General features: G+C 72.2%; 57 protein-coding genes (2 of these 57 only partly in view). 36 read left to right on the top strand and 21 right to left on the bottom strand.

Going from position 1 to position 54,363, the window contains the following annotated elements:
• Positions 1 to 213 carry the 3' portion of a precorrin-4 C(11)-methyltransferase gene (cobM, locus tag MFF21_RS02285; RefSeq protein WP_238309555.1) on the top strand. It extends 576 nt beyond the left edge of the window, so the window shows 213 of its 789 coding nt (coding positions 577-789); its start codon lies off the left edge, out of view; it ends in the stop codon at positions 211 to 213.
• Positions 210 to 1,529 (top strand): cobyrinic acid a,c-diamide synthase CobB, encoded by a 1,320-nt coding sequence (locus MFF21_RS02280; RefSeq protein ID WP_238309554.1) that lies wholly within the window; start codon positions 210 to 212, stop codon positions 1,527 to 1,529. Before cobM ends, MFF21_RS02280 begins: the two co-directional genes overlap by 4 nt.
• Positions 1,530 to 1,639: 110 nt before the next feature.
• Here MFF21_RS02280 and MFF21_RS02275 read toward each other — a convergent pair whose 3' ends face one another.
• Positions 1,640 to 2,071 carry a helix-turn-helix domain-containing protein gene (locus MFF21_RS02275; protein WP_238309652.1) on the bottom strand — a complete coding sequence of 144 codons (432 nt, stop codon included), beginning with the start codon at positions 2,069 to 2,071 and terminating at the stop codon, positions 1,640 to 1,642.
• A gap of 354 nt (positions 2,072 to 2,425) precedes the next feature.
• On the opposite strand from MFF21_RS02275, the gene hmuQ reads away from it, so the two are divergent.
• Positions 2,426 to 2,758: a heme-degrading protein HmuQ gene (gene hmuQ / locus MFF21_RS02270; RefSeq protein ID WP_238309553.1), complete on the top strand. Its 333-nt coding sequence runs from the start codon at positions 2,426 to 2,428 to the stop codon at positions 2,756 to 2,758.
• Between the two features lie 10 nt (positions 2,759 to 2,768).
• Here the strand turns inward: hmuQ and MFF21_RS02265 are convergent, their stop codons facing one another.
• Positions 2,769 to 4,019 (bottom strand): MFS transporter, encoded by a 1,251-nt coding sequence (locus MFF21_RS02265; protein ID WP_238309552.1) that lies wholly within the window; start codon positions 4,017 to 4,019, stop codon positions 2,769 to 2,771.
• Between the two features lie 262 nt (positions 4,020 to 4,281).
• Between MFF21_RS02265 and MFF21_RS02260 the strand changes: the two genes are divergently transcribed.
• The 4 genes from MFF21_RS02260 to MFF21_RS02245 all read left to right on the top strand — a co-directional run bounded on the left by MFF21_RS02260 (position 4,282) and on the right by MFF21_RS02245 (position 8,032).
• Positions 4,282 to 5,787 carry an exopolysaccharide biosynthesis polyprenyl glycosylphosphotransferase gene (locus MFF21_RS02260; protein WP_238309551.1) on the top strand — a complete coding sequence of 502 codons (1,506 nt, stop codon included), beginning with the start codon at positions 4,282 to 4,284 and terminating at the stop codon, positions 5,785 to 5,787.
• Positions 5,788 to 5,937: 150 nt separating this feature from the next.
• Positions 5,938 to 6,618, top strand: coding sequence for a tRNA (adenosine(37)-N6)-threonylcarbamoyltransferase complex dimerization subunit type 1 TsaB (gene tsaB, locus MFF21_RS02255; RefSeq protein WP_238309550.1), 681 nt, complete (start codon positions 5,938 to 5,940; stop codon positions 6,616 to 6,618).
• The gene (locus MFF21_RS02250; RefSeq protein WP_238309549.1) at positions 6,615 to 7,136 is read left to right on the top strand and encodes a GNAT family N-acetyltransferase; all 522 of its coding nucleotides are present in this window, start codon (positions 6,615 to 6,617) and stop codon (positions 7,134 to 7,136) included. The genes tsaB and MFF21_RS02250 overlap by 4 nt, the downstream gene beginning before the upstream one ends.
• Before the next feature lie 20 nt (positions 7,137 to 7,156).
• Positions 7,157 to 8,032: a lysophospholipid acyltransferase family protein gene (locus MFF21_RS02245; RefSeq protein WP_238309548.1), complete on the top strand. Its 876-nt coding sequence runs from the start codon at positions 7,157 to 7,159 to the stop codon at positions 8,030 to 8,032.
• Here the strand turns inward: MFF21_RS02245 and MFF21_RS02240 are convergent, their stop codons facing one another.
• Positions 8,033 to 8,476 carry an MEKHLA domain-containing protein gene (locus MFF21_RS02240; RefSeq protein WP_238309547.1) on the bottom strand — a complete coding sequence of 148 codons (444 nt, stop codon included), beginning with the start codon at positions 8,474 to 8,476 and terminating at the stop codon, positions 8,033 to 8,035.
• A gap of 143 nt (positions 8,477 to 8,619) precedes the next feature.
• Here MFF21_RS02240 and miaB point away from each other — a divergent pair, with 143 nt between their 5' ends.
• The 8 genes from miaB to MFF21_RS02200 all read left to right on the top strand — a co-directional run bounded on the left by miaB (position 8,620) and on the right by MFF21_RS02200 (position 17,552).
• Positions 8,620 to 9,960, top strand: coding sequence for a tRNA (N6-isopentenyl adenosine(37)-C2)-methylthiotransferase MiaB (gene miaB, locus MFF21_RS02235; RefSeq protein WP_238309546.1), 1,341 nt, complete (start codon positions 8,620 to 8,622; stop codon positions 9,958 to 9,960).
• Between the two features lie 67 nt (positions 9,961 to 10,027).
• The gene (locus tag MFF21_RS02230) at positions 10,028 to 11,104 is read left to right on the top strand and encodes a PhoH family protein (protein ID WP_238309651.1); all 1,077 of its coding nucleotides are present in this window, start codon (positions 10,028 to 10,030) and stop codon (positions 11,102 to 11,104) included.
• A gap of 5 nt (positions 11,105 to 11,109) precedes the next feature.
• Complete coding sequence (gene ybeY, locus MFF21_RS02225) at positions 11,110 to 11,595, top strand: rRNA maturation RNase YbeY (protein WP_238309545.1); 486 nt, start codon at positions 11,110 to 11,112, stop codon at positions 11,593 to 11,595.
• A gap of 54 nt (positions 11,596 to 11,649) precedes the next feature.
• Entirely contained in the window at positions 11,650 to 12,786 is a 1,137-nt protein-coding gene (locus MFF21_RS02220; RefSeq protein WP_238309544.1) for a hemolysin family protein, read from the top strand.
• A gap of 8 nt (positions 12,787 to 12,794) precedes the next feature.
• On the top strand, positions 12,795 to 14,471 hold the full coding sequence (gene lnt / locus MFF21_RS02215) for an apolipoprotein N-acyltransferase (RefSeq protein WP_238309543.1): 1,677 nt from the start codon (positions 12,795 to 12,797) through the stop codon (positions 14,469 to 14,471).
• Complete coding sequence (locus MFF21_RS02210; RefSeq protein ID WP_238309542.1) at positions 14,468 to 15,649, top strand: MFS transporter; 1,182 nt, start codon at positions 14,468 to 14,470, stop codon at positions 15,647 to 15,649. Before lnt ends, MFF21_RS02210 begins: the two co-directional genes overlap by 4 nt.
• Before the next feature lie 52 nt (positions 15,650 to 15,701).
• On the top strand, positions 15,702 to 16,958 hold the full coding sequence (locus tag MFF21_RS02205; protein ID WP_238309541.1) for a lytic murein transglycosylase: 1,257 nt from the start codon (positions 15,702 to 15,704) through the stop codon (positions 16,956 to 16,958).
• Between the two features lie 9 nt (positions 16,959 to 16,967).
• A complete protein-coding gene (locus MFF21_RS02200) occupies positions 16,968 to 17,552 on the top strand; it encodes an NAD(P)H-dependent oxidoreductase (protein WP_238309540.1) in 585 nt (194 codons plus the stop codon).
• A gap of 6 nt (positions 17,553 to 17,558) precedes the next feature.
• On the opposite strand, the gene MFF21_RS02195 is transcribed toward MFF21_RS02200, so the two are convergent.
• On the bottom strand, positions 17,559 to 17,951 hold the full coding sequence (locus MFF21_RS02195) for a GFA family protein (RefSeq protein WP_238309539.1): 393 nt from the start codon (positions 17,949 to 17,951) through the stop codon (positions 17,559 to 17,561).
• Positions 17,952 to 18,109: 158 nt separating this feature from the next.
• Complete coding sequence (locus tag MFF21_RS02190; protein WP_238309538.1) at positions 18,110 to 19,453, bottom strand: dicarboxylate/amino acid:cation symporter; 1,344 nt, start codon at positions 19,451 to 19,453, stop codon at positions 18,110 to 18,112.
• A 307-nt stretch (positions 19,454 to 19,760) separates the two neighbouring features.
• On the opposite strand from MFF21_RS02190, the gene MFF21_RS02185 reads away from it, so the two are divergent.
• From MFF21_RS02185 to MFF21_RS02160, 7 genes are all read left to right on the top strand, one after another.
• Positions 19,761 to 21,620, top strand: coding sequence for a sensor histidine kinase (locus MFF21_RS02185; RefSeq protein WP_238309537.1), 1,860 nt, complete (start codon positions 19,761 to 19,763; stop codon positions 21,618 to 21,620).
• Positions 21,617 to 22,957, top strand: a complete 1,341-nt coding sequence (locus MFF21_RS02180; protein ID WP_238309536.1) for a sigma-54-dependent transcriptional regulator — start codon at positions 21,617 to 21,619, stop codon at positions 22,955 to 22,957. The genes MFF21_RS02185 and MFF21_RS02180 overlap by 4 nt, the downstream gene beginning before the upstream one ends.
• An 80-nt stretch (positions 22,958 to 23,037) precedes the next feature.
• Positions 23,038 to 23,256: a type II toxin-antitoxin system ParD family antitoxin gene (locus MFF21_RS02175; protein WP_238309535.1), complete on the top strand. Its 219-nt coding sequence runs from the start codon at positions 23,038 to 23,040 to the stop codon at positions 23,254 to 23,256.
• On the top strand, positions 23,243 to 23,464 hold the full coding sequence (locus tag MFF21_RS24030) for a type II toxin-antitoxin system RelE/ParE family toxin (protein WP_308445644.1): 222 nt from the start codon (positions 23,243 to 23,245) through the stop codon (positions 23,462 to 23,464). The genes MFF21_RS02175 and MFF21_RS24030 overlap by 14 nt, the downstream gene beginning before the upstream one ends.
• A complete protein-coding gene (locus MFF21_RS24025) occupies positions 23,461 to 23,586 on the top strand; it encodes a hypothetical protein (RefSeq protein ID WP_308445643.1) in 126 nt (41 codons plus the stop codon). The genes MFF21_RS24030 and MFF21_RS24025 overlap by 4 nt, the downstream gene beginning before the upstream one ends.
• Before the next feature lie 75 nt (positions 23,587 to 23,661).
• Complete coding sequence (locus MFF21_RS02165; protein ID WP_238309650.1) at positions 23,662 to 24,960, top strand: RsmB/NOP family class I SAM-dependent RNA methyltransferase; 1,299 nt, start codon at positions 23,662 to 23,664, stop codon at positions 24,958 to 24,960.
• 117 nt (positions 24,961 to 25,077) lie between these two features.
• Entirely contained in the window at positions 25,078 to 26,091 is a 1,014-nt protein-coding gene (locus MFF21_RS02160; protein ID WP_238309534.1) for an alpha/beta hydrolase, read from the top strand.
• 8 nt (positions 26,092 to 26,099) lie between these two features.
• Here the strand turns inward: MFF21_RS02160 and MFF21_RS02155 are convergent, their stop codons facing one another.
• Positions 26,100 to 26,984, bottom strand: a complete 885-nt coding sequence (locus MFF21_RS02155) for an SDR family oxidoreductase (RefSeq protein WP_238309533.1) — start codon at positions 26,982 to 26,984, stop codon at positions 26,100 to 26,102.
• Positions 26,985 to 27,092: 108 nt separating this feature from the next.
• Here MFF21_RS02155 and MFF21_RS02150 point away from each other — a divergent pair, with 108 nt between their 5' ends.
• Complete coding sequence (locus MFF21_RS02150; protein ID WP_238309532.1) at positions 27,093 to 27,509, top strand: winged helix-turn-helix transcriptional regulator; 417 nt, start codon at positions 27,093 to 27,095, stop codon at positions 27,507 to 27,509.
• Between the two features lie 143 nt (positions 27,510 to 27,652).
• Here the strand turns inward: MFF21_RS02150 and MFF21_RS02145 are convergent, their stop codons facing one another.
• Positions 27,653 to 27,880, bottom strand: coding sequence for a hypothetical protein (locus MFF21_RS02145; protein WP_238309531.1), 228 nt, complete (start codon positions 27,878 to 27,880; stop codon positions 27,653 to 27,655).
• A 205-nt stretch (positions 27,881 to 28,085) separates the two neighbouring features.
• Here MFF21_RS02145 and guaA point away from each other — a divergent pair, with 205 nt between their 5' ends.
• Positions 28,086 to 29,651, top strand: a complete 1,566-nt coding sequence (gene guaA / locus MFF21_RS02140) for a glutamine-hydrolyzing GMP synthase (protein ID WP_238309530.1) — start codon at positions 28,086 to 28,088, stop codon at positions 29,649 to 29,651.
• Positions 29,652 to 29,661: 10 nt separating this feature from the next.
• Here guaA and hrpB read toward each other — a convergent pair whose 3' ends face one another.
• Positions 29,662 to 32,157: an ATP-dependent helicase HrpB gene (gene hrpB, locus MFF21_RS02135; RefSeq protein WP_238309649.1), complete on the bottom strand. Its 2,496-nt coding sequence runs from the start codon at positions 32,155 to 32,157 to the stop codon at positions 29,662 to 29,664.
• Positions 32,158 to 32,373: 216 nt separating this feature from the next.
• On the opposite strand from hrpB, the gene MFF21_RS02130 reads away from it, so the two are divergent.
• Entirely contained in the window at positions 32,374 to 32,682 is a 309-nt protein-coding gene (locus tag MFF21_RS02130) for a hypothetical protein (protein WP_238309529.1), read from the top strand.
• A gap of 84 nt (positions 32,683 to 32,766) precedes the next feature.
• Here MFF21_RS02130 and MFF21_RS02125 read toward each other — a convergent pair whose 3' ends face one another.
• Positions 32,767 to 33,024: a hypothetical protein gene (locus MFF21_RS02125; protein WP_238309528.1), complete on the bottom strand. Its 258-nt coding sequence runs from the start codon at positions 33,022 to 33,024 to the stop codon at positions 32,767 to 32,769.
• Positions 33,025 to 33,308: 284 nt separating this feature from the next.
• Between MFF21_RS02125 and MFF21_RS02120 the strand changes: the two genes are divergently transcribed.
• Entirely contained in the window at positions 33,309 to 34,610 is a 1,302-nt protein-coding gene (locus MFF21_RS02120; protein ID WP_238309527.1) for an HlyC/CorC family transporter, read from the top strand.
• On the opposite strand, the gene MFF21_RS02115 is transcribed toward MFF21_RS02120, so the two are convergent.
• Positions 34,607 to 35,029, bottom strand: a complete 423-nt coding sequence (locus MFF21_RS02115; protein ID WP_238309526.1) for an organic hydroperoxide resistance protein — start codon at positions 35,027 to 35,029, stop codon at positions 34,607 to 34,609. The two genes, MFF21_RS02120 and MFF21_RS02115, sit on opposite strands and share 4 nt — an antisense overlap.
• Positions 35,030 to 35,413: 384 nt before the next feature.
• Here MFF21_RS02115 and MFF21_RS02110 point away from each other — a divergent pair, with 384 nt between their 5' ends.
• Complete coding sequence (locus tag MFF21_RS02110) at positions 35,414 to 35,887, top strand: MarR family winged helix-turn-helix transcriptional regulator (RefSeq protein WP_238309525.1); 474 nt, start codon at positions 35,414 to 35,416, stop codon at positions 35,885 to 35,887.
• Positions 35,888 to 35,978: 91 nt separating this feature from the next.
• Here the strand turns inward: MFF21_RS02110 and MFF21_RS02105 are convergent, their stop codons facing one another.
• Positions 35,979 to 36,341: a c-type cytochrome gene (locus MFF21_RS02105; protein ID WP_238309524.1), complete on the bottom strand. Its 363-nt coding sequence runs from the start codon at positions 36,339 to 36,341 to the stop codon at positions 35,979 to 35,981.
• A 299-nt stretch (positions 36,342 to 36,640) separates the two neighbouring features.
• Here MFF21_RS02105 and MFF21_RS02100 point away from each other — a divergent pair, with 299 nt between their 5' ends.
• On the top strand, positions 36,641 to 38,074 hold the full coding sequence (locus tag MFF21_RS02100) for an FAD-linked oxidase C-terminal domain-containing protein (protein ID WP_238309523.1): 1,434 nt from the start codon (positions 36,641 to 36,643) through the stop codon (positions 38,072 to 38,074).
• Between the two features lie 6 nt (positions 38,075 to 38,080).
• On the opposite strand, the gene MFF21_RS02095 is transcribed toward MFF21_RS02100, so the two are convergent.
• The 5 genes from MFF21_RS02095 to MFF21_RS02075 all read right to left on the bottom strand — a co-directional run bounded on the left by MFF21_RS02095 (position 38,081) and on the right by MFF21_RS02075 (position 41,723).
• Complete coding sequence (locus MFF21_RS02095; RefSeq protein ID WP_238309522.1) at positions 38,081 to 38,887, bottom strand: 23S rRNA (adenine(2030)-N(6))-methyltransferase RlmJ; 807 nt, start codon at positions 38,885 to 38,887, stop codon at positions 38,081 to 38,083.
• Between the two features lie 67 nt (positions 38,888 to 38,954).
• Entirely contained in the window at positions 38,955 to 39,395 is a 441-nt protein-coding gene (locus MFF21_RS02090) for a cupin domain-containing protein (protein ID WP_238309521.1), read from the bottom strand.
• 61 nt (positions 39,396 to 39,456) lie between these two features.
• Complete coding sequence (locus MFF21_RS02085; protein WP_238309520.1) at positions 39,457 to 40,134, bottom strand: ribonuclease T2 family protein; 678 nt, start codon at positions 40,132 to 40,134, stop codon at positions 39,457 to 39,459.
• Positions 40,134 to 40,601, bottom strand: a complete 468-nt coding sequence (locus tag MFF21_RS02080) for a hypothetical protein (RefSeq protein ID WP_238309519.1) — start codon at positions 40,599 to 40,601, stop codon at positions 40,134 to 40,136. The genes MFF21_RS02085 and MFF21_RS02080 overlap by 1 nt, the downstream gene beginning before the upstream one ends.
• Positions 40,602 to 40,730: 129 nt before the next feature.
• Positions 40,731 to 41,723: an extensin-like domain-containing protein gene (locus MFF21_RS02075; protein WP_238309518.1), complete on the bottom strand. Its 993-nt coding sequence runs from the start codon at positions 41,721 to 41,723 to the stop codon at positions 40,731 to 40,733.
• Between the two features lie 185 nt (positions 41,724 to 41,908).
• On the opposite strand from MFF21_RS02075, the gene MFF21_RS02070 reads away from it, so the two are divergent.
• On the top strand, positions 41,909 to 43,144 hold the full coding sequence (locus tag MFF21_RS02070) for an amidase family protein (RefSeq protein ID WP_238309517.1): 1,236 nt from the start codon (positions 41,909 to 41,911) through the stop codon (positions 43,142 to 43,144).
• Between the two features lie 7 nt (positions 43,145 to 43,151).
• Here the strand turns inward: MFF21_RS02070 and MFF21_RS02065 are convergent, their stop codons facing one another.
• Entirely contained in the window at positions 43,152 to 43,838 is a 687-nt protein-coding gene (locus MFF21_RS02065; RefSeq protein ID WP_238309516.1) for a DsbA family protein, read from the bottom strand.
• A 150-nt stretch (positions 43,839 to 43,988) separates the two neighbouring features.
• Here MFF21_RS02065 and MFF21_RS02060 point away from each other — a divergent pair, with 150 nt between their 5' ends.
• Positions 43,989 to 44,246 (top strand): type II toxin-antitoxin system Phd/YefM family antitoxin, encoded by a 258-nt coding sequence (locus MFF21_RS02060; RefSeq protein WP_238309515.1) that lies wholly within the window; start codon positions 43,989 to 43,991, stop codon positions 44,244 to 44,246.
• Positions 44,243 to 44,623, top strand: coding sequence for a type II toxin-antitoxin system VapC family toxin (locus MFF21_RS02055; RefSeq protein WP_238309514.1), 381 nt, complete (start codon positions 44,243 to 44,245; stop codon positions 44,621 to 44,623). Before MFF21_RS02060 ends, MFF21_RS02055 begins: the two co-directional genes overlap by 4 nt.
• 50 nt (positions 44,624 to 44,673) lie before the next feature.
• Here MFF21_RS02055 and MFF21_RS02050 read toward each other — a convergent pair whose 3' ends face one another.
• Positions 44,674 to 48,090, bottom strand: coding sequence for an acyl-[ACP]--phospholipid O-acyltransferase (locus tag MFF21_RS02050; protein WP_238309513.1), 3,417 nt, complete (start codon positions 48,088 to 48,090; stop codon positions 44,674 to 44,676).
• Between the two features lie 204 nt (positions 48,091 to 48,294).
• Here MFF21_RS02050 and MFF21_RS02045 point away from each other — a divergent pair, with 204 nt between their 5' ends.
• Entirely contained in the window at positions 48,295 to 48,936 is a 642-nt protein-coding gene (locus tag MFF21_RS02045; RefSeq protein WP_238309512.1) for a TetR/AcrR family transcriptional regulator, read from the top strand.
• A 52-nt stretch (positions 48,937 to 48,988) separates the two neighbouring features.
• On the top strand, positions 48,989 to 49,555 hold the full coding sequence (locus MFF21_RS02040) for a pyridoxamine 5'-phosphate oxidase family protein (RefSeq protein WP_238309511.1): 567 nt from the start codon (positions 48,989 to 48,991) through the stop codon (positions 49,553 to 49,555).
• Between the two features lie 15 nt (positions 49,556 to 49,570).
• Here the strand turns inward: MFF21_RS02040 and MFF21_RS02035 are convergent, their stop codons facing one another.
• Positions 49,571 to 50,590: a gamma carbonic anhydrase family protein gene (locus tag MFF21_RS02035; protein ID WP_238309510.1), complete on the bottom strand. Its 1,020-nt coding sequence runs from the start codon at positions 50,588 to 50,590 to the stop codon at positions 49,571 to 49,573.
• Between the two features lie 99 nt (positions 50,591 to 50,689).
• Here MFF21_RS02035 and MFF21_RS02030 point away from each other — a divergent pair, with 99 nt between their 5' ends.
• Together MFF21_RS02030 and MFF21_RS02025 are read left to right on the top strand one after the other, a co-directional pair.
• Entirely contained in the window at positions 50,690 to 51,175 is a 486-nt protein-coding gene (locus MFF21_RS02030) for a molybdenum cofactor biosynthesis protein MoaE (RefSeq protein ID WP_238309509.1), read from the top strand.
• Positions 51,172 to 52,323, top strand: coding sequence for an AI-2E family transporter (locus tag MFF21_RS02025; protein ID WP_373324883.1), 1,152 nt, complete (start codon positions 51,172 to 51,174; stop codon positions 52,321 to 52,323). The genes MFF21_RS02030 and MFF21_RS02025 overlap by 4 nt, the downstream gene beginning before the upstream one ends.
• Before the next feature lie 21 nt (positions 52,324 to 52,344).
• Here the strand turns inward: MFF21_RS02025 and MFF21_RS02020 are convergent, their stop codons facing one another.
• Positions 52,345 to 52,908 (bottom strand): dienelactone hydrolase family protein, encoded by a 564-nt coding sequence (locus MFF21_RS02020; protein ID WP_238309508.1) that lies wholly within the window; start codon positions 52,906 to 52,908, stop codon positions 52,345 to 52,347.
• A 165-nt stretch (positions 52,909 to 53,073) separates the two neighbouring features.
• On the bottom strand, positions 53,074 to 53,976 hold the full coding sequence (locus MFF21_RS02015; protein WP_238309507.1) for a peptidylprolyl isomerase: 903 nt from the start codon (positions 53,974 to 53,976) through the stop codon (positions 53,074 to 53,076).
• Between the two features lie 268 nt (positions 53,977 to 54,244).
• Between MFF21_RS02015 and MFF21_RS02010 the strand changes: the two genes are divergently transcribed.
• Positions 54,245 to 54,363, top strand: partial view of a hypothetical protein gene (locus tag MFF21_RS02010; RefSeq protein ID WP_238309506.1) — the 5' portion only. The gene runs 214 nt beyond the window's last position; the window shows 119 of its 333 coding nt (coding positions 1-119); it begins with the start codon at positions 54,245 to 54,247; the stop codon falls past the right edge of the window.

Genomic DNA, 54,363 nt, shown 5'->3' with positions numbered 1-54,363 from the left:
GCCACCTGGCCCGACGAGCGGGTGCTGAACGGCCGCCTCGCCACCATCGCCGAAGCCGTGCGGGCGGCCCGGCTCGAACGCACGGCGCTGATCCTGGTCGGGCCGGCGCTCGCGCCCCGGGACTTCCGCGAGAGCGCCCTCTACGCCCCCGATTACGACCGGCGCTTCCGCCCCGGCGCGGGGGCCGCCGCCGCGGGGAGCGCGGAGGCATGAGGCCGCCCGGCCTGCTCGTCGCCGCGCCGCGTTCGAGCTCCGGCAAGACCACGGTCAGCCTCGCCTTGATGCGGGCGCTCAGCCGCCGCGGCCTCGCGGTGGGGGCGGCGAAATGCGGGCCGGACTATATCGACCCCGCCTTCCACGCGGCGGCGACCGGCCGGCCGAGCGTCAATCTCGACAGCTTCGCCATGCCCGACGCCCTGCTCGACGCCACCGCCGGCCTCGCCTGCGCCGGGGCCGACCTCGTCCTGGCGGAAGGCTCCATGGGGCTGCATGACGGCGTCGTCGCCGGCGAGGGCCGGTCGGGGGCCAATGCCGACATCGCCGCCCGCTTCGGCTGGCCGGTGATCCTCGTCCTCGACGTGTCCGGCGCCGCGCAATCGGCCGCCGCCGTGGCTTTGGGCTGCGCCCGCTACGATCCCCGGATCCGGGTGGCGGGGGTGATCCTCAACAAGGTCGCGAGCCCGCGCCACCGCCGCCTCGTCGAGGCGGGGCTCGCCCGCATCGGCCTGCCCGTGCTCGGCGTGCTGCTGCGCGATGCCGGCCTCGTCCTGCCGGAGCGGCATCTCGGCCTCGTCCAGGCCGGGGAGACGCAGGATCTCGTCGCCCGCCTCGACCGCCTGGCCGATCTGGCGGAGGCCTCGATCGATCTCGACGCGGTGGTGGCCGCCGCCGCCGGCCAGGTGACGCCGGGCGCGGGGCGACTGCCCGCCCCGCCGGCCCAGCGCATCGCCGTGGCGCAGGACGCCGCCTTCTCCTTCCTCTATCCGCATCTGGTCGCCGGCTGGCGCGCCGCCGGGGCGGAGCTGGTGCCGTTCTCGCCGCTCGCCGACGAGGGGCCGGACCCGGGCTGCGACCTGTGCTGGCTGCCCGGCGGCTATCCGGAGCTCCATGCCGGGCGCCTCGCCGCCGCGACGCGCTTCCTCGACGGCCTGCGCGCCTTCGCCCGCTCCAGGCCCGTCCATGGGGAATGCGGCGGCTACATGGTGCTGGGCGAGAGCCTGGAGGATGCCGAGGGCACCCTGCACCCCATGGCCGGGCTGCTCCCGGTGGCGACCTCCTATGCCAAGCGCCGCCTGCATCTCGGCTACCGCGTGGCGCGGCTTCTCGAGGACGGCGTGCTCGGCCCGGCCGGCGCCCGGCTCGTCGGCCACGAATTCCACTACGCCGCGGAGACGAGCCCCGCCCCCGACGCGCGCAGCGGCCTCGCCGCGGTCGCGGATGCGGAGGGCACGCCCCTCGGCCATGCCGGGCACCGCCGGGGCCTCGTCACCGGAAGCTTCTTCCACCTGATCGCGGACGGCCGGCCCTGAGGCCGCGCCTGCCCCGCCCGGGACCCTGAACGGCATCGGCCCGGACGCGTGGTTCGCACGCGTCCGGGCCGAGGCTTGGTCCCGGCTTCCGCCGGTTCCGGCAGGGACGCTCAGGCCCCGGCCGGAACCTCTTCCTCGGCGATGGCCGTGACGCCGGCGCGGCTGCGGTCGAGCCGGGCCGCGGTGCGCACGATCGCGAGGACGTCCCGCCGCAGCTGGTCGTCCTCGATCGAGGCGAAGGCCCGCAGGAGATCCACCGCGCCATGGGCGCGCAGGAAGCCGAACACGTCCTCCTGCTCGCTGCTGTCCGCGCGGCCGTTCTCCTCGAAGAAGGCGGAGACGGGGACCTCCAGAAGGCGGGCAATCTCGCGCAGGCGACCGGCGCCGACACGGTTCTGGCCCTTCTCGTATTTCTGGACCTGCTGGAAAGTCACGCCGACAGCCGCGCCGAGCGCTGTCTGACTTAAACCCCGGGCCTTGCGCAAAGCGGTGATGCGCAGGCCGACGAGACGATCAACATCCGTAGTTTGTTTGGGCATTATACCGACGATCCGGTCCTTCCATGCCGATGCATGCCGACCCAAGGACCTTGGCCGGCATGTATGCATCCCCCCAACATTGACATCCCGGGTCGCGCCGGTTTTGCCAGCGTGGCGCGAGTCGTTTCGACCGAACGATGCCTTTGCATCCTCGTCTAAGGTTGCGTTGTCAACGGGTTTACATTGCTTAAGGACCAAGTGCAGGTGACAGAGCGCCTGCCAGGATAAAGTTTTCGTTGTGTGTTGCGAACAGGCCAGCCGGCATCCGTGCGGCGTTGCGCGCGGTTTCGGGCGCGGCGGCCTCGTGGTTTAGGCTCCGCCCCGGCGGGGGGCGTACCCTGGCATCGGAGGAACCGCATGTTCATCGCTATGAACCGCTTCAAGGTCGTCAAAGAGTCGGCGGCGGACTTCGAGAAAGTCTGGCTCGGCCGCGACAGCCGGCTCGGGGAGATGGACGGCTTCGTCGCGTTCCACCTCCTGCGCGGTCCCGAGGCGGAGGACCACGTCCTGTATGCCTCGCATACGGTCTGGCGGTCGCGGAGCGCCTTCGAGGCGTGGACGCGCTCCGAGCAGTTTCGGCAGGCCCATGGCCGCGTGCCGGGCACCAAGCCGCTCTATCTCGGCCACCCGCAATTCGAGGGCTTCGAGGCGATCCAGACCGTCGCCGCCCCCGGGACGGAGGGGCCCTGAGACCCGCCGCTCAGCGCAGGCGCGGCAGGAAGGCGGCGAGCAGCCCCAGGGCGGGCAGCCAGGCGCAGAGGGCGTAGACGGTCTCGATGCTGGTGTGGTCGGCGAGCTCCCCCAGCACCGCCGCCCCGAGGCCGCCCATGCCGAAGGCGAAGCCGAAGAACAGCCCGCCCACGAGGCCGATCCGGCCCGGCAGCAACTCCTGGGCGTAGACCAGGATCGCCGGCATCGCCGAGGCCAGGATCAGCCCGATCGGCACGGTGAGCACCACGGTCCAGAACAGGTTGGCGTAGGGCAAAGCCAGGGTGAAGGGCAGCACGCCGACGATCGAACCCCAGATCACCACCTTGCGGCCGAAGCGGTCGCCGACCGGGCCGCCCAGGAGCGTGCCGGCGGCGACCGCCCCCAGGAACACGAACAGGTAGACCTGCGAGAGCGCGACCGGCACGCCGAAGCGGTGGATCAGGTAGAAGGTGAAGTACGACGAGAAGCTCGCCATGTAGAAGTACTTCGAGAAGATCAGCGCCAGCAGGATGGCGATGGTCGCGCCGATGCGGGCCCGGCTCGGGCGCGGGCCCAGGGCGGCGGCGGCGCGCCCGGGCGTCCGCCGGCCGGGGCGCAGGCTCCCCGCATACCAGCGCCCGACCCCCGCGAGCACGAGGATGCCCGCGAGCGCCGCGAAGCAGAACCAGGCGACGCTGCCCTGGCCGTGCGGCACCACCACGAAGGCCGCGAGCAGCGGCCCCAGGGCGGTGCCGGCATTCCCCCCGACCTGGAACACCGACTGGGCGAGCCCGTATCGGCCGCCGGAGGCGAGGCGGGCCACCCGGGTCGCCTCCGGATGGAACACCGCCGAGCCGAGCCCGATCAGGCAGGCCGCGCCGAGCAGGGCGCCGTAGGAGGGGGCGATCGAGAGCAGGGCGAGGCCGGCGAGCGACACCGCCATGCCGATCGCCAGGGAATAGGGCATCGGCTTGCGGTCGGTGGCGAGCCCGATCAGGGGCTGGAGCACCGAGGCCGTCACCTGGAAGCAGAAGGTGATCAGGCCGATCTGTCCGAAATCGAGCCGGAAGGCGGTCTTGAGCACCGGGTAGATCGCCGGCAGCAGCGACTGGAGCAGGTCGTTGAGCAGATGCGACAGGCTCAACCCGAACAGCACCGCATAGGCCGGCGCCGCGCCGGCCTTGACGGGGGGTGGCGCCGTCACGGGAGCCTGGTCGAGGACGTCGGCCTCGAGGGCGGGGTTGTCCGCGCTGCGATCCATGGCGTGTCCGATGTCCCGTCTCGATCCCGTGCCGCCGCGGGCCGGGCTCCGGCTGTGGCATTCCCCCGAAGACCCCGCAAGGGACGGCCCGTCCACAGGAACAGCCATGCCGTCCGCGTCATGGCCCCCTGCCGGAACCGAAATCGCCGTGACCGAGACACGGGTCCACGGTTTGCGCTGAGGCGGGCGGATCTCGATGGGACAGGTGCGTCTGTGCCAAATCGGGACCAAGCTTGACCCATGGCGGTATGGCGTGATCACGATGTTTCAGGACCCTGTCCCGGAAGCCTACCGGAACGTCGATCCTCAGGCGCCGCGCCGACGCTCGGTCTGGGCGGCGCTGCTGCCGAGCCGCGGCCGCACCCTGGTCCGGCTCGGCATCGCCTCCGCCCTGGCCGGGGCCGACGCCGCCGCGATCGTCGCCTCGGGCCTTCTCATCGAGTTCTTCTACTTCTTCGCCTATGCCGGGGAGATGCCGCCGCTCTCGACGAGCCTAGCCCTGCGCCTGTCCGGGCTGCTCGCCGGGATCGTGCTCGTCACCAACCTCGTGCGCGAGGAATACAGCATCGAGAACTACCTCTCGCGGGCGCCCCACCTGCGCCGCCTCGCCACCCTGTGGCTGCTGGCCTGGGCCGGGGCGCTGGTGATCGGTTTCGCGACCAAGACCACGAGCGACTTCTCCCGCCTCGCGACCGCGACCTTCTTCGGGGCCGGCCTGCTGAGCCTGCTGGTCGTGCGCGCCGGCATGGTCGCCCTCGTGCGCTACGGCGTCACCCCGGCCTCCGCTTCCGCGAGCCGGGTCCATCTCGTCGGCTACGAGGAGGACATCACCGATTTCTACGAGAACAACGCGGTCTCCGAGCTCGGCCTGCGGGTGATCGGCACGAGCTACCTGCGCCGCCCCGAGCCGGGCAGCGACCGGCCGAGCCGCGAGGCGCTCCTCTCGGAGGATCTCGACCTCGCCGTCTCGGTGGTGCGCTTCCTGCGGCCGGACGACGTCTTCGTGCTGGTGCCCTGGACCGAGACGGCGGATGTGGAGCGCTGCATCGACGCCTTCCTGCGGGTGCCCGCCGCCCTGCACCTGCGCCCGGGCACCATGCTCGACCGCTTCCCCGACCTCCAGGTCGCCCGCGTCGGCCGGCTCTCCGGCATCAATATCGGCCGGCGCCCGCTCAATCTCGGCGAGATCCTGCTGAAGCGGGCCTTCGACCTCGTCCTGGCGACGACCGCCCTCGTCCTGCTCGCCCCGATGCTCATCGCCATCGCCGTGCTGATCAAGATCGACAGCCCCGGCCCGGTCTTCTTCCGGCAGCGCCGCTACGGCTTCAACCAGCAGGCCTTCGGCGTCTTCAAGTTCCGCAGCATGAAGGTGCATGCGGAGGCGGGATTCCGGCAGGCGACCCGCAACGACGACCGCATCACCCGCATCGGCGCCATGCTGCGCCGGACGAATCTCGACGAGCTGCCCCAGCTCCTGAACGTGCTCATCGGCGACATGTCCCTGGTCGGGCCGCGCCCCCACGCCCTCGCCCACGACCGCAGCTTCGAGCGGCGCATCGCCCTCTACGCCCGGCGTCACAACGTGAAGCCCGGCATCACCGGCTGGGCCCAGGTGAACGGCTTCCGCGGCGAGACCCTGACCGACGCCGACATGGAGAAGCGCGTCCAGGCCGACCTGCACTACATCGACAACTGGTCGATCTGGCTCGACCTCAAGATCATCCTCCAGACGGTGATCTCGCCCCGGGCCTACCGGAACGCCTTCTGACCTCGGCCGGGGAAGGACGCAGCTCCGCAACACTTCCCCGGCAATTGCGGACGGGAATGGCCGCGCCGCGCTGACGGGACGGCCTTTTTCGGCTTAGAAAGGCGCGGATCGGGCACCTTTCCCGGCGCCCCACCGCGAACCGGAGCGACCTTGCGCATCCTCGCCATCGATACGGCGCTCGACGCCTGCTCCGTCTGCGTCGCCCGCGACGACAGCGACGACCTCGATGCCGAGGAGACGATGACCCTCGCCCGCGGCCATGCGGAGGCGCTGCTGCCGATGGTCGAGCGGGTGATGGCCCGGATCGAGGGGGGCTTCGACGGCCTCGCCCGCGTCGCCGTGACCGTGGGGCCCGGCAGCTATACCGGCCTGCGCGTCGGCCTCTCCGCCGCCCGGGCGATCGGGCTCGCCACCGGGCTCCCGGTGGTCGGCGTGACCACCCTCTCGGCGCTGCTCGCCCCCCAGCTCGCCCTCAACGGCGACGGCCTGGTGGCCGCCGCCATCGATGCCCGGCACGGGGCGATCTACCTCCAGGCGATGAGCATCGCCGGCGGCGTCACGGTCTCGCCGCGCCACGTCCGGGTCGAGGAGGCGGTGCGCCTGCTCGAAGGGCGGCCGGTCACCGTGGTCGGCTCCGGCGCCCCGGCCCTCGCCGCGGCGATCGAGGCGGCGGGCGGCGCGGCCACCCTCGGCGAGACCGGGCCGCCGCCGATCGCCTGGGTCGCCTCCCTCGGGCTCGTCGCCGACCCCGCCCACGCCCTGCCCCGGCCCCTCTACCTGCGCGGGCCGGACGCGCAGCCCCAGGACCATGCGAGGCTCGCCCGGCAATGACCCGCCCGCTCTCCCCGTTCTGGGCCCTCGAATACTGGACCGCCCTCTGGGATTCCTGGGGCTCGACCCCCTACGTGGCGCCGCTGCGCGACTCCGCCCAGGCCGGCGCCATGGCCCGGATCCACGCCACCGCCTTCGCCCGGCCCTGGGACCCGCACGAATTCGAGCGGATGCTGTGCGAGCGCTCCACCGAGGCCCATGGCCTGTGGCGGGCCGGGACCCTGCTGGGCTTCGCCCTCTCCCGCAAGGCGGCGGACGAGGCCGAGATCCTGACGATCGTGCTCAGCCCGGCCCTGCGCGGCGGGGGGCACAGCCGCCGGCTGCTGCGCGAGCACCTGACCGCCCTGACCTTCGCCGGGATCCGCACGGTGCATCTCGAGGTGGACGAGGGCAACGCCCCCGCCCTGAGGCTCTATGCCCGCCACGGCTTCGCCAAGGTCGGCGAGCGCACCGGCTACTACGCCCGGCCCGACGGCAGCCGGGCCACGGCGCTGACCATGAGCGCGTCCCTGTCGTGACCCTGGACGGCTGACGCGTCATGTCCCGCCTCGGCCTCGCCGCGCGGCTCGCGCTCTGTGCCCTGTTCTTCGCCCTGGTCGTCGGCCCGCACCTGCTGAGCCTGCGCTTCGGGCGCGGGCGCCTGGCGGCGCATATCCCGGTGCATTTCCACCGGCTGTTCCTGCGGCTCTTCGCCGTGCGCGTGGAGCAGAGCGGCCTGCCCCCGGGGGCGGGCGAGCCGGCCCTGGTGCTGTCGAACCACGTCTCCTGGCTCGACATCGTGGTGCTCGGCGCCCTGCGCCCGCTCTCCTTCGTGGCGAAATCCGAGATCGCCGGCTGGCCGCTGATCGGCACCTGCGCCCGGCTCCAGCGCACGGTCTTCATCGAGCGGGCCAAGCGTGCCGCCACCGCGAGCGTCAACGCCACCGTGGGGCAGCGCCTCGCCGACGGCGACCTGATCGTGCTGTTCGCGGAGGGCACCACCGGGGACGGGCTGCGCCTCCTGCCCTTCCGCTCCTCCCTGGTCGGCGCGGCCCGGGCGGCGCTGGCCGCGGAAGAGGGTGGCCTGGAGCGGATCCGCCTGCAGCCCCTGGCGCTCGCCTATACCCGGCGCAACGGCATCCCCCTCACGCGCCTGGAGCGGCCGGAGATCGCCTGGTACGGCGACATGGAGCTCGCGCCCCATCTCGGCCTGTTCGCCACCCGCGGGCCGATCGACGTGCAGGTAATCTGGGGCGAGCCGATCGCCTTCGAGGCGGGCACCGACCGCAAGGTCGCCACCGCCCTGGCCGAGGCCTCCGTGCGGCGCGCCCTGAAGGAAGCGCTCGCCGGCCGGCCCCTGCCGCCCCTCGCGACGCCCGGCCGCGCCCCGTACGAGGAGGCCGACGTCTCGGCGCCGGGCATCGCCGCGGTGTGATCAGACCGGGGCCGGCAGCGGGAAGGTCGCGGCCTGGCCCTGGATGCGGCCCTCCTCGTCGATCAGCTGCCAGACCGTGCCCCCGTTCAGGGCGAAGCGGCGGCCGTCCTTGCGCACCCGGATCCCGGCATAGCCGGTGACGAAGCCGTCGCGGGCGACCGCGTCGAGCAGGCGCTGGCGCTCGGCCCGGTCCGGCGCCTCCGCCGAGAGGCGCGAGGGCAGCCCGACGATCTCCTCCCGCGCATAGCCGAAGGCCGCCTGCGCCGCCCGGTTGGCGTAGACGAAGCGGGGATCGGCGCCCCCGTCATGGGCGAGCACCGCGAAGGGCGCGTCCGCATAGAGCCAGGCCGCGTCCGCCCCCTCCGGCGCGAGGGGGACGCCCACGAGGCGGCGATGGCTGCCGGTGAGCAGCGCGAAGAAATCCGGATCGGTCGAAAGGTCCATCGGCCTTCCTGGGGTGAGGATGCGCCCCGCGGCGACGGGCGCGCCAAAGCGTGCTATGGGCGCCTGTCAGATCTCCCGCGGGCCTGCAAGCCACTTGAGACAGGCCGGCGATGGCGGGGCGCCGGCGGCAGGGTATCGATCCGTTGAAGAAGGCCTTCGTCAAATCCTACGGCTGCCAGATGAACGCCTACGACGCCGCCCGCATGGCGGACGTGCTCGGCGCCGAGGGCTACGCCGCCACGGACCAGGTGGAGGAGGCCGACGTGGTCGTCCTCAACACCTGCCACATCCGCGAGAAGGCCGCCGAGAAGGTCTATTCGGAGCTCGGCCGCCTGCGCGTGCTCAAGGGTGAGCGGGCCGAGGCCGGGCGGGACACCCGCATCGTCGTGGCGGGCTGCGTCGCCCAGGCCGAGGGCGCCGAGATCCTGTCGCGGGCGCAGGGCGTCGACGTGGTGGTCGGCCCGCAGAGCTACCACCGCCTGCCGGCCCTGCTCGCCGCCTCCCGCGAGAAGCGGGTCGTCGACACGGATTTCCCCGTCGAGGACAAGTTCGACCACCTGCCCGCCCGCCGCAACCGCGGCGTCACCGGCTTCCTCACGGTGCAGGAGGGCTGCGACAAGTTCTGCGCCTTCTGCGTGGTGCCCTATACCCGCGGCGCCGAGGTCTCCCGCTCCGTGGCCGCGATCCGGGCCGAGGCCGAGGCGATGGTCGCCGCCGGCGTGCGCGAGATCACGCTGATCGGGCAGAACGTGAACGCCTATCACGGCGCGGGCGCGGACGGGGCGCCGGCGAGCCTCGCCGGCCTGATGGCGGAGCTCGGGCGGATCCCCGATCTCCTGCGCCTGCGCTACACCACGAGCCATCCCAACGACATGGCCGAGGACCTGATCGCCGCCCATGGAAGCGACCCGCTGCTGATGCCCTATCTGCACCTGCCCGTGCAGTCGGGCTCGGACCGGGTGCTGAAGGCGATGAACCGCAAGCATACCGGCGACCATTACCGCGCCCTGATCGCCCGCATCCGGGCGGCCCGGCCGGACATCGCCCTGTCCTCGGACTTCATCGTCGGCTTCCCCGGGGAGACCGAGGCCGAGTTCGAGGAGACGATGCGGCTCGTCGCCGATATCGGCTTCGCCTCCGCCTTCTCCTTCAAGTACAGCCCCCGCCCCGGCACCCCCGCCGCCGAGCGGGAGGACGCGGTGCCCGAGGCGGTCAAGAGCGAGCGCCTCGCCCGCCTGCAGGGCCTCCTCGACGCCCAGCGCCACGCCTTCAACGCGGCGACCGTGGGCAAGGTCGTGGAGGTGCTGGTCGAGAAGGCCGGGCGCCATCCCGGCCAGGTCGCCGGCAAGACGCCCCATCTCCAGGCGGTGCAGTTCGACGCACCGCTCGCCGCCATCGGCACGCTGGTGCCGGTGCGCATCGTCCAGTCGGGCTCGAATTCGCTGTTCGGCGAGCGCGTCGCCGATGCGGCGCGGGCCGCCTGACCCCATATGAGGCCGATGACCTTGCAGGAATGCCCGCTTGCCGCCCGCTGACCTTCCCGGCCGCGCCGTGCAGCAGAGAACCCGGACCGCGTCCGCGCGGCCCAGCGGGCTCGCCGAGACGGTCGAGGTCTCCCTGACCTTCGACGACAACCGGCTGGCGAGTCTCGTCTTCGGCCAGTACGACCAGAACGTCGCCCATATCGAGCGCCGCCTCGACGTGACGGCGACGGCGCTGGGCAATCACCTCGTGGTGAAGGGCCAGCCCGACGCCGCCGAGAAGGCGCGCCGGGTCTTCGAGCGGCTCTATGCCCGGGTGAAGCGCTCCGGCACCGTGCTGACCCTCGGCGACGTGGACGGGGTGATCCAGGAGGTCACCGTCCAGGGCAACCTGTTCCCCTCCGCCGAGATCGCCGCCGAGCCCGACCGGCCGCTCTTCGAGCAGATCGCCACCCGCAAGCGCGGCGCCGTGCGCGCCCGCAACGCGGCCCAGAGCGACTACATCAAGGCCCTGCGCGCCAACGAGCTCGTCTTCGCGGAAGGCCCGGCCGGCACCGGCAAGACCTGGCTGGCGGTCGGCCATGCGGTCTCCCTGCTGGAGCAGGGTCATGCCGAGCGGCTGATCCTGTCCCGCCCGGCGGTGGAGGCGGGCGAGCGCCTGGGCTTCCTGCCCGGCGACATGCGCGAGAAGGTCGATCCCTATCTGCGCCCGATCTACGACGCCCTCTACGATTTCATGGAGGCCCGCCACGTCGATCGCGGGCTCGAGACCGGCACGATCGAGATCGCGCCCCTGGCCTTCATGCGCGGGCGCACCCTCACCAACGCCGTGATCCTGCTCGACGAGGCGCAGAACACGACCTCCATGCAGATGAAGATGTTCCTCACCCGGCTCGGCGAGAACTCGCGGATGATCGTCACCGGCGATCCGAGCCAGATCGACCTGCCGCCGGGCCAGAAATCCGGCCTCGTCGAGGCGGTGGGCGTGCTCGACGGCGTCGAGGGCATCGGCCGCGTGCGCTTCCGCGACGTGGACGTGGTGCGCCACGACCTCGTGCGCCGCATCGTCTCGGCCTACGAGGCCGCCGCCCATGGCGAGGCGGAGGCCGACCGCAACCCGAATCCCCGCCGCCGACCCCTCGCCTGACGACGATGACCGACCACGAGATCGACATCGCCGTCGAGGACGCGCGCTGGGACGAGGCCGTGCCCGACCTCGAAGCCTTCGTGATCCGGGCCGTGGAGGCCGGGCTCGCGAGTCTGCCGGAGGCCGGGGGCGGCCCGGTCGAGGTGAGCGTGCTGCTGGCCGACGACGCCACCGTGCAGGGGCTCAACCGCACCTGGCGCGGCAAGGACAAGCCGACCAACGTGCTCTCCTTCCCCGCCGCGGAGCAGCCCCTGCAGCCGGGCATGGCCCGCCCCCTCGGCGACGTCGTTCTTGCTTATGACACGATGCTGCGCGAGAGTACGGAGCAGTCGAAGCCGCTCGAACACCACCTCGCCCATCTCCTCGTTCATGGCACCCTTCACCTTCTCGGACAGGACCATGAGACCGGTGAGGCCGAGGCCGACGCCATGGAGGCGCTCGAAATCGCGGCGCTCTCCACCCTCGGCATTCCGAACCCCTACGAGGAGTGATTCGGGCCGCGTGCTTCGACACGGGCAATCCCGCCTCACTGTTGAACGAGAGATATGACCAACGACCGAAGTCGTGGCGCGGCCCTGGCCGCGCCGGTTGCCGAAGGCGAGGGCCAGCCACGCGAGGCGTGGTATGACCGCCTTCTGAACGTCTTCCATCTGCGCCCGCGCGACACCCTGCGCACGGATATCGAGGATGCGCTGGCCGAGCCGGATGGCGGGGCCGAGTCGTTCTCGCCGCTGGAGCGGGCGATGCTCAAGAACGTCCTCGGCCTGCACAAGGTGCGGGTCGACGACGTCATGATCCCCCGTGCGGACATCACCGCGGTGGCCGTCGATACCAGCCTGGGCGACCTCCTGAAGCTGTTCCGCAGCGCCGGCCATTCGCGCCTGCCGGTCTATGGCGAGACGCTCGACGACCCCCGGGGCATGGTCCATATCCGCGACCTCGTCGAGTACATGGCCGCCAAGGCGGAGGCCGCGCCCCGCCGCGTGCCGGCGGCGAAGGCCGTCCCGGCCGAGGGCGCCCTCGCGGAGGAGAAGCCGGCCCCCCGCCCCCGCCGGGCGAGCAGCCGCGTGCCCCGCAGCCTCGATCTCGGCAAGGTCGACCTCTCGGTCACCCTGGCCTCCACCCGCATCCAGCGCCCGGTGCTGTTCGTGCCGCCCTCCATGCCGGCGATCGACCTGCTCGTGCGCATGCAGGCGACCCGCACCCACATGGCCCTCGTCATCGACGAGTATGGCGGCACCGACGGCCTGATCTCCATCGAGGACCTGATCGAGGTCGTGGTCGGCGACATCGAGGACGAGCACGACGTGGCCGAGGGCCGCCTCGTCAACCGCCTCGAGGGCGACGAGGAGGCCTATGTGGCCGATGCCCGCGCCGACCTCGCCGAGGTCTCCGAGGCGACCGGCGTCGACCTCGTCGCCGCCGCGGGCGAGATGGCCGAGGAGATCGACACGATCGGCGGCCTGATCGTGACGCTGGCCGGCCGCGTCCCCTCCCGGGGCGAGCTGATCGCTGGGCCGGGCGATCTCGAATTCGAGGTGCTCGACGCCGATCCGCGCCGGGTGAAGCGCGTGCGCCTGCAGAAGGGCCCGCTGAAGATCGACAACGTGGTGCCCCTGGCGCTGCCGGCGCCCGCGTCGCCGGCTCCCGCGCCGCAGCAGGCTGCCGAATCGGGACGCTGACCGCTGGCATGACGCCCGTGACCGTCGGCGCATCCGGCGCCGCTCCGCGCCCGGATGTGCCGACGCTCGGCCGTCTCCTCGCCGCGCCCGCCCGTTGGGTCGGGGCGCTGCGGGGCTGGCGGCGGCTCGCCCTCGCCTTTGTGGCCGGGGCCTCCGGCGCCCTGGCGATGCCGCCCTTCGGGTTCCTCCCGGCCCTCGTCCTCGCCCTGGCCCCCGCGATCTGGCTGCTCGACGGACTCGACGGGCGGCGCCCCCTCCGGCTGGCGGCGTTGATCGGCTGGGCCTGGGGCTTCGGTTTCTTCACCGCCGGGCTGTGGTGGCTCGGCGCCGCCTTCCTGGTGGAGGCGGAGGAATTCGCCTGGGCGATGCCGCTCGGCGTGCTCGGCCTGCCGGCGGTGCTCGGCCTGTTCACGGCCCTCGGCTTCGCCGCCGCCCGCCTGCTCTGGTCGCGGGGCGCGGCGCGCCTCGCCGCCCTGGCCTTCGGGCTCGCCGGCACCGAGTGGCTGCGCGGCCACCTCTTCACCGGCTTTCCCTGGAACACCCTCGGCATGGCCCTGGGGAGCCATCTCTGGCCGATGCAGGCGGCCTCCCTCGTCGGCCTCTACGGGCTCACGGTGCTCGCCGTGCTGATCGCCGCCGCGCCGGCCACGCTCGCCACCGGCCCGGGCCGGCTCGCCCGCTTCGGCCCTTCCGCCGCGGCGCTGGCGGCGCTCGCGGCGCTGACCCTCTACGGCGCCTGGCGCGTGCCCGCCGCGCCCGACCCGACCGTGCCCGGGGTGCGGCTGCGGCTGATCCAGCCGAGCATCCCGCAGGACGCCAAGTTCCGGCCGGAGAACCGCGAGGGCATCGTCGACAAGTATCTGGAGCTCTCCGACCGGGCCGATGCGGAAGGGCGCGGCGGCCTGTCCCGGGCGACCCATGTGATCTGGCCGGAATCGGCCTTCCCCTTCCTGATCCAGCGCGATCCCGAGACGCTCGGGCGCATCGGCGCCGTGATCCCCCGCGGCACCCAGCTCATCACCGGCGCGGCCCGGGCGCAGGAGCCCCTGACCCGCGAGCACGCGGTGTTCTTCAACGCGATCCTGACGATCGCCCATGGCGGCACCTTCGGCGATTCCTACGACAAGGTGCATCTCGTGCCCTTCGGCGAGTACCTGCCGGGGCCGTTCGACGCGCTCCTGCGCGCGGTGGGGCTGCGCCAGTTCGTCTCCGTGCCGGGCGGCTTCACCCCGGGCGCCCGGGAGGGCCAGCGCATCCTCGACGTGCCGGGCCTGCCGCCGGTCGCCGCCACGATCTGCTACGAGGCGATCTTCCCCGGCGCGATCCGGCCGCCCGTCCCCCTGGGCGGCGTGCAGAGGCCGCTGGGGCTGATCCTCAACCTCACCAACGACGCCTGGTTCGGCGACACCCCCGGCCCCCGCCAGCATTTCGCCCAGGCGCGGCTGCGGGCGGTGGAGGAGGGCCTGCCCCTGGTGCGCGACGCCAATAGCGGCATCTCCGCCGTGGTCGATGCCCATGGCCGCATCGTCGCCCGCCTGCCCCTCGGCGCCGAGGACGCCCTCGATTCCGACCTGCCCGCCCCCCTGCCCGGCGCCACCCTCTATGCCCGGGCGGGCGACCTTCCCTTCGCCCTGATGCTGGCCGCCTGCCTCGGCGGAGCGCTCGCCGGCCGCCGCCGCCCATGACCCGACCCGCCGCTTCCAAAGGCCGCCGCCTCGTCGTCGGCGCCGGGGTGATGCTCGTCGCCTTCAACCTGCGCCCGGCCCTGTCGAGCGTCGGGCCGCTGCTGACGAGCATCATCGGGCAGACGGGCCTGAGCGCGGGCGGGGCCGCCCTGCTCACCACCCTGCCGGTGCTCTGCCTCGGCCTCGCCGGAGCCCTCGGTCCCCTGGCGATCCGCCGGCTCGGCACGGAGGCCGGGGTGCTGGCGGGGCTTCTCGCCATCGCCGCGGGGCTGGCTCTGCGCGCCCTCGGCACCCTGCCCGCCCTGTTCCTCGGCGTGATCCTCGCGGGCCTCGGCATCGGCCTCGCCGGGGTGCTGGTGCCGGCCATCGTCAAGCGCGACTTCTCCCACGCCACCGGGCGGATGATGGGCCTGTTCACCATGACGCTCTGTCTGGGCGCCGCCTTCGGGGCGGGGTTCAGCGTGCCCCTGAGCGGGATCCTCGGCGGCTGGGCGCCCTCGCTCGCCGTCTGGAGCCTGCCCGCCCTGGCGGCCCTGCTGGCCTGGGCGCCCCTGACCCGCCTGCGGCCCGAGCCGCCGCTCCCGGCGCGCCGGCCCCTGGCGCTGCTGCGCGATCCCCTCGCCTGGCAGGTCACCGGCTTCATGGGCCTGCAATCCGCCCTGGCCTATGTGCAGTTCGGCTGGCTGCCGGCGCTCCTCGAAGGGCGCGGCCTCTCGGCCCTGGAGGCGGGCTACCTCGCCTCCGTCACCACCCTCGGCCAGGCCCCCGGCGCCCTGATCGTGGCCTCCCTGGCCGGGCGCGGGCGCGACCAGCGGGCCTGGGTGCTCGGCATCATCCTCGCCACGATGCTGCCCTTCCTCGTGCTCGCCTTCGGGCCGTCGTTCCTGCTCGTCCCGGCGGGCATCGTCTCCGGCTTCGGGGTCGGCGGCTGCTTCGGCCTCGGCCTGACCCTGATCGTCCTGCGCGCCCGCGACGCCGCCGGGGCCGGGGCGCTCTCGGCCATGGCCCAGGGCATCGGCTACGCCCTCGCCTCCCTAGGGCCCTTGAGCTTCGGCCTCGCCCACCAGGCGAGCGGCGGCTGGGGCTGGCCCTGCGCGCTCTATGCCGGCCTCGCCCTCGCCGCCCTGGCCTGCGGCCTGCCCGCCGGGCGCGACCGCTTCGTCGGCAAGCCGGCCTGACACGGGCAAGAGGCCGGTGCTAGGCTCGGGGGCGAGCAAGGCGGGGTGGTGGATGGGGCGTGGGTTTCGACGGGGCATCGCGGGGGCGGCCCTGCTGCTCGGGCTCGCTCCGGGTTGCGCCGCCGCCGAATCCGCCCCGTCCGATCCCGCGCTCCCCGCGGCCTCCTTCCCGGCCTGTTTCGGCGCGCTCGCGGCCCTGGCCCAGGCGCGGGGAATCTCCGAGGCGACCGTCTCCGCGCAGTTCGGCGCCTTGGCGCCCGATCCCGTGGTGCTGCCGGCCACGGGGGCGCAGGCGGAGTTCGTCCGTCCGCTCTGGGACTATCTCGACGCCAGCGTCACGCCGGAACGCATCGCCACCGGCCAGGCCAAGCTCGCCGAATGGGCCGAAGCGCTGGCGCGGATCGAGGCCGCCTACGGCGTCGACCGCCACGTCCTCGTGGCCTTCTGGGGCGTGGAATCGAATTTCGGCCGGGCGATCGCGGATCCGAAGGGCCTGCGCCCGGTGGTGCCGGCCCTCGCCACCCTGGCCTGCGGCGAGCCCGCCCGCGCCGCCACCTGGCGCGACGAGCTGATCGCGGCGCTCACCATCCTCGACCGGGGCGAGGCGCCGGCGGAGGGGCTGTTCGGCTCCTGGGCCGGGGCGATGGGCTACACCCAGTTCATGCCGACCGCCTATCTCCGCCACGCCGTGGATTTCGACGGCGACGGCCGGCGCGATATCTGGCACGCGGTGCCCGACGCCCTGGCCTCCACCGCCAACTTCCTCAAGGCGGCGGGCTGGCGGGCCCACGAAGGCTGGGGCCGGGAGGTGTCGCTGCCGGAGGGCTTCGACCACCGCCTCGCCGACGAGACGACGGAGCGCGGCTTTTCGGAATGGGCCGCCCTCGGCGTGAAGCCGGCCGGTCCCCTCCCCTTCCCCGAGGGCGCGAGGGCGGTGCTGCTGCTGCCCGCCGGGGCCAGGGGGCCGGCCTTCCTGCTGCAGCCGAACTTCAAGGTCATCCTGCGCTACAACACGGCGCTGGCCTACGCCCTCACCGTGGCCCATCTCGCGGACCGGCTCGCCGGCGCGCCGGGCTTCGCGGCGCCCTGGCCGCGGGGGGACCGGATGCTGACGACGCCGGAGCGGCGCGAACTCCAGACGACGCTGGCCGTCCTCGGCTACGCGGTCGGCGCCGCCGACGGCAAGGTCGGCCCGAAGACCCGGGCGGCGATCCGCGCCTATCAGGAGAAGGCCGGCCTCACCCCGGACGGCTATGCCGAGCCGGGGCTCCTCGAAAAGATCCGGGCGGAACGCCCGGCTTCCCCGTAGGACGGCCCCATGCGCGTCCTCCTCGTCTATTGCCACCCGCGGCCCGACAGCTACTGCGGCGCCCTGCGCGCGGCCGCGACCGCCGCCCTCGCCCGGGCGGGCCACGCCGTCGAGACGATCGACCTCTACGCGGACAACTTCGATCCGCGGCTGAGCGCGCCGGAGCGCGGCACCTATTTCGACGAGGACCGGGAGCGCCCCGACCTCGCTCTCCATATCGCCGCCCTGCGCCGGGCCGAGATGCTGGTCCTCGTCTACCCGACCTGGTGGTTCGGCCTGCCGGCCATGCTGAAGGGCTGGATCGACCGGGTCTGGCTGCCGGGCATCGCCTTCTCCCTCGGGGGCGCCCGGGTGCTGCAGCCGCGGCTCACCCATCTCCGCCGGATCGTGGTGGTGACGACCTACGGCTCGCCGCGCTGGCTGCTCTGGCTCGTCGGCTGGCCGGACTGGCGGCTGTTCCGCTTCGGCATCCGCAGCCTCTGTGCCCCGGGCTGCCGGCTCGACTGGCTGAGCCTCACCGGCATGGACAAGGCGACGCCGACGGCCCGCGCCCGCTTCCTGGCGAAGGTGGACCGGCGGCTCTCGGCGCTCTGAAACGGCTCAGCCGGGAAACCGGTCGAAGGTCGGCAGGCGGTGGGCCTCCTCCATCCAGGCGATGCGCTCCGCCACCTGGATCTGGGCGGCCGGCGGCAGGGCCTCCGGGGTGTCGAGGGTGGCCGTCTGCACGTCGATCATCCCCGGCAGGGTCTGCTCGTTCACGTAGAACAGCCCGGTGCCGCAGCGGCCGCAGAAATGGCGCCGCCCGTGCTCGGAGGAGGCGTAGACCACGGGCTCGCCGGAGATCGTGACCCGCTCGGCCGGGACCATGGCCCAGCCGACCATCGGCGCGCCGGCATGGCGCCGGCAATCCGAGCAATGGCACAGGGCGTTATGCACCACCTCCGAGGACATCGCGTAGGCGATCGACCCGCAATGGCAGCGGCCCTTGAGCATCCGGCTTCCCCTCGATTCGGATTCGCGTGGCGGCGAGGGTACCGGGCCGCGCGGCCCGGGAACAAGAAAACCGCGGCGGCCGGTTCCGGCTGCCGCGGTTTTCCCTCACCGGCAGGGCGGAGGAGACGAAACCCCGCCGGGAAGCGGATCGCCGGGGATCACTCCGCCGGTTGCAGGGCCGGGACCGGGGCGGCAATCTCCGCCGGCTTGCCGCCGAGCGCCGCGTGGAGCTTGGCCTCGTCGACCTCGCCCTCCCAGCGGGCGACCACGATGCAGGCCACCGCGTTGCCGATGAAGTTGGTGAGCGCCCGGCATTCCGACATGAAGCGGTCGATGCCGAGGATCAGCGCCATGCCGACGACCGGCACCGAGGGCACCACCGCGAGCGTCGCGGCGAGCGTGATGAAGCCTGAGCCGGTGACGCCGGCCGCGCCCTTCGAGGAGAGCATGGCGACGAGGAGCAGCAGGGCCTGCTCGCCCAGGGACAGGGGCGTGTCGGTGGCCTGGGCGATGAAGAGCGCCGCCATCGTCATGTAGATGTTGGTGCCGTCGAGGTTGAACGAGTAGCCGGTCGGCACCACGAGGCCGACGACGGGGCGCGAGCAGCCCGCGCGCTCCATCTTGTCGATGAGGGAGGGCAGCGCCGATTCCGACGACGAGGTGCCGAGCACCAGCAGCAGCTCCTCCTTGATGTAGCGGATGAGCTTGAGGATCGAGAAGCCGTTGTAGCGGGCGACCAGGCCGAGCACGCCGAGCACGAAGATCGCCGAGGTCAGGTAGAAGGCGCCGACCAGGTAGGCGAGGTTGGCGAGCGACGAGATCCCGTACTTACCGATGGTGAAGGCCATCGCGCCGAAGGCACCGATGGGAGCGACCTTCATGATGATGGCGACGACGCCGAAGATCGCCTCCGACAGCACCTTGATGATGTCCAGCACCGGCTTGCCGCGGTCGCCCATGAAGGCGAGGCCGAAGCCGAACAGCACCGAGAAGAACAGGACCTGAAGGATCTCCCCGCCCGCGAAGGCGCCGACCGCGGTGGTCGGGATGATGTTCATCAGGAAGTCGACGATGCTCTGCTCCTTGGCCTTGCCGGCATAGGTCGCGACCGCCTTGGGATCGAGGGACTTCGGATCGATGTGCAGGCCGTGGCCGGGCTGGAGCACGTTGGCCACGATCAGGCCGACGATGAGGGCGAGCGTCGAGAAGGTGAGGAAGTAGAGCAGCGCCTTGCCGCCGACGCGGCCGACCTTCTCGAGATTGGTCATGCCGGCGATGCCGGAGACCACGGTGAGGAAGATCACCGGGGCGATGATCATCTTCACGAGCTTGATGAAGGCGTCGCCGAGCGGCTTCATCTCGGCGCCGAGCTGCGGGTAGAAATGGCCGAGCAGGACACCGATCGCGACGGCGACGAGCACCTGGAAATAGAGCGTGCGGTAGAGGGGCTTCGGCGCGGGCGGGGCGTGCGGCGCGGTCAGCGGCGAGGGGACGGCAGCCATGGGGTCTCTCTCCCTGTCAGGCGGTGGATCGGTCCGCGGCTCGGTCGGCGGGCCCTTTTCGGGGCCGCGCCGCTGTCCGCTCTTGCTTTTGGCCTGTCGGCGCACAGCTCTGCGGTTGCGGCATGACTGTGCTTCGCCGGCCGAATGGCAACCGGCATGCCAGCGCCGGAGGGCCATTAAGTTTTTGCTAACCGGCTGAAATGCGTACTATTTTTCCTCATCCCCGCCCGGCGTCCGGAACGGCCTTTGCGGGGATCCGCACGAGACGGCCTGAATCGTTCCGGAAATCCGGAACGCGGGCGCCGGCATGAGGGAGGCCGCGCACCACGGGCTCGCCCGGCACCGTCGGGGACTCGCCCTGCTCCTCGGCCTCGCCGCGATGGCGCTCGCGGCCTGGGCCGGGGGGCGGGTGGCGGAGCATCGGGCCCTGGCCGATCTGCGCCGCGGCGCGCGCTCCGCCCTGAGCCTCCAGGTCGCCGCCCTGCGGGCGGAGATGCAGACGCAGAGCGCCCTGCCCCTGGCGCTCGCCGCCGATCCGGAGATCGCCCGGGTGGCGCGGGACGCCTCGGATCCGGCCCTCGTCGCCCGGGTCAACGGGCGGCTCGCCCAGATCGCCGAGGCGACGGGCGCGGCGGTGATCTACGTGACCCGGGCCGACGGCATGACGGTGGCCGCGAGCAACGCCGCGACCGAGCGCAGCTTCGTCGGGCGCACCTACGCCTTCCGGCCCTATTACAAGCAGGCCATGGCGGGGGGCGCGGGCTCCCAGTTCGCCCTCGGCACCGTGAGCGGGCGGCCGGGCTTCTATCTCGCCCGGCGCCTGCCCGAGGCCGTGGGCGTGGTGGTGGTCAAGATCGAGTTCGACGCCGTCGAGGCCGCCTGGCGGAAGGGGGGCGAGACGGTCTTCGCGGCCGATCCCCGCGGCATCGTGCTGGTGGCGAGCGATCCCGCCTGGCGCTTCATGGCCCTGCGCGGCATCGACGAGGCGGAGCGGCGGCGCATCCGCGAGGCGCTGGAATTCGGCGAGGCGCCGCTGGCGCCTCTGCCCGTCTTCCCGACCCGGGACGGCCCCGACCGGGTGCGCGTCGGCAAGGGCGCGGAGCTGGCCCGCCCCGCCCTGATGCTCGACGCGCCGATCCCCGGCACCGACTGGCGGCTCCATACCCTCACCCCCATCGCCGCCGCGGTGGAGCGCGAGCGGGCGCAGGGCCGCGTCATCGCCCTGCTCGCCACCGGCCTGTCCTGGCTCGGCCTCGCCACCCTGATCGGCCGGCGGCGGCGGATGCGGGCGCGCCTCGCCGCGGCCGCGGCCGGGCGCGAAGAGCTGGAAGCCCGCGTCGCCGAGCGCACCCAGGCCCTGAGCGAGGCCAACCGGCAATTGCGCGGCGAGATCGAGGAGCGCCGCCGGGCCGAGGCCGAGCGGGAGCGCCTGGGCCGGGAACTCGCCCAGGCCGGGCGGCTCGCGGCGCTGGGCCAGTTCGCCGCCAGCATGGCCCACGAGATCAACCAGCCGCTCGCCGCGATCCGCACCTATGCCGACAACACCGCGATCCTGGTGCGCCGGGGCCGGGTGGAGGACGCCGCCGAGAACGTCTCGGCGATCGGCCGGCTCACGGAGCGGATCGGGGCGCTGACCCGGCAATTGAAGGGCTTCGCCCGGCGCGCCTCGGGCCGGCGCGAGCCGGTGCGCCTCGCCGAGACCCTGCGCGGCAGCCTGGAGGTGGTCGGCGCCCGGGCGGCGCAGGCGGGCATCGCCCTCTCCGTGGCGGCGCCCGCCCCCGACCTCGCCGTGCTCGGCGACGGGCCGCGGCTGGAGCAGGTTCTGGTCAACCTGCTCCAGAACGCGCTGGACGCGGTCGCCGGGCGGCCGGCGCCGCAGGTGACGCTGACGGTGGAGGAAGGGGCCGAGCGCGTCGCCGTGGCGGTGGCCGATAACGGCCCCGGCATCCCGCCGGACACCCTGGCCCAGGTCTTCGACCCGTTCTTCACCACCAAGGCGGAAGGTCTGGGCCTCGGGCTCGCCATCGCCCGCGGGATCGTGGAGGAAAGCGGCGGCACCCTCTCCGTGCGCTCGAGCCCGGAGGCCACCGTCTTCCGCATGGAACTCCCCCGCGCCCCGGCTCCGCAGGCCGCCCGCGGCGAGGCCAGCCTGGAGCCGACCCGATGAGCTTCGACCCCGCCGAGCGCATCGTCTTCGTCGACGACGAGGAGGACATGCGCCGCGCCAACCGCCAGAGCCTGGAGCTCGACGGCTTCTCCGTGGAGACCTTCGAGACGGCGGAGGCGGCGCTGGCCGGCATCCAGGCGCAGCCGCCGGGCGTCGTCGTCAGCGACGTGCGCCTGCCGGGGATGGACGGGCGCGCCCTGTTCGAGCGCCTGCGCGCCCTCGACCCGGACCTGCCGGTGATCCTCATCACCGGCCACGGCGACATCACCATGGCGGTCGCGGCCATGCGGGAGGGCGCCTACGACTTCCTGGCCAAGCCCTACCCGGCCGAGGCGCTGATGGGCTCCGTGCGCCGCGCCCTGGAGCATCGCCGCCTCGTCCTGGAGAACCGGCGCCTCAATGCCCGCCTCGACGCGGCGGTGGAGGAGGACCCCGCCTTCCTCGGCGTCTCCCCGGAGATCGTGGGCCTGCGCCGCCTCGTGCGCGACATCGCCTCGGCGGATGTCGACGTGCTGGTGCTGGGCGAGACCGGATCCGGCAAGGAGGTGGTGGCGAGCGCCCTGCACCGCTGGAGCCGGCGCGCGCAGAAGAACTTCGTCGCCATGAATTGCGGGGCGCTGCCCGACAGCGTGGTCGAGAGCGAGCTGTTCGGCCACGAGGCCGGCGCCTTCACCGGCGCCCTGAAGCGCCGGGTCGGGCGCATCGAGCACGCGCAGGGGGGCACGCTCTTCCTCGACGAGATCGAGAGCATGCCCCTCGGCCTGCAGGTGAAGCTCCTGCGCGTGCTGCAGGAGCGGGTGGTGGAGCCGCTCGGCACCAACGAGCGCCGGCCCGTCGACATGCGGGTGGTCTCCGCCACCAAGGTCGATCTCGGTCAGGAGGCCGCCGCCGGCAGCTTCCGCGACGACCTCTACCACCGGCTCAACGTGGTCACGATCGCGATCCCGCCCCTGCGGGCGCGGCGGGAGGACGTGCTGCTCCTGTTCCAGCACTTCCTCGGCCGCGCCGCCGCCCGCTTCGGGCGCGAGCCGCCGCCAATGTCGGGGGCGATCCGCGACCACCTCCTGCGCCATGCCTGGCCGGGCAACGTGCGCGAGCTCGACCATTTCGCCGAGCGCTGCGCCCTGGGCCTGGTGCCGCAGGCGGCGGTTCCGGAGGCCGGGCCGGCGCCGAGCCTGCCCGAGCAGGTCGAGCGCTTCGAGCGCGGCCTGATCCGCGAGGAGCTGATCATGGCCGGCGGCGACGTGAAGCTCGCCGCCGAAGCCCTCGCGGTCCCCCGCAAGACCCTCTACGACAAGATCGCGCGCTACGGCCTGACGCCGAACGACTACCGTTAGGCGGCAGGCCGGCCCCGGCGCGCGATGCACGCTCCCGGATTCCGTGGCACGATCGGCCCCGGGCAAGGCGAGGCGGGATCATGCGGCCGGCCGACACGATCAACGTCACCCTGGCGCCGGAGATGCTCCAGGCCGTGCGCGAGAGCGTCGAGGCGGGCGAATACGCCTCGCCGCCCTCCGGCGCCCGCATCCGCCGCTCCCTGGACGATCCGCGGCCTCCCTTGAGCCTGAAAGAGGTCGAGGCGCGCATCGAGGGGCTGCATGCCGAGACCGTGAAGGCGCACCGTGACGCCTCTTGAGGTCGTGCTCCTCGAAGAGGCGAGTGCCGATCTCCTGAATATCTATCGCTGGGTCTACGAAGCCAGCCGCGACCCGAACGTCGCCAGGCGTTTCCTCGACCGCCTTCCGGCCCGCTGCGATCGCAGCGGCGATGCTCCGCGGGGCGGCCGTCTCCGGGACGACCTCGAGCCTGGTTTGCGCCTGTCCCCTTCGAACCTTCGGCCGTGATCGCCGATCGGATCGCGACCAACCGCGTTTGCATCGCCAACGTGTTCTATGGCGGCCGGGACTTCGAGGCCCTGTCTCGGGGCCGGGATCCGGAGGAGGTGCCGCCGGCCTCCGACGCGTGAGCGGGGCTTGCCTTGGGGCGGCAACGCCGCCAAAGCGGCCCCTCGCCGACTCTCAGAGCCCCCTCGGAGCTTGCCCTGACTCCCTCCGCCCGCCTCTCCGCCGCCATCGAGGTCCTCGCCGAGATCGGCGAGCGGCGCCGGCCCGCCGCCGACGCCCTCAAGGATTGGGGCCTCTCCCACCGCTTCGCCGGCTCGGGCGACCGCGCGGCCATCGCGAGCCTGGTCTATGACGGCCTGCGCCGGAAGGCCTCCGCCGCCTGGATCATGGGCGAGGAGACGCCGCGGGCCGTGCTCATCGGCATGCTGCGCCTGCAGCGGGGCCTCGCCGCCCCCACCATCGCCGGCCTGTTCGACGGCGCCCGCTTCGCCCCCGCGCCCCTGAGCGAGGCCGAGACCCGGCGCCTGAACGAGGGCACCCTCGACGATGCGCCGCCGGAGGTCGCGGGCGACGCGCCGGCCTTCGTGCTGCCCGCCCTGGAGCGGCTGTTCGGCGCGGACCTGCTGCCGGAATTGCGCGCGCTCGCCCGCCGGGCGCCCCTCGACATCCGCATCAACGCCCTGAAGATCGACCGCGAGGCGGCCCGCGTGCAGGTCGCGCATCTGGAGGCGGAGCCGACCCCGCATTCCCCCTGGGGCCTGCGGGTGCCGCTCGGCGAGGACGGGCGCGGCCCGGCCCTGCATGTCGAGCCGGAATTCCTCGACGGGCTCTACGAGATCCAGGACGAGGGCTCGCAGCTCGCGAGCCTGCTCGCCGACGCGAAGCCGGGGGAGACCCTCGTCGATCTCTGCGCGGGCGGCGGCGGCAAGACCCTGGCGCTCGCCGCGGCCACCGGCAACGGCGCGCGCCTGATCGCCACCGATTCCGATCCCCGCCGCCTCGCGCCGATCCACGAGCGCCTGCGCCGGGCCGGCGCCCAGGCCGAGATCCGCACGCCCCGCGGCGGCCGCGCCCGGGCCGACGTGCTGACGGATCTCGACGGGCAGGTCGACCGGGTGCTGGTCGATGCCCCCTGCACCGGCACGGGCACCTGGCGGCGCAATCCGGACGCGAAATGGCGCCTGCGCCCGGGCAGCCTCGCCACCCGCCTCGCCGAGCAGGCCGCGGTGCTCGACCGGGCCGCGCAGCTCGTGCGGCCGGGCGGGCGCATCGCCTATGTCACCTGCTCCCTCCTGCCGGAGGAGAATGACGGGGCCGTCGCCGGCCTCCTCGCCCGCAGCGGCGGCCGCTTCGCCGCCGAGCCGCCGGAGGCGCTGGCGCAGCGCCGTCCCGGCCTCGCCCCGGCCCTGCGCCTCACGGAGCACGGCCTGCAGATGAGCCCGGCCCGCACCGGCACGGACGGATTCTATTTCGCCGAGATCACCCGGCAGGCTTGAGGGCGTCGCGTCGCGGCCTCGCACCGAGCCCCGCTCAGGGATCGACCACGGCCCTGCTTCGTTCTGAGGGTGGCTGCGCTGCAGGCGGCCCGGGGCGCGTGGCGGGGAAGGGCGCGGATGAAACTCGATCGCAGGGCGCTTCTGGCCGCCGCGGCGGCCAGCCTGTCGGGGCGGGAGGCTGGCGGGACCACCATGGCGCAGACGATTCCCGCGCGGTCCGAGCCGGAACGGGTGCAGCCGCTGCCGCAGGCGGCCCCCGGCTCCGATCTCGAGGTCATCGATCTCTGGCCGGGCCCGCCGCCCGGAGGCGGCGGCCCGCCCGTCACCGAATACCGCTTCGACGAGACCCTGAAGGGCATCATCACCGCCGTGAGCCGGCCCTGCCTGCTGGTGATGCGCCCGGAGCGGCCCAACGGCGCCTCCGTCGTCGTGACGGCGGGGGGCGGCTATCGCCGCATCGATATCGGCCATGAGGGCCTGCCGGTCGGGGCGTGGCTCAACAAGGCCGGCATCACCGCCTTCATCCTGGTCTACCGGCTGCCGGGCGAGGGCTGGAACGCGGGGCCGGATGCCCCCCGCCAGGACGCCCAGCGGGCAATCCGGCTGGTGCGCGGGAGCGCGGCCGATTACGGCCTCGACCCGGAGCGGATCGGCCTGCTCGGCTTCTCCGCCGGCGGCCACCTGATGGGCGAGGCCGCGGTCGGCGCCGCGGCGGATCTCTACGAGCCGGTCGACGAGGACGACACCCAATCCGCCCATGTGGCCCTGGCCGGCCTGATCTATCCCGTGATCACCCTGCGCACGCCCTTCGACCGCACCATCTCCAGCCGGCGCATGCTGATCGGCGAGGACCCGACCGAGGCGCAGCGGCGGGCCTATTCCGTCGACCTTCAGGTGACGGAGAAGACGCCGCCGGTCTTCCTCGTCCAGGCTTCCGACGATCCGATCGCGGTGACCGACCATCCGCTCCTGATGTTCGCCGCGCTCCGCAACGCCAAGGTGCCGGCGGAGCTGCATGTGTTCGAGCGCGGCGGCCACGGCTTCGGCCTCGGCGTGCCGGGCAGCCCGGTGGCCGCCTGGCCCGGCCTGTTCCTGGCCTGGATGCGGGGCCGGGGATTGCTGCGGGCCTGACGCGCCGGTCACCCCTTCAGGGCGGCGGCGATGGTGTCCGCGAAGGGCGTGGTCGGGCGGCCGATCAGGGTGCTGAGGGCGTGGCCGTCGTCATCGAGGGCGCCCTTGGCCGCCGCGGCGTCCGAGTCGGCGAGCAGGCTCGCCACGAAGTCCGGCAGGCCGGCGCCGAGCAGGGCCGCCTTGAACTCCGCCTCCGGCAGGTCGCGATAGGCGACCGGCTTGCCCGAGAGGGCCGCCACCGTCTCCGCGAACTGGGCCAGGGTATAGGCCGCGTCGCCCGCAAGCTCGTAGGTGCGGCCGGCTTGGACCTCCGGCGCCGTCAGCACCGCGGCGGCGGCCTCGGCGTAGTCGATCCGTGCCGCGGAGGCGATGCGGCCCTCGCCGGCGCTGCCGAGAAAGACGCCATGGGCCAGGGCGGGGGGAATCGAGGCCGTGTAGTTCTCCGTGTACCAGCCGTTTCGCAGGAGGGCGTAGGGCAGGCCCGAACCCGTCACCAGGGCCTCGCTCCGGCGATGCTCCTCGGCGAGCCCGAGGGGCGAGGTGTCGGCGCGCAGCACGCTCGTATAGGCGAGGAAGCCGACCCCCGCGGCCTTGGCCGCCTCGACCACGTTGCGATGCTGGGCCACCCGCTGACCGATCTCGCTGGAGGAGATCAGCAGCAGTCGGTCGATGCCGGCGAAGGCCGCCGTCAGGGTGTCCGGCCGGGCGTAATCCGCCACGCGCACCGCGATGCCGCGGTCGCGGAAGCTCGCTGCCGCCGCGCCGGCGGGATCGCGCAGGCCGGCCACGATGCGCTCGGCGGGCACGCGCGTCAGGAGCGCGTCGACCACGAGCCGACCGAGCTGGCCGCTGGCGCCGGTGACGAAGAGGCGGGGGGAAGACGCGTCGGACATCGGATGCTCCGTTTCAGTCTCAAAGTGGAGCATGGTATTTATATGAGACCTTCTGCCCCCGTAAGGAGGCAGCTTTTTCGCCCAAGGTTACCCCGGAGGAACCGCGCCATGTCCGAGAGCGACCGCATCGCGGACAAGTTCACGCAATGGCAGGGCGCCGGCTTCGACGCGACCCGCTGCCCGGTCCGCGACGTGCTCGACCATCTCGGGGACAAGTGGACGACGCTGATCGTGATCGCGCTCGCCGCCGGCCCGCGCCGCTTCAACGAGATCGACCGGCTGATCCCGGACATCTCGAAGCGCATGCTGACCCAGACCCTGCGCAACCTGGAGCGGGACGGCTTCGTCACCCGGCACGTCTTCCCGACGAAGCCGCCGAGCGTCAGCTACCGGCTCGCGCCCCTGGGGCATTCGCTGCTGGGGCCGCTCGCCGCCCTGATCGACTGGGCCGAGGCGCGGCACGGCGAGATCGCGCAGGCGCGGACGCGCTACGACCGGGCGGAGGGAAGCTCCGAGGCTGCCTGAATCGTCCCCGATGCTGCGCACCATTGCAGGATTGTGCAATGCGGAACCGAGCCCGGCTGCCGTCATTGCCCTCGCATTACTGGCGGCCTGAGGCGTCTCAAGCGACGGGGCGGCGTCGGGGCCGCCCCGTCCGTCGTCCGGTCTCAGAAGCAGCGGCGCCGGCGTTCGATGACGGTGCGGCCGAAGGGGCCGCGGCGCTTGACGATCACGGTCTTGCAGCGCGGGCCGCGCACGACCCGGCGCTCGACGATCCGGGCCTGGCTCACGAGGCCGTCCTGGAGGGACGGGCCGGCGAACGGAAGGGCGGCGGCCGGCGCGGCCGCGCCGAGGCCTGCGAGGGCGACGACGGCACCGATGATGGCAGCTCTCATGGTCGGATGACTCCTGTCCGTTTCGAGGGACGGGCGGTCTCGCATCCATAGGTTGAATGAAGAGTTAATGGGTTGCAGACCCGCGCCGGGCGATCCGCGGGGCGTGCGACCCCCGAGCTCGCCTCGGCCCGGCTCCGCGCGCAGACGCGTTGCGCCGCCCCGGCCCCTCGTCTAACCCGGGCCTTTGGAAGGCCCGCGTGACAGCATGACCATCGACACCTCGCACCACGACAAGATCCTGATCGTCGATTTCGGCTCCCAGGTGACCCAGCTCATCGCGCGGCGGGTGCGCGAAGAGGGCGTCTATTGCGAGATCGTGCCCTTCACCAAGGCCGAGGCCGCCTTCGACGAGCACCGGCCCAAGGGCGTGATCCTGTCGGGCGGCCCCGAATCGGTGACGACGGACCTGTCGCCGCGGGCGCCGCAGAAGATCTTCGAGGCGGGGGTGCCGGTCTTCGGCATCTGCTACGGCCAGCAGACCATGGCGGCCCAGCTCGGCGGCCAGGTCGAGGGCGGCCATCATGCCGAGTTCGGCCGGGCCGAGGTCGAGATCCTGTCGGACTCGCCCCTGTTCAAGGGCGTCTGGCAGGTCGGCGAGACATACCCGGTCTGGATGAGCCACGGCGACCGGGTGACCAAGCTGCCCGAGGGCTTCAGCACCATCGCGATGTCCCGCAACGCCCCCTTCGCGGCGGTGGCGGACGAGGGGCGCCACTACTACGCGGTGCAGTTCCACCCGGAGGTGCACCACACCCCCCACGGCGCCCTGCTGATCCGCAACTTCGTGCGCGACATCGCCGGCTGCTCCGGTGACTGGACCATGGGCACCTATCGCGAGGAGGCCATCGCCAAGATCCGCGAGCAGGTCGGCCAGGAGAAGGTGATCTGCGGCCTGTCGGGCGGCGTCGATTCCTCCGTCGCGGCGGTGCTGATCCACGAGGCGATCGGCGACCAGCTCACCTGCGTCTTCGTCGATCACGGCCTGCTGCGCCTCGGCGAGGGCGAGGAGGTGGTCCGCCTGTTCCGCGACCACTACAACATCCCTCTGGTCCATGTTCAGGCGCAGGACCTGTTCATCGGCGCGCTCGAGGGCGTCGACGACCCGGAGGTGAAGCGCAAGACCATCGGCCGGCTGTTCATCGACGTTTTCGAGGCCGAGGCCAAGAAGATCGGCGGCGCGGCCTTCCTCGCGCAGGGCACGCTCTATCCGGACGTGATCGAGAGCGTGTCGTTCTCCGGCGGCCCCTCGGTGACGATCAAGAGCCACCACAATGTCGGCGGCCTGCCCGCGCGCATGAACATGAAGCTCGTGGAGCCCCTGCGGGAATTGTTCAAGGACGAGGTGCGGCTCCTCGGCAAGGAGCTCGGCCTGCCGGACGCCTTCGTCGGCCGCCACCCCTTCCCCGGCCCCGGCCTCGCCATCCGCTGCCCCGGCGTCATCACCCGGGAGAAGCTGGAAGCCCTGCGCAAGGCCGACGCGATCTATCTCGACGAGATCCGCCAGGCCGGGCTCTACGACACGATCTGGCAGGCCTTCGCGGTGATCCTGCCGGTGAAGACGGTGGGCGTGATGGGCGACGGGCGCACCTACGACCATGTCTGCGCCCTGCGCGCCGTCACGTCCGTCGACGGCATGACGGCGGATTTCTACCCCTTCGACATGGCCTTCCTCGGCCGGGTCGCGACCCGGATCATCAACGAGGTGAAGGGCATCAACCGGGTGACCTACGACATCACCTCGAAGCCGCCCGGCACGATCGAGTGGGAGTGAGCCGAAGCGCTCACGTCCCCCGCGGCTTGGCCCTGCGCGTCGGCGGCTCGGCGAGGGGATCCTCCGGCCAGGGGTGGCGCGGGTAGCGCCCGCGCATCTCCGTCCGCACCGCGGCCCAGGAGCCGCGCCAGAAGCCCGGCAGGTCGCGGGTGATCTGGATCGGCCGGTGGGCCGGGGAGAGCAGGTGCAGGACGAGGGGCACGCCGCCGCCGATCGCGGGATGGCGGGCGAGGCCGAACAGCTCCTGCACCCGCACCGCCAGGACCGGCTCCTCGCCGGATTCGTAATCGACCGGGATGCGCGATCCCGTCGGCACCTCGACATGGGTCGGCGCGTCCCGGTCGAGCTGCGCCCGCTTGTCCCAGGGCAGCAGGCCGTGCAGGGCCTGCACGAGATCGTCCGCCGTCACCGCGTCGAGGCCGGCGCGGCCCTCGATGGCGGGGGCGAGCCAGTCCTCGACCGAGGCGGTCAGGGCATCGTCGGACAGGTCCGGCCAGTGCCCGGGCTCGGCCCGGGCCAGGAAGCGGATGCGGGCGCGCCATTGGCGCGAGGCCGATGTCCAGGGCAGGCGCTCCAGGCCGAGCCCGGCGATGCCCCGGGCGAGCACCCGGGCGGCCTCCGCATCGGCGGGCACCGGCAGGCTGCGCTCGGCGAGCGTCACGGCGCCGAGGCGCCGGGCGGCGCGGGCGCGCAAAGCCCGGGCCTCGCGGTCGAAGACCACGCTCTCGCGCTCCGCGATCCGATCGGAGAACAGGGCCTCGATCGCCGCCGGCTCGATCGCCGCGGCGGCGAGGATGCGGGCCGCCGCGGCGCTGCCGGTGATGTCGGCGACCACGATAGAGGGGGCGCGGGCGAGCGGGCTCGCCGGGTCGAGGCGCCCGGCCCGCCCGTTCACCATCAGGAACTCGCCGTCCCGGCCCCGGCCGCGGGCCACCCGGTCCGGATAGGCCAGGGCCAGCAGGCTGCCCGGCCCCTCCGGCAGGCCGGAGGGCGCCGGGCCGCGGGCGAGGTCCCGCGCATGGCGCTCCGCCTCCTGCGCCCAGCGCTGGGCGAGGCGGCGCATCTCCTCGGCCCGCGGACCGCGCTCGCGCCCGGCCCGCTCCACCCGCTCGGCGAGGTCGACCGCATCGCCGCCGAGGCCGCGCTCGACCAGGACGGCGGCGAGATCCGCCGCCGCCCGCGCCCGGCCGAAGCCGGCCGCCGAGAGCAGCATCCGGGCGAGGCGGGGCGGAAGCGGCAGGGCCCGCAGGGCCCGGCCCGTGGCGGTGAGCCGCCCGTCGGCGTCGAGGGCGCCGAGATCGGTCAGCATCGCCCGCGCCTCCTTCAGGGCCGGGGCGGGCGGCGGGTCGAGGAAGGCGAGCGTGGTCGGATCGGTGACGCCCCAGGCCGCACCGTCGAGGAGCAGGCCGGAGAGGTCGGCGGACAGGATCTCGGGCCGGCCGAAGGGCTCCAGGGCGCCGGTGGCCGCTTCCGCCCAGAGCCGGTAGCAGATTCCCGGCTGCGTGCGCCCGGCGCGGCCCCGGCGCTGGTCCACCGAGGCGCGGGAGGCCCGCGCCGTGACGAGGCGCGTCATCCCGATCCCCGGCTCGTAGACCGGCACCCGGGAGAGGCCGGAATCGACCACGATGCGCACACCCTCGATGGTGAGCGAGGTCTCGGCGACGCTGGTGGCGAGCACCACCTTGCGCCGTCCCGGGGGCGCGGGGGCGACGGCCCGGTCCTGCTCGGCCCGGTCGAGGGCGCCGTAGAGCGGGGCCAGCTCCACCTCCGGCCCGACCCTGTCGGCGAGCCGCTCCACCGTGCGGCGGATCTCGCCCTGGCCCGGCAGGAAGGCGAGGACGGAGCCCGGCTCGGCCCGCAGCGCCCGAAGAACCGCCTCCGCCACCGCGTCCTCGATGCGCTGATTCGGGTCGCGGTCGAGATGGCGCGTCTCGACGGGGAAGGCGCGGCCCTCGGATTCGACCACCGGCGCCTGCCCGAGAAGGCCCGCCACGCGGGCGCCGTCGAGGGTCGCCGACATCACGAGCAGGCGCAGGTCGTCGCGCAAAGCGCCCTGGGCGTCGAGGGCCAGCGCCAGCCCGAGATCCGCGTCGAGGGAGCGCTCGTGGAACTCGTCGAACAATACGGCGCCGATCCCGGTGAGCTCGGGATCGTCGAGGATCATGCGGGTGAACACGCCTTCGGTCACCACCTCGATCCGGGTGCGGCCGGAGATCTTCGAGCCGAGGCGCACGCGCAGGCCCACCGTCTCGCCGACGCGCTCGCCCAGCGTCGCCGCCATGCGCTCGGCCGCGCCCCGGGCGGCGAGCCGGCGGGGCTCGAGCAGGATGATCCTGCGGCCGGCGAGCCACGGCTCGTCGAGCAGGGCGAGGGGCACGCGGGTGGTCTTGCCGGCGCCGGGCGGGGCGACGAGCACGGCGGAGGAGCCCCCGCGCAGCGCATCGCGCAACCGCGGCAGGGCGGCTTCGATCGGCAAGTCGGATCTGTCGGAGGCCGTCTCGATCATGCGGCGCTGGTGGCCCGGATGCGCGGCGCAGGCAACCGGCAATCGCCCGTCACCGGCTCTCCACGCGCCGTGGGAGAACACGCCGGCAAACGAATGGAAATCCCTCGCGGGTCGAGGTTTTTTCTTGATGAGATCCAGATTTTTCCGAGGAACGACTCTGTCTCGGCCGACTTAAGCGCAGGACGTGCGAACGGCACTTCGAGAGAGACTGAACAGATGCGCAAAGCCCTCACCCTCGCCGCCGGCCTCGTGCTGGGCAGCCTCGTCGGCCCGTTCTCGGCCTCCGCCGCGCCGGCCATGCCTCAGCCGGGCGTCGTCGCCGGTGAGACGCTGGCCACGAGCGTGCGTCACCGCGCCTGGCACCATCACCATCATCGCCATGGCTGGCACCACCGCACCACCAAGGCCGAGCGCATGGCCCGCCGCCGCAACACCCACCTGCACGGCAACCCCAACGCCCGGAACCCGGAGCGCCCCGGCTACCAGCAGCAGCTCGGCAACACCACGAACGGCCCGCGCTACTGATCGCGGCGTTCGCGACGAGAAAAGAGAAACCCGCCGGATTGCCCTCTGGCGGGTTTCTTCGTGGAGAGGGCACGGGCGGGTCTGTCAGGGATGGGCGGCGGTGCGCACGGGCGCCTCGGCGGCGTCGAGCACGGCGCGGCAGCCGGCGCTGATCGCTGCCCGCTTGCTCTTGAGGCAGGCGGTGATCCGCGTGGCGTTCGGGATGTCCCCGGCGCAATGCCTGAGCACGTCGGGGGCGCAGGCGGCCCGCTGGGCGCTGGTGACCTGAGCACCGGTGACCTGGGCGAAAGCGGCGGGAGCGGAGAGCGCGAGCACGAGGGCAGCAAGCGGCAGGCGGGGCACGATGAGGTCCTTTCGGGTCGATCCCGGGACCGGCTTTCGTCCGATCCGCTGACCGTCATCTTGCCGAGGACTGTCCCGATCGCGGTGCGGGCCGGCACGCGGAGCGGGACTGTTTCGCCAAGCCTGACGGGATCGCGCCTGACCTTGCCGTGTTCTTGTGCGGATCGGCACGGAACCCGGCTCCGGGCCGGCTCGGGTTGCGCTGCGCGCGCCGTGTCGCGAGGCGGCCGCTGCTGATAAGCTTGCGCCCGAGAAAACCGGCTCCTCTGGCGTCTCATCCATCCATGGACCACACCGAAATCTGGCTCGCGGCGAGCATCGTCGCGATCTCCCTGCTGCTCTCGGCCTTCTTCGCCGGTGCGGAGACGGCCTTCACCGCCGCCTCCCGGGCGCGGATGCTGGCGCTGGAGACCGCCGGCCATCGCCGCGCGGGCATCGTCAACCGTATCCTGGCGGCCCGCGAGCGCTTCATCGGCGCCATGCTGATCGGCTACAACGTGGTCGCCATCGGCGCCTCGTCCTTCATGGCGAGCGTGCTCAGCGCGCTGTTCGGCAAGAGCGGCGTGCTCTACGCCACGGCGACCATGTCGGTGCTGGTGATCGTCTTCGCCGAGGTTCTGCCGAAGACGCTGGCGATCAACAACGCCGACCGCTTCGCCCTGCTCACCGCCCGGCCCGTGGCCTTCGCCGTGGGGTTGCTCGCCCCCTTCGCCCTGGCCGTGGAGCGGCTGGTGCGGCTGCTGCTGCGGCCCTTCGGCGTCTCGATCGACGCCCATCAGTCGATCCTGTCCGCGCAGGACGAGATTCGCGGGCAGCTCGCCCTGCTGCACCGGGAGGGCGGCGTCGAGAAGGCCGATCGCGACATGCTCGGCGGCCTGCTCGACCTGAAGGAGCTCACCGTCTCCGAGGTGATGGTCCACCGCACCCGGATGCGGGCCATCGACGCCGACCTGCCCTCGCAGGACATCGTGCGCGAGGTGCTGGCCTCGCCCTATACGCGGATGCCCCTGTGGCGGGAGAGCCCGGAGAACATCGTCGGCGTGCTCCACGCGAAGGACCTGCTGCGGGCCCTCGACGCCGCGGGCGGGGACGCCTCCGGCCTGAAGGTGGAGGCCCTGGCCCTGGAGACCTGGTTCGTGCCCGCCACGACCTCCCTGCGCGACCAGCTCAAGGCCTTCCTCGCGCGCAAGACGCATTTCGCCCTGGTCGTCGACGAGTACGGCGAGGTGATGGGGCTGGTGACCCTGGAGGACATCCTGGAGGAGATCGTCGGCGACATCGCCGACGAGCACGACGTCTCGGTCTCCGGCGTGCGCGTGCTGCCCGACGGCTCGGTCAACGCCGATGGCGGCGTGCCGATCCGCGATCTCAACCGGGCGATGGACTGGAACCTGCCCGACGACGAGGCCACGACGGTGGCCGGCCTCGTCATCCACGAGGCGCGGGCGATCCCCGATACGGGGACCGCCTTCAACTTCCACGGCTTCCGGTTCCAGGTGCTGCGCAAGGCCCGCAACCGGATCACCGCCCTGCGGATCACGCCGCTCGCCCCCCAGCGCAAGCCGGAGGGCCCGAGCGAGCGTTAGGCGACGGAGATGTCGACCTGGATGTTGCCGCGGGTGGCGTGGGAATAGGGGCAGACCACGTCGGCGCGGCGGACGAGATCCTCGGCCTTGGCGCGCTCGATCCCCGGCAGGCTGACCTTCAGCGCCACGGTGATGCCGAAGCCCTGCCCGTCGTCGCGCTTGCCGATGCCAACCGAGGAATCGATCCGGGCCTCGTCCGGGATGCGGACCTTGTCCTGGCCGGCCACGAACTTCACCGCGCCGAGGAAGCAGGCAGCGTAGCCGGCCGCGAAGAGCTGCTCGGGATTGGTGCCGGCGCCGCCGGCGCCGCCGAGCTCCTTCGGGGTCGACAGGCCGACCGTGAGCTTCTCGTCGCTGCTCGCGGCGGAGCCCTCGCGGCCGCCGGTGGCATGGGCCTGGGCGGTGTAGAGAACCTGCATGTGTCGTCTCCTTCGTTCGGGCGCAGAAATAGATTGCGCGCAACCGATGCAGCGCTTCTACAGGACGCTGGATTGCGCGCAAGGGGTTTTGCGGGCGCGGGGCGGACCCCTGCGCCGGGTGCGGATCCCTTCGACAGCGCCGGGGCTTAACTCGATTGTGCACACGCGAATTTTGGTCTACTACTCCGCCCTCGGGATTCCCGATCAGCGTTTCTTCACCGCTTCCCCGGCGGTGGGTCGCGCGACGTCGAGACGCTTGATATGGAACCTGCTGCCTCGCCGCACAGGCCGGGGCAAACCGGGCCAGCCCGGTGACCATCCACGCCGTACCGGGCCGGCCTGCCGCTTGATCGAGAGCGCGGGTGCGCCATGAGGACAATGCGAATGAGCAAGCCGGGCCGCGACGACCCGCAGCTTCTGGACAACCAGCTCTGCTTCGCCGTCTATGCCGCAGCGCATGCCTTCGGGCGCGCCTACCGCACCTTGCTCACCCATCACGGCCTGACCTACCCGCAATACCTCGTCCTGCTGGTGCTCTGGGAAGAGGAGGGCCTGACGGTCAAGGAGATCGGCAACCGACTCTTCCTCGATTCCGGCACGCTGACGCCGCTTTTGAAGCGGCTCGAGGCGTCCGGCCATGTCCGCCGGGCCCGCGACCGGGCCGACGAGCGGCAGGTGAGCATCTTCCTCACGACCAAGGGCCGCGGCCTGCAGGAGAAGATGACCTGCCTGCCGGACACGGTCGGCGGCATGACCGGCCTTCCCGTCGACCAGCGGCGCGACCTGCTCGCGCTCCTCGCCAATGTCCGGGACGACCTGCACGCCCGCACCGTCGAAGTCGGCGTCGAGGCGGTCTGACGCCGCGCTCCGGGGCCGGGAAAGGCTCCCTCGAAACGAGAAAGCCGCTCCGAAGAGCGGCTTCCGTGTTCTGCGTCGCGGATCGAAAGGATCAGGACTTCGTCTTGAGATAGGCGATGATGTCCTGGACCTTCTTCTCGTCCTTGATGCCCGGGAAGACCATCTTGGTGCCGGGGACCTTCTTCTTCGGGTCCGTGAGCCACTCCTTGAGGTTGGCCTCGTCCCAGGTGATGCCGGACTTCTTCAGAGCGTCGGAGAAGTTGTAGCCGTCGGCACCTTCGCCAGCCTTCGAGCCGACGACGCCCTTCAGGGTCGGGCCGACGCCGTTCTTCTCGAAGTTGTGACAAGCCTTGCAGGGGGCGAAGGCCTTCTCGCCGGCGGCGGCATCGCCCTCGGCCTGGGCGGCGACGGGCAGGAGCACCGCGAAAGCGGCGCCGAGGATCAGGTGACGCATCGTTATTTTCCTCCTTGGGTGCGGCCGGAGCCGCCCGGCTCATGGCAGAGCTTTTCGCTTTAGAACAGATAAAGATTGTGAATGCCACCCCGGCATTTAGGGCGCGCGGAGGGAAGGGAAGCCTTCACGCCGCGTTTCCGTCTCATCCTCCCCTGCGTCCCCGCGGGCCCGGTGCAAGGCGGGCCCGCTTGCCTTAGGATGCGGGAGAACCCGCCCCGTTCCTGAGCATCGCCCAGGCCGGCTGAAGCGGGGCTGAAGAAACCGGATGCGCCCCGGGAGGCGCTTCACAGGAGACGCCGATGTCGATCGCCTTCCCCCTGCCCGACGCGGCCGTCGTCGCCCGCCGCGACGCCATCATCGAGGGCCTGCGGGGGCTGGTCGCTCCGGAGGCGCTGGTGGTGAGCGAGGACGAGCGCCGCGCCTTCGAGACGGACGGGCTCACCGCCTACCGCAAGATGCCGCTGGCGGTGGTCCTGCCCTCGACCACGCAGGAGGTCTCCGCGGTGATGGCCTTCTGCCACGAGAACGGGGTGCGCGTGGTCGCCCGCGGCGCCGGCACCTCCCTGGCCGGCGGGGCGATCGCCCAGGAGGACGCGATCATCCTCGGTGTCGGCAAGATGACCCGGGTCATCGACATCGACTTCGCCAACCGCACGGCCCGGGTCGAGGCCGGCATCACCAACCTCGCGATCTCCGGCGCGGTCAGCCACGAGGGCTTCTTCTACGCCCCCGACCCGTCGAGCCAGCTCGCCTGCACCATCGCCGGCAACATCGCCATGAATTCCGGCGGGGCGCATTGCCTGAAATACGGCGTGACCACCAACAACCTCCTCGGCGTGACGCTGGTGGCCCATGACGGCACGGTGATGGAGATCGGCGGCGACCATCTCGACAGCCCCGGCTACGACCTGCTCGGCCTCATCTGCGGCTCGGAGGGCCAGCTCGGCATCGTCACCGAGGCGACGGTGCGCATCCTGCGCGCGGCCGAGGGCGCCCGGCCCATGCTCGTCGGCTTCTCCTCGGTGGAGGATGCCGGCGCCTGCACCGCGGCGATCATCGCGGCGGGCATCATCCCGGTGGCGATCGAGTACATGGACAACGAGGCGATCCGCATCACCGACGATTTCGCCAAGGCCGGCTACCCCCTCGATGCCGCCGCGATGCTGATCATCGAGGTCGAGGGCTCGGATGCGGAATGCGAGGACATGCTCGCCCGCATCGTCGCCATCGCCCAGCAGTTCCAGGTTTCCTCCCTGCGGGTCTCGACCTCGGAGGCGGAATCCGCGGCGATCTGGAAGGGCCGCAAATCGGCCTTCGGCGCCACGGGCCGGATCTCCGACTACATCTGCATGGACGGCACCATCCCCACGGGCCAGCTCGGCGGGGTGCTGGAGCGGATCGGCGCGATCTGCTCCGAGCAGGGCCTGCGGGTCGCCAACGTGTTCCATGCCGGCGACGGCAACCTGCACCCGCTGATCCTGTTCGACATCAACACGCCGGGCGAGCTGCAGAAGGCCGAGGCCGCGGGCGACGCGATCCTCAAGCTCTGCGTCGAGGTCGGCGGCTGCCTCACCGGCGAGCACGGGGTCGGCATCGAGAAGCGCGAGCTGATGCGCTTCCAGTACGACCAGGTCGATCTGGAGCAGCAGATGCGGGTGAAGAGCGTGTTCGACCCCGCCTGGCTGCTCAACCCGGCCAAGGTGTTCCCGCTGGAGGGGCGGATTGCGGTCTGAGCGGCCTCACGCCTCCGGCCCGAGGCCCTCGCAGCGGAAGGCGCCGTAATCCCCCTGCGCCAGCCGCCCGGCTAGGGCCGGCAGGAAGGCTTCGGCTTCCTGGCGCAGGGTCCAGGGCGGATTGATCACGATCAGGCCCGTGCCGGAGAGACGGCTCGGGTCGTCGGGCCGGGCGATCATCAGGTCGAGGCGCAGGGCGGGGCGGGCGAGCCCTGCATCGAGCCGCGCCGCCATGCGGTCGATCGCGGCGACCTCCTTGATCGGGTACCAGCCGAGATAGGTGCCGGTCGGCCATTTCCGTGCGGCTCTGAGCAGCTGCTCCCCGAGGCGGTCGATCTCGCCGCGCACCTCGTAGGGCGGGTCGATCAGCACGAGGCCGCGCCGCTCCGGCGGCGGGATCAGGGCGTTGAGGGCGGTCCAGCCGTCGAGATGCATCACCTTGGTGCGGGAATCGCTGCGGAAGCGCTCCGCCAGGGTCTCGGCATCGACGGGATGCAGCTCGACGAAGACACCCTTGTCGCCCGCCCGCAGGAATTCCCGGATCAGGGCCGGCGAGCCGGGATAGGTCGTGGCGCCGTGGCGGGCGCGGGTGGCGGCGACCGCCGCCCGGTAGGGCGCGAGCAGGGCTTCGACCTCCGGCGGGAACGGCGCGTCGAGCCGGCCCCAGCCCTCGTGCCATTCGCCCGTGCGCCCGGCCTCCTCGGCCTCGAGATCGTAGACTCCGAGCCCGGCATGGGTGTCGATCGCCCGGAACGGCTTGTCCTTGGCCAGGAGGTGCACGAGCACCCGGGTCAGGACGAGGTGCTTGAGCACGTCGGCGAAATTGCCGGCGTGGAAGGCGTGGCGGTAATTCAGGGTCGAGAACCTTTCAGGGCCTGGCTCAGGGCATGTCCGCCTTCGCGCCGGCGAAGACGTCCGCATGCACGCCGTCCAGCTCGGGCATCAGCACGACGCTCTCCTGCTCGTTCGGATCGGTGCGGGCGATCACCGCGATGCAGGGCGCCTCGGCGCTCGGGTTGTAGGGCAGGTGCGGCACCCCGGCCGGGATGTAGAAGAAGTCGCCCGGGCGCACCACCGCGTGCTCCTCGAGCCCCTCGCCGTACCAGCAGCCCGAGACGCCGCTGAGCGCGTAGATCGCGGTCTCGTGGGCCTCGTGCCGGTGGGCCTTCGCCTTGGCGAGGGGCGGGATCGTGACGAGCTGGAGATGAAGGCCCTTGGCGCCGACGCTCTCCGCCGAGATGCCGACCGCGTAGTCGAGGCCCTGCTTGCCGGTGAAGGATGCGCCGGCCTGGACGAGGCGGCAGGTCGGTTTCTCCGCCATGGCGGCCCCTCCGAAGGACGTCTCGCGCCAGGATAGCGGTGCCCGGCGGCGGCTGAAAGGATCAGCGCGCCGCCTCGATCGCGACCTCGCCCGCGCGGCAATTCTGCCGGGCCACCTCCGGGCAGGGGGTGAAGCCGCGCAGGTCCTTCGTGAAGCAGATGCGCACCTCCTGCAGCTGCCCGCGGCGGCAGGTGACGGACATCATGTCCGGGCGCAGGCCCTTGTTGGCCATGACGAAGTCGCGGGCGATCTCGATCGGCGCGGCCCGCCGGTCGGCCGCGGGCTTCACATAGGCGTCGGGGATCGTCACCGCCTCCCGGGCGGCGCGGGCCGCGCGGAAATAGGCGGCCGGGTCGAGGCCCGAGCAGGTGCCGTGGGTGCGCCACTCGTGCCGGGCGAGGCCCTCGCTCGGATAGATCCGGCCCGCCTCCTCCATCGCCTGCCGGGTGACCGGCCGCTGCACGGCGGAGCATTCGGAGGGGTAGCCGCGCTCGTATTGCGGCCAGAGCCCGTGCACCACGAAGCCGAGGCCGCGGCCCGGGGCGCATTGCCCGTCGCGGTCCCGCCGGCTGCCCTCGCCCTCGCAATAGGTCGGCGACCAGGACAGGGCGAGGACGTAGAAGTCGAAGATGCCGGGCTCGCCGCCGCGGCGGAAGCCCCCGTAATCCTGGGCCTGCGCGGCGCCGTCCGTCAGCGCCAGAACCGCGGCGAAGGCGAGGGCGACGCAGGCCGCGCGCATCAGGGCCGGGCCATCCGGCAGGCGGTGGCGTAGGCGTAGGACAGGTTGCGGTCGAGGCCGTGCACGCAGAAATCGATGCCCCAGCTCGCGCCGATCAGGCCGGTGCTCTCGCGGACCGAATAGTCGATCTTGCGGCGCAGGCCGTCCGAGGTGGTCGCGACCGCGGTGCAGAAGCGGCGGGGGATGAAGTCGACGCCGTAGGGCCGCCAGGCGGTGCGCTCGATGTGATCGTAGGCGACGATCGTCATCGAGGAATTCCAGTACTGCTCCTCCTTCTCGGCGAACTGGCTCGAGACCGTCTCCAGCACCGAGGGATCCTGGCAGCCGGGAATGTTCGCGTCGTAGGGGAAGGTCTGCTCCTCGGCGGGAGAGATCTCCTCGCGGGCCGAGCGGGCCTGGGCCGGGAGCACCGCGCTTGCGGCGAACAGGCCGAGCACCAGGGCGGCGAGAGTGGGATTCGGGCGCATCCGATGCGGCTCCGCTGCTTCATGACCGTGACAGCGGACGATGCCGGGCCTGGACCCCAAGTCAAGCTTGTGCCCGCCCCCGCCCTCGCTTTTGCGGGCGAGCGGGGCGTGGCGGGCACAGGCGCGAGGTCAGTAGATCGGATCGGTGGCGGGCAGCGGGGCCGAGAGCGGCAGGGGCTCGGCATAGCCCGGCGCCGCGTCGTAGGGGGCCGCGGCCATTCGGGGGGCCGGGGGCCGGGCCGGGCGCATCGCCGGCGCGGCGGTGTAGGCGGAGGGCGCCGCCGGGGCACGGGCGGTGCGGGTGCCGCTCTCGCGGGCAGAGGTCGGGTGGAGGCCGTAGGGATCGTCCTCCTCCACGTCGACCGGGGCCTGGGGCGGGGCGGCCTCGCGGGGCATCGGCCGCGGCGTCGCCGGCATGCGGGCGACGGCATCGGGGCCGACCTGGGGCTCGAATTTCAGGAGCGGCTTGCAGATCCGGCGGGTGCCGCGGGGATCGTGCCGGGCGAGGTCCACGTGGATGTGGTCGTAGTGGAACACGTTCGAGCCTGGCCCGAGCACCGTGGAGAAGCGGGCGCAGGCGCCCACGAAGACCTCGCGCAGGAAGGCCTGCTCGGCCTCCGTGCCGCGCCAGCCGCCCTTGACGGTGATGACGTGGCCGTCGGCCAGGGTGAAGGACATCACGTCGACGGCGTTGCCGAAGGAATGCTCTGAGAGCTTGGCGCCGACCTGGTTGTTGCGGCCGCGGCAGGCATAGGTGCCGGCATTCATCTCGACCACGGGCTGGCCGAAATAGAGGTTGGCGGCGGGCTGGATCGTGTCCGCGAGCCAGGCCTCCGTCTCGGCCACGGCGGGACAGCCCAGGGTCATGCGCTGCTTGAGCGCCACGGTGCCGTCGCCGAGCCGGGTGATGCGGAAGGGCTGCAGCATGCCGCAGGGGCCGGGTCCGTCGATCTCCTTGCCGGGGGCGACATAGGCCGTGGGCTGCACGAGCTTGCGCGACAGGCACATCTGCTCGGCCTGATCGCGCCAGGGCTCGCGCTGCTCGAACCGGTTGATGGCGCAGCCGGTGAGGCCGGCGCCGAAAAGCGCGAGGCCGAGGAACACGAGGACGCGACGCAACATGGCCGCGACGATGCGCGGGGTTGCGTAAACACCCCGCTAACGCTGTCGGGGGCGCCGGCCTCTTGTCCACAGGGTGGGGAACGGTTCGGATGGGCGCGCAGAGGAAAGCGAAACTTTCTCCCGGCGCCGGTCCGCGCCGGCCGACCCCGCTGGACCCCTCACCTTTTTCCTCATAGGAAAAATTCATGGTTTCTCTGATCGAGCTGCAGCGCGGCATCGCCGATGGATCCCTGACCCCGCAGGCGGCCATCGCTGCGGCCCGGGCGCGGATCGCCGAGCGGGACCCGGCGCTCCGCGCGATCCTGCGGGTCGACCCCGATCCCGTGATCCCGTCGACGGGGCCGCTCGCCGGCATCGCGGTCGGCGTGAAGGACATCATCGACACCGCCTCCATGGCGACCGAGATGGGCTCCTCGATCTATGCGGGCTGGCGCCCGAAGGCGGATGCTGCGATCGTGAGCCGGCTCAAGAAGCTCGGCGCCGTGCCCCTGGCCAAGACCGCGACCACGGCCTTCGCCGGGCTCGACCCCTGCGCCACGGTGAATCCGCACGACGCGGCGCGGACGCCAGGGGGCTCCTCCTCCGGTTCGGCGGCGGCGGTGGCCGCGGGCCTGCTGCCCCTGGCGCTGGGCACCCAGACCGGCGGCTCGGTGATCCGCCCGGCCGGCTTCTGCGGAGTCGCGGCGATCAAGCCCTCCTTCCGGCTGCTGCCGACGGTGGGCGTCAAGACCTTCTCCTGGGCGCTCGACACGGTCGGCCTGTTCGGCGCCGGCATCGCCGACATCGCCCGGGCCCTCGCCCTCATCACCGACCGGCCGGGGATCGATCTCTGCGCGGGCGCGCCCGGCGCAATGCGGATCGGCCTGTGCCGCCAGGATTTCGCGGGCGCGGCCGATCCCGACGCCGAGGCCGCCCTCGCCCAGGCGGCCCGGGCGGCCGAGCGGGCCGGCGCGACCGTCACCGACCTCGTCCTGCCGGAGCCTTTCGCCGCCGCCTGGGCCAAGCACCCGATCGTTCAGGATTACGAGGCGCGCCAGGCGCTGGCCTGGGAATACGCGACCCATCGCGATGCCCTGCCCCCGGTGGTGCGCGAGGTGCTCGACCGGGCGCAGGCTCTGACCGCGGCGGAATACGACGAGGGACGGCGCACCGCCCACCATGCCCGCCGCGCCCTCAAGGAGCTGTTCGGCGCCTACGACGCGATCCTGACCTATGCGACGGTCGGGCGGGCGCCCGCCATCGCGACGACCGGCGATCCGCGCTTCAACCGGCTCTGGACCCTGATGGGCGTGCCCTGCGTCAACGTCCCCGTCCCCGGCGACGGCCTCCCGCTCGGCGTGCAGGTGATCGCCCGTTTCAGCGATGACGGGCGGGCGCTCGCCGTCGCGCGGATGATCGAGGACGCTCTGGCGCGGGCTTAGCCCGAAATCAGCCGCAGGCGATCTGGTCGCAGCGGCGCATGGCGGCGATCATCCGGGCCAGCGACTTCGCGCCCGGATGGCCGAGGATGCCGACATTGCCGAGCACGTAGGAGGGCGTTGCCGAGAGCCCGAGATTGGCCGCGACATGCATCTGCGCCCGCAGGGCCGTGCCGACCTCCGGGCTGTCGCCGATCGTCTCGAGCTCGGCCCGCGACACGCCGGATTTCGCGGCCACTTCGAGGGCCTTCAGGCCGTCGATCTTGCCCGGCGTGCCGAGCAGCTCCGCATAGACCTTGAAGGCGGCGGCCGAGCCGAGCTTCTTCTGCACGGCGAGCGCCACCTTGGCGGCCTGGGCCGACATCGGCGACAGGATCGGGTTGTTGACGAGGCCGATGCGCAGGGCCGGGTCGCTCTCGACCAGCGCGCCGATATCGGCCGCCGCCTTCCGGCAATAGGGGCAGTTGTAGTCGAAGAACTCGTAGAGGGTGACCTCGGCGTCGCGGGGACCGATGAAGGTCACGCCGCGCAGCTCCTCGATCTGCCCGGTGATCTCCCCGGGCAGCCGCATGTTGGCGACCGGCCGGCCCTCGTCGTTCTCGACCTTGAAAGACTGGCCGTAGCTCTGCGCGGCGGCCGGACCGGCGGCGGCGAGCGCGAGGGAGGCGGCGAGGAAGCGGCGGCGGTCGAGGGACATCGGCAACGGACCGGCAAGACGAGGAAGCGGGGCCGAGGATAGGGACAAGAATGGTTTAAGTTCGACTTCCAGGGCCGCTCCCGTGAGGCGCTTGCGGCGGACCATTCAATGGTCCAAATCTGCCTTTGGGGTGGAGCACAGGGTCGGACGATGCAGGTCTCCGTGACGGATGCGAAAGGACAACTGACCGATCTCGTTCGGCGCGCCGAAGCGGGTGAGGAGATCATTTTGACGCGGCATGGGCATCCTGCCGTCCGTCTGACTCCGGTCATCCCCCTGCCGGATCGCCACGCGCGCCGGGCCCTTCTCAGCGCCGTCAGGCAGAGCGCCGCCGGGAAAGCGCTGGACGGACCGAGCGCGGACCGCAGCCAGGACTTCCTTTACGGCGATGACGGCCTGCCGACATGATCGTGGTCGACACGTCGGCCTTGATGGCGATCCTCCTCGGCGACGCGGAGGCAGATCGATGCGCTGCCGTTCTGGAAGCGGAGGATCGGGTCTTCCTCTCGTCCGGAACGATGGCTGAAGCCCTGATCGTGGCTGCGCGGCGAAACCTCGGCGACGAGATGAAGCGACTGATCGACGGCCTCGGCTTCGAGATCGTCAGCGTGACCGCCGCGACCGCGGTGGGCGTGGGCCAAGCCTATGAACGCTGGGGCAAGGGCGTCCATCCGGCTGCGCTGAACTTCGGCGACTGCTTCGCCTACGCCCTGGCCAGGGAGAAGGGCTGTCCGCTCCTGTCTGTCGGCGATGATTTCACGCAGACCGATCTCGAGCGCGCATAGCGCCGCTTCAGCACGGCGTCCGGGCGGTCCCGCCCGGACGCCGTGCTGCCTCAGGCCGCCTCCGCCGTCGCGGCGCGTTCCTTGGCGAGCTTGGTCACGCCGACCTGGTCGACCTTGCCGGTGCCGAGCATCGGCAGCTTGTCGAGCACCACCACTTCCGCCGGAATCGCGATCTCGGTGGCGCCGCGGCCCTTGGCGAAGCTCTGGTAGCCGGCCCGGGTCGCGCCCTTGGCCTCCGTGAACAGGATCAGCCGCTCGCCCTTGCGGGCATCGGGCACGGCGGCGACCGCGCTCGGGGCGTCGGGCCAGAGCTCCGCGGCGAGCGCCTCGACGCCGGCCAGCGACACCATCTCGCCCGCGATCTTGGCGAAGCGCTTGGCCCGGCCCTTGATCGTCACGAAGCCCTCCGCGTCGATCGCGACGATGTCGCCGGTGTCGTGCCAGCCGTCCTTGGGCGGCTCCAGCAGGCCGGGATTCTCCGCCCGCAGGTAGCCGAGCATCACGTTCGGCCCTTTCACCGCGAGGCGGCCGCCCTCCTCGATGCCGGGGACCGGCTCCAGGCGATGCTCCATGCCCGGCAGCAGCCGGCCGACCGTGCCGAAGCGGTTGAACATCGGCGTGTTGAGGGCCACCACCGGCCCGCACTCGGTCACGCCGTAGCCTTCCAGGATGCGCAGGCCGAACTTTTCCGCCCAGGTCTTGCGGGTGGCGGCCTTCACCGCCTCGGCGCCGGCCACGACGTAGCGCAGGGAGCGCAGGTCGTAGGCATGGGCCATCCGGGCATAGCCGGTGAGGAAGGTGTCGGTGCCGAACAGGACGGTGGCGTTCGAGCCGTAAACCAACTCCGGCACGATCCGGTAATGCAGCGGCGAGGGATAGAGATAGACCGGCACGCCGGAGACCAGCGGCAGCACCAGGCCCGCCGTGAGCCCGAAGGCGTGGAAGACCGGCAGCACGTTGAAGACCTTGTCGGTCGTCCCGAAATCGATGCGGGCGGCGACCTGGGCGACGTTGGCGAGCATGCTGCGGTGGGCAAGCACCACGCCCTTGGGTGTCCCCTCGGAGCCGGAGGTGAACAGGATCGCCGCCGGATCCTCGCCTGTCCGCTTCACCAGGGGCCGGCGCGGGCTCAGGAGCCCGCGGATCTTGTCGCCGGTGCCGACGGTGGCGCGCACGTCCTCCAGATAGACGAGCTTCACCGCCGTGCCGATCGCCTCGACGAGCGGCCCGAGGCGGCCCTTCTCGATGAAGGCGCGGGAGGTGATCACGGTGTCGACCTCTGCCGCCCTGCAGGCGGAGAGCACGTTGGCGGGGCCGGCGGAGAAGTTGATCATCGCTGGCACCCGGCCCGCGCTGGAGAGCGCGAAGAAGGCGACCGCCGCGCCGTTGGCGTTGGGCAGCATCAGTCCCACCGGCCGCCCCACGGGGGCGAGCGGCATCAGCTTGCGGCCGAGGATGTTGGCGCCCATCACCAGCCGGGCATAGCTGAGCTTGCCCGTGACCGGATCCTCCAGGGCGTTGCGGCGCCAGCCGTGATCCGCCCCGGCCCCGATCAGCGCGGAGAAGACGCTGCGGTCGATCGCGGCGGTGTGGAAGACGAGATCCGACATCACGTCGTAGAGGGCGGCGCCGGCCGCCCGGCGGCGGGTCTTGCCCTTCAGGGCCGGATCGACCGAGAGGGCCACCGGCGGCAGCACGGTCACCGTCACCTTCGGCCACCAGCGCCGGCGGACCTGGGCACGGGACAGGCGCGAGAAGGCGGTCTTTTCCAGCCCGTCGATCTTCACCGGCACCACCATGGCGCCGGACTTGTCGGCGATGAGCCCGGCCCCGTCATAGACCTTCATCAGGCTGCCGGTGACGGTGAGGCGCCCCTCGGGGAAGATGATCAGCGTCTCGCCGCTCTTGACCGCGTTGATGAGGGTGCGGGTGGCGAGCGGCCGCGTCGGGTCGAGCGGCATCGCCTTGGTGACGCGCAGGAAGGGCTTCACCCACCAGCGCTGGGCGATGCCGTGATCGATGGCGAAGACCGGCTCCTTGTCGAGGAGCGAGAGGGCCAGGGGCGCATCGAGGAAGGAGACGTGGTTGAGGGCGACGATGGCGTTGGGGCCGGCCTTGTCGACGTTCTCCAGGCCCTTCACCTCCAGGCGGTAGAAGGCGCGGAACAGGATCGAGAGGAAGTCGCGGAAGGGGCTCGTCGGCAGCGTCTTCAGGATGATCGCGCCGGCCACGAGGTTGAGCACGGCGACCAGGGCGAGCAGCTGCGCCATGGTGAGGCCGAGGGCCTGCAGGACGGCCAGCGCCAGGGTGCCGCCGACCATGAAGGCCGCCGTCATCACGTTGACCGCGCCGATGACGCGGGCGCGCTTCTCCTTCGGCGTCCAGGCCTGCACCGCGGCGAAGGAGGGCACCACGTAGAGGCCGCCGGAAATGGCGAGGCCCGCGAAGTCGAGGGCGATGCGCAGGCCCGTGGCGCTGCCGAGGAAGTCCCAGGCGCCGATGGGCGTGCCGGCGGGCGGGGGCAGATGGGCGATGGTCCAGGCGAGGTCGAGGCCGAACAGGCCCATCAGCACCGCACCGACCGGCGTCGGCAGCAGCACGATGCGCCCGCTCGCGAGCCAGGAGGCGAGCCCCGAGCCGAGGGCGATGCCGACCGAGAACACCGCGAGCAGGGTGGTGGCCACGATCTCGCTGCCGTTCAGCGCGGAGCGCACCAGCACCGGCAAAAGCGACAGCACCACGATGCCGACGAGCCAGAACCAGCTCACGATCACCGAGCCGCGCCAGAGCCGCGTATCGGCCCGGAGGTCGCGCAGCAGGGCGACGGTCGAGCGGGCGATGTTGGGATCGACCTTGAGGTCGGGCGCGCCCTCCCCCGTCTTCGGGATGGCCCGGGCGGCGAGCCAGCACAGGACCGCCATGCCCATCAGGCCAGCTCCGAGGCCGAGGGCATGCCCGCCCGCCGCCATGGCGAGGCCGGCGGTGATGGTGCCGAGCAGGATCGCCAGAAAGGTCGCGGCCTCGACCAGGGCGTTGCCCGCGGTCAGCTCCTCGCGCTTCAGGTGGTCGGGCAGGATGCCGTACTTGATCGGGCCGAACAGTGCCGCGATGATTCCGAACAGGCCCAAAGCCGCGAAGAGCAGCGGCACGGATTGCAGCCAGAAGCCCAGCACCGAGAGCAGGGCCGCGAAGATCTCCGCGAATTTCAGGCGCTTGGCCAGGACCGCCTTGTCGTAGCGGTCGGCCAGCTCGCCCCCGAGCCCCGACAGGATGAAGAACGGGCCGACGAAGACCGCGCTCGCCAGCGTCACCAGGATGCCGCCCTGGCCGGGCTCGCCGCCCTGCCCGACCCGGAACAGGATCAGGAGCGCGAGGGCGTTCTTGAGGAAGTTGTCGTTGAAGGCCGAGAAGAACTGGCACCAGAACAGCGGCGCGAAGCGGCGCGTGGTCATGAGCGTTCGGAACATGGCAGACACTCCCGGCTGGGGCATGACTGCCCGCCGATCGGTTTAGCGTCAAATCCGGAAGCGCCTTGGGCACGGCCAAGGTTCCCTCCCAGGTATTTGCACGACGTTCAAATTAGCCGCGCCCCTCCTCTGCGCAAGCTTGATTTTGCACGGCGTGCAATCTACGCCGTTGGCGCGTGCGGCGGCGCACGGGAGCGGATGAGCATGGCGAAGCGCGCAGCACCGGCGCGGCGGGGTGCGGGGCCCCGCAACGAGTACGACCGGAAGGGTTTCATCGCGGTCGTCGCCCAGGCCGCCGAGAGCCTGGTGCGCCACGAGGGCTTCCGGGCGCTCGGCATGCGCCGGCTCGCCGCGGCGATCGGCTACGCGCCGAACTCGATCTACAATGCGGTGGGCGACCTCGATCAGGTGGTGCTGCGGGTCAATGCCCGCACCCTGGCCCGCCTGCGCGGCGCCCTCGAAGCCGCGCGCGATCCGGCCCGGCCGGCCCGGGCGAACGCCCTGGCTCTGGCCGACGCCTATCTCGTCTTCGTGGCCGACGATCCCCGCGTCTGGAGCCTCCTGTTCGAGCACATCGCCGCCCCGGACCAGCCCTTCCCGGACTGGTACGCGCAGGCCCTCGCCGACACGGTGAGCCTCGTCGACCAGGCGCTGGCGCCCCTGGTCCGCGATGCGGTCGAGCGCCGCAAGGCGGTGGCGACCCTCTGGGCGGGCCTGCACGGGCTCGCCTCCCTCTCGACCTCGAACAAGCTCCGCCTGCTCGCCCCCGAGCCTCCCCGCGACCTCGCCCGCCTGCTCGTGGGGCGCTTCCTCGGGCCGGAGGAGCCGGACAGCTCCGCCGATTAGCGTGCCGGGCCCGGGGCGCCTAAGCTTCCGGGAGGCGACGCCGGAAACACCCATGGCCAAGCAGTTCCCCGCCCTCGATGCGCGCCTGACCGACTTCATCGCGCGCCAGCACGTCTTCTTCGCCGCCTCCGCGGCGGAGGGGGCGCGGGTGAACCTGTCGCCGCGGGGCACCGAGGCGTTCCGGGTGCTGGGGCCGAACGCGGTGGCCTATCTCGACCTGACCGGCAGCGGCAACGAGACCGCGGCCCATCTGCTGGCGGATGGGCGGCTGACCCTGATGTTCTGCGCCTTCGAGGGCGCGCCGATGATCCTGCGTCTCTACGGGCGGGGCGAGGTGCTGGCCCGGGGCAGCGGCGCCTATCGCGACCTGCTCGCCGGGGCCTTCGCCGGGCAGGAGCCGCCGGGCGCCCGGCAGATCGTGCGCCTCGCCGTCGACCTCGTGCAGACCTCCTGCGGCTACGGCGTGCCGCGGTTCGACTTCGCCGGGGAGCGGCCGGGCCTGACGAACTGGGCGCGCAGCCAGGGCGAGGAGGGCCTCGCGGCCTATCGCCGGGAGAAGAACCGGCGCAGCATGGACGGGCTGCCCACCGGCCTGCCGGAGGAGGAGCCGAGCGCCTGACGCCGCGCCCCGCGGTCAGGCCAGGTCTTCCTGCGCCTTGCGGTATTCCCGCCCATGGGCGCAGTAGCCCTCGACGATCCGGGCGATCATCGTGCGCTTGCCCTCGTCGAGGGGGGCGAGGATGCGCGCCGGGCGGCCGCCCCAGAGATGGCCGCTCTCCAGAACCTGGCCGGGATCGGTAGTGGCGCCGCCCGCGAGCATGGTGTCGTCGGCCACCACCGTGCCGGGGGCGAGCACGCAGCCGATGCCGATCAGGCTGCGCGAGCCGATCCGGCAATCGGCCATGCGCACGTTGTGCCCGATCGTGGTGTCGCGCCCGATCGCCACGCCCTCGCCGCGGGTGCGGATGACGGTGTTGTCCTGCACGTTGGTGTCCGCGCCGATCACGATCGGCCCGACCTCGGCGCTGAGTTCGCAGGAGAACAGGATGGTCGAGCCGGCGCCGAGGGCGATGCGCCCGCGCAGCCGCGCGGTGCGGGCGACGAAGACCGATTCCTCGACCTCGACCTCCAGCCCCTCCGCCGCGCTCGGCGCCGAGGCGGTGGCCTCGCGCAGGCGCTCGGCCCGCTCGGCGAGGGCCTCGGCCGAAATCGGCCGCTGCCGCTTGGCCGGGCTGCCGGCATAGACGAAGCCCGCCTCCAGGGTGGAGCGGGGAAACACGGTGGCCCCCGCCTCGATCAGGACGCCGTCCGCGACGGTGGAGCCGTCGAGGATGACCACGTCGTCCTCGATCACCACGTCGGAACCGACGGTGCAGGCATGGACCACGGCGTTGCGGCCGACCGTGACGCGGTCGCCGACCACGGTGCCGTGGGTGTCCGTGGCGATGTGCACGGTGGAACGGTTGCCGAGCCAGAAGCGGTCGCCGATCGTCACCGCCTCCCCGTCCGCGCGGATCACGCTGTCGTCGCCGAGCCAGGCCTGGATCCCGAGCGTCGCGGCGCCGATCACGGTGCTGCCCCGCCCGCACCAGACGGGCCGGGAGGCGAAAGTGGGGCTCACCCCCTCGTGGGGCAGGATCAGGTCGGGCGTCACGGGGCGAAAACCTCTCGAAGGCGCCGGGTAGCGCCGTCGCGTCGGGAACGCATATAGGCACAGGCGCGCCGAGTCTAAGCCGAGTCCCGAGGTCCCGTCATGTCGAGCCGCGAGTCTTTGGTCAGCACCGCCATCCGCGCCGAACCCTTCGACGTCGCAGCGGAGATCGCCGCCCTGGAACGGGCCCTGTCCGGCCGCGCCGGGGCGGTGGTGACCTTCACCGGCCTGTGCCGGGACGAGGAGGGGCGGCTCGCCGCCCTCGAGCTCGAGCATTACCCGGGCATGGCCGAGGCCGAGATCGGCCGGGTCGTCGATGAGGCGGTCGCGCGCTGGCCGCTGCAGGCGGCGCGGGTCATCCACCGGCACGGCCTCGTCCGCCCCGGCGAGGGCATCGTGCTCGTGCTCACCGCCTCCGCCCATCGCCGCGCCGCGTTCGAAGGAGCGAGCTTCCTGATGGACTACCTCAAGACTCGCGCGCCGTTCTGGAAGCGCGAGCATCTCGTCGACGGGAGCACCGGCGGCTGGGTCGAGGCGACCCAGGCCGACGACGCGGCGGCGCAGGCCTGGTCGGGAGACCCCGCGTGAGCGGGCCGGCGGCAGGCCACGCTCCGGGCGGGGAACCGCGCCGGCGCTCGCTCACGGTTTCCGGCATCGCCGTCGTCGCCTTCACCGCGCTGCTGGCCCTCGCCTGGATGGCCTCGGCGACGCTGCTCCTGATCTTCGCCGGCATCCTGCTCGGGGTCTTCCTCGATGGGCTGACCCGCGGGCTCGGCCGGCTGCTCCCCCTGCCCCGGGCGGTGCGGCTGGCGCTGGCGAGCCTCGGCCTCGTCCTCTTCCTCGCCGGGCTCTCCGCCTATGGCGGGGCCACGGTGGCCCAGCAGGCACGGGATCTCGGCACCACGATCCAGCAGCAATCCACCACGGTGCGCGACTGGCTGAAGGACCGCGGCATCGACATCGAGCTGCTCCAGGCGCCCGAGGGCGAGGGCAGCGGGCGCACCCGCGGGGACGACGGCAAGGGCGGTCCGCAGCAGGGCGGCCTCGCCGGCCTCGCCTCCGGCGTGCTCAAGAGCCCGGGCTCCTTCCTGTCGGATGCGGGCAACGTCCTCGGCCCGGCCGCGGCGGTGGTGCTCGGGCTGTTCAACGCCCTGGGCAACCTCCTGGTGATCGCCTTCCTCGGCGCGGCGGTGGCGGCGGACCCCGCCAGCTACCGCGACGGCGCCCTGCATTTCCTGCCGCCGGACCGGCGCAAGCGCGGCGGCGAGGTGCTCGACGCGGCCGGGGAGACCCTGCGGCACTGGCTGTTCGGCCAGCTCGTCACCATGACGGTGATCTTCCTCTGCACCTGGGCGGGCCTCGCCTTCCTCGGCGTCGGCGGCGCGCTGATCCTCGGTCTGCAGGCGGGCCTGCTCGCCTTCGTGCCGACCGTCGGCCCGTTGGTGGCCGGCGTCGTCATCATCCTGGCGAGCCTCGCCTCGGGCTTCACGGCGACGCTGGGGGCGCTCGGCGTCTACCTCGCCGTGCAGACGCTCGAGAGCTACGTGCTCACCCCCTTCATCCAGAAGCGGGCGCTCGACATCCCCCCGGCCACCATCTTCGCCGGCCAGCTCCTGCTCGGCGTGCTGTTCGGCCTCTGGGGCATCGCCCTGGCGCTGCCGATGCTGGCGGTGATCAAGGTGCTACTGGAGCGGCTCTATATCGAGGACACGCTGGGGGAAGCGGCCGAGGGGTGATCCCGCACCCGGTCGCGGCCCTCACGCCGTCCCCGCGAGGCCGTGCGGGCCTGACGCAAAGGCTTCCGCGACATCCCTGCGCAGGGCCGAATCCGCATCCGGCCAATCCTCCCGGTAGAAGGCGTGGTCCCGGCCGGGATAGGTCCTGGACCGCGTGGGAACGGCCGCGTTCCATGCTTCGTCCGGTCGATGCGGGTCGTGGCTGCCCCAGAACATCTGGGTCGGGATGGGCAGAGGCGAGGTTTCGTAGCGCAGGCGCGTGGACGAGACGCAGACGAGGGCATGGAGCCTCAGGCCCTTCGCGACCGCGCGCCAGAGGGCCGTGCCCCCGGCGCTGAATCCCAGGCCGTAGAGCCGATCCCCACCAAACCCGCACAGGGTGTCGATCGCGGCGCCGAGGCCGTTTTCCTGGACAAGATGCGCGTGCAGCGCCTCGCCGCTCAGCGTCGGACGGCCGCACAGATCGGCCAGGCGCAGAAAAATGCAGCGATCGATGCTGTCATCCGGCGGAAAGCCGCATTCCGAAGGCTCGCCGTGAATGTCCGTCACGAACAGCAAGGTGCCTGGCAGGCGGCTCGGCGGCATGTTTTTGTAACGTTCGATAGATCCCGAGAGCTTGCGGATCTGCCGCGGCTTTCGCGAAGACCGCTTCGGTCGGCCGCCCCCCTCCCGACGCGCGGGGCGAGGGGATGCGCCAGGACCGAAGCGATCCGATGGAAGTCCGGGCGGTCGGGGTGCGGGCGCCTCGGCCTATTTCTTGTCCCCGGCGGCCGGCACCTTGTCGTCCGTCTTGGGCACGGTGGCGCCGCCGCCGTCCTTGCGCTCGATCTTGGCCTGCTCCCGCAGCTTCAGGATCATGTCCTGCTGGGCCTTGCGGGCGAGGTACTGGTCGATCTGCTCCTTCATCTCGTCGAAGCTCGGCACCGGCTTGGTGCGCTTCTCCTCGAGCTTGATCACATGCCAGCCGAACTGGGTCTTCACCGGGTCCGAGAGCTGGCCGGGAGAGAGCTTGAAGGCGGCCTCGGCGAAGGGGGCGACCATGCGGTCCTTGGTGAACCAGCCGAGATCGCCGCCCTCGGTCTTGGAGCCCGGATCCTTCGAGACCTCGCCGGCGACCTTGGCGAAATCCTCGCCGCCCTTGATGCGCGCGGCGATCTTCTTGGCCTCCTCCTCGTTGTCGACGAGGATGTGGCGGGCATGGGCCTCCTCTTCCGGCTTCATCGCCTTGACCGTCTGGTCGTAGAGGGCCTTGGCCGCCTCGGGCGTCACCGCCTTCTTGGATTCCCGCTCCAGATATTCGTCGAGCAGCAGCTTGTCGCGGAAATAGGCGAGCTTGCGCTTGAATTCCGGCGTGTCGCCGACCTTGGCGGCGTCCGCCGCCTGCGCGCCGACCTTGAGGTCGACCAGGTAATCCACCAGCAGGTTCTTCTTGCCGGCCTCGTCGACCCCCGGCAGCGACAGGGCGGGGTCTTCCCCGGCGATGGCAAGGTCGCCCTGCGTGATCGGCTTGCCGTTCACGGTCGCCACCACCGTGTCGGAGGCGGCCGGCGTCTCCGCCCGCGCGCCCTGCCCCGTCATCACTTGGCCCGTCGCGGCGACGGCAAGAGCCAGGGCGAGCGCGCCGGCCTGCCGGGGAAGGAAGTGCATCGTCATCGGGCGTCCTCGGGATCGTCGGCACGCATCCGGCGTCTTCGTCCGGCTCGGCCGTTCTGGAAGCGGCTCGAAAGCCGCGCAGTGCGGGCCACAGGTGGCGTGGGCGCGTGGCAAAGGCAAGCCTCGGAGCGCGCGGCCGCCCACACGATCGCCTGAGGGCGTCGCGGAGATCGCGCCGCGCGGGGCAATCCGAGCGATCGTTTCGACACCTCCTTAACGAGCCGCCGGCATGGTCGCCGCATCGCGGAGGCAAGAGAGGGAATCGACCATGCGGAGCGCTCTGGCAGCCGCTGCGGCGGCGCTCGTCCTCATCGGAACGGTCGGCGAGGCCGAGGCGCGCGGCCGCCGCTTCGGCCTCGGGATCGGACGGAGCTGGGCCGGCACGCC

The sequence above is a fragment of the Methylobacterium organophilum genome, assembly GCF_022179465.1.
GTDB classification, from domain to species: domain Bacteria; phylum Pseudomonadota; class Alphaproteobacteria; order Rhizobiales; family Beijerinckiaceae; genus Methylobacterium; species Methylobacterium organophilum.
This window is presented reverse-complemented; position numbering and strand designations above follow the sequence as displayed.

Coding starts and splice junctions, on each gene's coding strand:
- MFF21_RS02280 (WP_238309554.1), top strand. CDS start 210: ATGAGGCCGCCCGGCCTGCTCGTCGCCGCGCCGCGTTCGAGCTCCGGC.
- hmuQ (WP_238309553.1), top strand. CDS start 2,426: ATGTTCATCGCTATGAACCGCTTCAAGGTCGTCAAAGAGTCGGCGGCG.
- MFF21_RS02265 (WP_238309552.1), bottom strand. CDS start 4,019: ATGGATCGCAGCGCGGACAACCCCGCCCTCGAGGCCGACGTCCTCGAC.
- MFF21_RS02260 (WP_238309551.1), top strand. CDS start 4,282: ATGTTTCAGGACCCTGTCCCGGAAGCCTACCGGAACGTCGATCCTCAG.
- MFF21_RS02250 (WP_238309549.1), top strand. CDS start 6,615: ATGACCCGCCCGCTCTCCCCGTTCTGGGCCCTCGAATACTGGACCGCC.
- MFF21_RS02245 (WP_238309548.1), top strand. CDS start 7,157: ATGTCCCGCCTCGGCCTCGCCGCGCGGCTCGCGCTCTGTGCCCTGTTC.
- MFF21_RS02240 (WP_238309547.1), bottom strand. CDS start 8,476: ATGGACCTTTCGACCGATCCGGATTTCTTCGCGCTGCTCACCGGCAGC.
- ybeY (WP_238309545.1), top strand. CDS start 11,110: ATGACCGACCACGAGATCGACATCGCCGTCGAGGACGCGCGCTGGGAC.
- MFF21_RS02220 (WP_238309544.1), top strand. CDS start 11,650: ATGACCAACGACCGAAGTCGTGGCGCGGCCCTGGCCGCGCCGGTTGCC.
- lnt (WP_238309543.1), top strand. CDS start 12,795: ATGACGCCCGTGACCGTCGGCGCATCCGGCGCCGCTCCGCGCCCGGAT.
- MFF21_RS02210 (WP_238309542.1), top strand. CDS start 14,468: ATGACCCGACCCGCCGCTTCCAAAGGCCGCCGCCTCGTCGTCGGCGCC.
- MFF21_RS02205 (WP_238309541.1), top strand. CDS start 15,702: ATGGGGCGTGGGTTTCGACGGGGCATCGCGGGGGCGGCCCTGCTGCTC.
- MFF21_RS02200 (WP_238309540.1), top strand. CDS start 16,968: ATGCGCGTCCTCCTCGTCTATTGCCACCCGCGGCCCGACAGCTACTGC.
- MFF21_RS02195 (WP_238309539.1), bottom strand. CDS start 17,951: ATGCTCAAGGGCCGCTGCCATTGCGGGTCGATCGCCTACGCGATGTCC.
- MFF21_RS02190 (WP_238309538.1), bottom strand. CDS start 19,453: ATGGCTGCCGTCCCCTCGCCGCTGACCGCGCCGCACGCCCCGCCCGCG.
- MFF21_RS02185 (WP_238309537.1), top strand. CDS start 19,761: ATGAGGGAGGCCGCGCACCACGGGCTCGCCCGGCACCGTCGGGGACTC.
- MFF21_RS02180 (WP_238309536.1), top strand. CDS start 21,617: ATGAGCTTCGACCCCGCCGAGCGCATCGTCTTCGTCGACGACGAGGAG.
- MFF21_RS02175 (WP_238309535.1), top strand. CDS start 23,038: ATGCGGCCGGCCGACACGATCAACGTCACCCTGGCGCCGGAGATGCTC.
- MFF21_RS02160 (WP_238309534.1), top strand. CDS start 25,078: ATGAAACTCGATCGCAGGGCGCTTCTGGCCGCCGCGGCGGCCAGCCTG.
- MFF21_RS02155 (WP_238309533.1), bottom strand. CDS start 26,984: ATGTCCGACGCGTCTTCCCCCCGCCTCTTCGTCACCGGCGCCAGCGGC.
- MFF21_RS02150 (WP_238309532.1), top strand. CDS start 27,093: ATGTCCGAGAGCGACCGCATCGCGGACAAGTTCACGCAATGGCAGGGC.
- MFF21_RS02145 (WP_238309531.1), bottom strand. CDS start 27,880: ATGAGAGCTGCCATCATCGGTGCCGTCGTCGCCCTCGCAGGCCTCGGC.
- guaA (WP_238309530.1), top strand. CDS start 28,086: ATGACCATCGACACCTCGCACCACGACAAGATCCTGATCGTCGATTTC.
- hrpB (WP_238309649.1), bottom strand. CDS start 32,157: ATGATCGAGACGGCCTCCGACAGATCCGACTTGCCGATCGAAGCCGCC.
- MFF21_RS02130 (WP_238309529.1), top strand. CDS start 32,374: ATGCGCAAAGCCCTCACCCTCGCCGCCGGCCTCGTGCTGGGCAGCCTC.
- MFF21_RS02120 (WP_238309527.1), top strand. CDS start 33,309: ATGGACCACACCGAAATCTGGCTCGCGGCGAGCATCGTCGCGATCTCC.
- MFF21_RS02115 (WP_238309526.1), bottom strand. CDS start 35,029: ATGCAGGTTCTCTACACCGCCCAGGCCCATGCCACCGGCGGCCGCGAG.
- MFF21_RS02110 (WP_238309525.1), top strand. CDS start 35,414: ATGAGCAAGCCGGGCCGCGACGACCCGCAGCTTCTGGACAACCAGCTC.
- MFF21_RS02105 (WP_238309524.1), bottom strand. CDS start 36,341: ATGCGTCACCTGATCCTCGGCGCCGCTTTCGCGGTGCTCCTGCCCGTC.
- MFF21_RS02100 (WP_238309523.1), top strand. CDS start 36,641: ATGTCGATCGCCTTCCCCCTGCCCGACGCGGCCGTCGTCGCCCGCCGC.
- MFF21_RS02090 (WP_238309521.1), bottom strand. CDS start 39,395: ATGGCGGAGAAACCGACCTGCCGCCTCGTCCAGGCCGGCGCATCCTTC.
- MFF21_RS02085 (WP_238309520.1), bottom strand. CDS start 40,134: ATGCGCGCGGCCTGCGTCGCCCTCGCCTTCGCCGCGGTTCTGGCGCTG.
- MFF21_RS02080 (WP_238309519.1), bottom strand. CDS start 40,601: ATGCGCCCGAATCCCACTCTCGCCGCCCTGGTGCTCGGCCTGTTCGCC.
- MFF21_RS02075 (WP_238309518.1), bottom strand. CDS start 41,723: ATGTTGCGTCGCGTCCTCGTGTTCCTCGGCCTCGCGCTTTTCGGCGCC.
- MFF21_RS02070 (WP_238309517.1), top strand. CDS start 41,909: ATGGTTTCTCTGATCGAGCTGCAGCGCGGCATCGCCGATGGATCCCTG.
- MFF21_RS02065 (WP_238309516.1), bottom strand. CDS start 43,838: ATGTCCCTCGACCGCCGCCGCTTCCTCGCCGCCTCCCTCGCGCTCGCC.
- MFF21_RS02060 (WP_238309515.1), top strand. CDS start 43,989: ATGCAGGTCTCCGTGACGGATGCGAAAGGACAACTGACCGATCTCGTT.
- MFF21_RS02055 (WP_238309514.1), top strand. CDS start 44,243: ATGATCGTGGTCGACACGTCGGCCTTGATGGCGATCCTCCTCGGCGAC.
- MFF21_RS02050 (WP_238309513.1), bottom strand. CDS start 48,090: ATGTTCCGAACGCTCATGACCACGCGCCGCTTCGCGCCGCTGTTCTGG.
- MFF21_RS02045 (WP_238309512.1), top strand. CDS start 48,295: ATGGCGAAGCGCGCAGCACCGGCGCGGCGGGGTGCGGGGCCCCGCAAC.
- MFF21_RS02040 (WP_238309511.1), top strand. CDS start 48,989: ATGGCCAAGCAGTTCCCCGCCCTCGATGCGCGCCTGACCGACTTCATC.
- MFF21_RS02030 (WP_238309509.1), top strand. CDS start 50,690: ATGTCGAGCCGCGAGTCTTTGGTCAGCACCGCCATCCGCGCCGAACCC.
- MFF21_RS02020 (WP_238309508.1), bottom strand. CDS start 52,908: ATGCCGCCGAGCCGCCTGCCAGGCACCTTGCTGTTCGTGACGGACATT.
- MFF21_RS02015 (WP_238309507.1), bottom strand. CDS start 53,976: ATGACGATGCACTTCCTTCCCCGGCAGGCCGGCGCGCTCGCCCTGGCT.